Source organism: Arthrobacter sp. UKPF54-2 (genome assembly GCF_007858535.1).
GTDB lineage: Bacteria > Actinomycetota > Actinomycetes > Actinomycetales > Micrococcaceae > Arthrobacter.
Window position 1 is genome coordinate 2605201 of the sequence record NZ_CP040174.1, and the last position, 55443, is coordinate 2660643.

53 protein-coding genes, 5 tRNA genes, 1 other RNA gene and 2 pseudogenes (2 of these 61 cut by a window edge) are annotated in these 55443 nt (G+C 67.8%); 34 read left to right on the plus strand and 27 right to left on the minus strand.

Annotated elements, in window-relative coordinates:
- The 4 genes from E7Y32_RS11995 to E7Y32_RS12010 form a co-directional block, all read left to right on the plus strand.
- Positions 1–81: the 3' end of a peroxiredoxin gene (locus E7Y32_RS11995; RefSeq protein ID WP_146337309.1), read on the plus strand. The gene continues 423 nt to the left of window position 1, outside the view; only the last 81 of its 504 coding nucleotides appear in the window; its start codon lies beyond the left edge, outside the window; it ends in the stop codon at positions 79–81.
- Between the two features lie 17 nt (positions 82–98).
- Entirely contained in the window at positions 99–1019 is a 921-nt protein-coding gene (locus tag E7Y32_RS12000; protein ID WP_146337310.1) for an NAD-dependent protein deacetylase, read from the plus strand.
- 100 nt (positions 1020–1119) lie between these two features.
- Positions 1120–1195: transfer RNA gene (locus E7Y32_RS12005), tRNA-Val, on the plus strand.
- A gap of 116 nt (positions 1196–1311) precedes the next feature.
- Positions 1312–1602 (plus strand): hypothetical protein, encoded by a 291-nt coding sequence (locus E7Y32_RS12010; protein WP_146337311.1) that lies wholly within the window; start codon positions 1312–1314, stop codon positions 1600–1602.
- A 195-nt stretch (positions 1603–1797) separates the two neighbouring features.
- On the opposite strand, the gene E7Y32_RS12015 is transcribed toward E7Y32_RS12010, so the two are convergent.
- Positions 1798–2526, minus strand: a complete 729-nt coding sequence (locus E7Y32_RS12015; RefSeq protein WP_146337312.1) for a FadR/GntR family transcriptional regulator — start codon at positions 2524–2526, stop codon at positions 1798–1800.
- Positions 2527–2754: 228 nt separating this feature from the next.
- On the opposite strand from E7Y32_RS12015, the gene gndA reads away from it, so the two are divergent.
- Positions 2755–4191 (plus strand): NADP-dependent phosphogluconate dehydrogenase, encoded by a 1437-nt coding sequence (gene gndA, locus E7Y32_RS12020; protein ID WP_146337313.1) that lies wholly within the window; start codon positions 2755–2757, stop codon positions 4189–4191.
- 88 nt (positions 4192–4279) lie between these two features.
- Here the strand turns inward: gndA and E7Y32_RS12025 are convergent, their stop codons facing one another.
- The 4 genes from E7Y32_RS12025 to msrA form a co-directional block, all read right to left on the minus strand.
- Entirely contained in the window at positions 4280–4963 is a 684-nt protein-coding gene (locus E7Y32_RS12025; RefSeq protein WP_146337314.1) for a Type 1 glutamine amidotransferase-like domain-containing protein, read from the minus strand.
- Between the two features lie 67 nt (positions 4964–5030).
- On the minus strand, positions 5031–5615 hold the full coding sequence (gene epsC / locus E7Y32_RS12030) for a serine O-acetyltransferase EpsC (protein WP_138769044.1): 585 nt from the start codon (positions 5613–5615) through the stop codon (positions 5031–5033).
- Positions 5616–5651: 36 nt separating this feature from the next.
- Positions 5652–6587: a cysteine synthase A gene (gene cysK, locus E7Y32_RS12035; protein WP_146337315.1), complete on the minus strand. Its 936-nt coding sequence runs from the start codon at positions 6585–6587 to the stop codon at positions 5652–5654.
- A 67-nt stretch (positions 6588–6654) separates the two neighbouring features.
- Positions 6655–7179, minus strand: a complete 525-nt coding sequence (msrA, locus tag E7Y32_RS12040) for a peptide-methionine (S)-S-oxide reductase MsrA (protein ID WP_146337316.1) — start codon at positions 7177–7179, stop codon at positions 6655–6657.
- A gap of 99 nt (positions 7180–7278) precedes the next feature.
- Between msrA and E7Y32_RS12045 the strand changes: the two genes are divergently transcribed.
- Together E7Y32_RS12045 and E7Y32_RS12050 are read left to right on the plus strand one after the other, a co-directional pair.
- The gene (locus E7Y32_RS12045; protein ID WP_146337317.1) at positions 7279–8181 is read left to right on the plus strand and encodes a Nif3-like dinuclear metal center hexameric protein; all 903 of its coding nucleotides are present in this window, start codon (positions 7279–7281) and stop codon (positions 8179–8181) included.
- 122 nt (positions 8182–8303) lie between these two features.
- Positions 8304–9041, plus strand: coding sequence for a zinc ribbon domain-containing protein (locus tag E7Y32_RS12050; protein ID WP_146337318.1), 738 nt, complete (start codon positions 8304–8306; stop codon positions 9039–9041).
- Here the strand turns inward: E7Y32_RS12050 and E7Y32_RS12055 are convergent.
- The 3 genes from E7Y32_RS12055 to E7Y32_RS12065 form a co-directional block, all read right to left on the minus strand.
- Complete coding sequence (locus tag E7Y32_RS12055) at positions 9038–9802, minus strand: YaaA family protein (RefSeq protein ID WP_146337319.1); 765 nt, start codon at positions 9800–9802, stop codon at positions 9038–9040. The genes E7Y32_RS12050 and E7Y32_RS12055 overlap by 4 nt on opposite strands.
- Positions 9803–9825: 23 nt before the next feature.
- Positions 9826–10746, minus strand: a complete 921-nt coding sequence (locus E7Y32_RS12060) for an alpha/beta hydrolase family protein (protein ID WP_146337320.1) — start codon at positions 10744–10746, stop codon at positions 9826–9828.
- A 63-nt stretch (positions 10747–10809) separates the two neighbouring features.
- Positions 10810–11691, minus strand: a complete 882-nt coding sequence (locus tag E7Y32_RS12065) for a slipin family protein (RefSeq protein WP_222433479.1) — start codon at positions 11689–11691, stop codon at positions 10810–10812.
- A 108-nt stretch (positions 11692–11799) separates the two neighbouring features.
- On the opposite strand from E7Y32_RS12065, the gene rnpB reads away from it, so the two are divergent.
- An RNA gene (rnpB, locus tag E7Y32_RS12070) (RNase P RNA component class A) lies at positions 11800–12193 on the plus strand.
- 63 nt (positions 12194–12256) lie between these two features.
- Here the strand turns inward: rnpB and E7Y32_RS16300 are convergent.
- Positions 12257–12409 carry a hypothetical protein gene (locus E7Y32_RS16300; protein WP_175320881.1) on the minus strand — a complete coding sequence of 51 codons (153 nt, stop codon included), beginning with the start codon at positions 12407–12409 and terminating at the stop codon, positions 12257–12259.
- 316 nt (positions 12410–12725) lie between these two features.
- Between E7Y32_RS16300 and E7Y32_RS12075 the strand changes: the two genes are divergently transcribed.
- From E7Y32_RS12075 to E7Y32_RS12090, 4 genes are all read left to right on the plus strand, one after another.
- Positions 12726–14183, plus strand: a complete 1458-nt coding sequence (locus E7Y32_RS12075; protein WP_261382429.1) for a glyceraldehyde-3-phosphate dehydrogenase — start codon at positions 12726–12728, stop codon at positions 14181–14183.
- 66 nt (positions 14184–14249) lie between these two features.
- Positions 14250–14459 (plus strand): hypothetical protein, encoded by a 210-nt coding sequence (locus E7Y32_RS12080; protein WP_146337322.1) that lies wholly within the window; start codon positions 14250–14252, stop codon positions 14457–14459.
- A 122-nt stretch (positions 14460–14581) separates the two neighbouring features.
- Complete coding sequence (locus E7Y32_RS12085; RefSeq protein WP_146337323.1) at positions 14582–15379, plus strand: HNH endonuclease family protein; 798 nt, start codon at positions 14582–14584, stop codon at positions 15377–15379.
- Positions 15380–15474: 95 nt separating this feature from the next.
- Positions 15475–15762: a hypothetical protein gene (locus tag E7Y32_RS12090; protein WP_146337324.1), complete on the plus strand. Its 288-nt coding sequence runs from the start codon at positions 15475–15477 to the stop codon at positions 15760–15762.
- Positions 15763–15812: 50 nt separating this feature from the next.
- On the opposite strand, the gene E7Y32_RS16455 is transcribed toward E7Y32_RS12090, so the two are convergent.
- From E7Y32_RS16455 to E7Y32_RS12100, 3 genes and pseudogenes are all read right to left on the minus strand, one after another.
- On the minus strand, positions 15813–15935 hold the full coding sequence (locus tag E7Y32_RS16455; protein ID WP_261382430.1) for a hypothetical protein: 123 nt from the start codon (positions 15933–15935) through the stop codon (positions 15813–15815).
- A 24-nt stretch (positions 15936–15959) separates the two neighbouring features.
- Positions 15960–16034, minus strand: a pseudogene (locus E7Y32_RS16555) (hypothetical protein); the annotation flags it as partial.
- Complete coding sequence (locus E7Y32_RS12100) at positions 16035–17003, minus strand: 1-phosphofructokinase family hexose kinase (RefSeq protein WP_222433445.1); 969 nt, start codon at positions 17001–17003, stop codon at positions 16035–16037.
- 128 nt (positions 17004–17131) lie between these two features.
- Here E7Y32_RS12100 and ppk2 point away from each other — a divergent pair, with 128 nt between their 5' ends.
- On the plus strand, positions 17132–18055 hold the full coding sequence (gene ppk2 / locus E7Y32_RS12105) for a polyphosphate kinase 2 (protein WP_395940422.1): 924 nt from the start codon (positions 17132–17134) through the stop codon (positions 18053–18055).
- A 33-nt stretch (positions 18056–18088) separates the two neighbouring features.
- Here the strand turns inward: ppk2 and def are convergent, their stop codons facing one another.
- The 4 genes from def to orn form a co-directional block, all read right to left on the minus strand.
- Positions 18089–18661: a peptide deformylase gene (def, locus tag E7Y32_RS12110; protein WP_146337326.1), complete on the minus strand. Its 573-nt coding sequence runs from the start codon at positions 18659–18661 to the stop codon at positions 18089–18091.
- A 46-nt stretch (positions 18662–18707) separates the two neighbouring features.
- Positions 18708–19862: an acyl-CoA dehydrogenase family protein gene (locus E7Y32_RS12115; RefSeq protein ID WP_146337327.1), complete on the minus strand. Its 1155-nt coding sequence runs from the start codon at positions 19860–19862 to the stop codon at positions 18708–18710.
- A gap of 99 nt (positions 19863–19961) precedes the next feature.
- Positions 19962–20034, minus strand: a tRNA-His gene (locus E7Y32_RS12120).
- 131 nt (positions 20035–20165) lie between these two features.
- Positions 20166–20795 carry an oligoribonuclease gene (gene orn / locus E7Y32_RS12125; RefSeq protein ID WP_261382628.1) on the minus strand — a complete coding sequence of 210 codons (630 nt, stop codon included), beginning with the start codon at positions 20793–20795 and terminating at the stop codon, positions 20166–20168.
- A 199-nt stretch (positions 20796–20994) separates the two neighbouring features.
- On the opposite strand from orn, the gene mptB reads away from it, so the two are divergent.
- Entirely contained in the window at positions 20995–22560 is a 1566-nt protein-coding gene (mptB, locus tag E7Y32_RS12130) for a polyprenol phosphomannose-dependent alpha 1,6 mannosyltransferase MptB (protein ID WP_186466984.1), read from the plus strand.
- Here the strand turns inward: mptB and E7Y32_RS12135 are convergent.
- Positions 22553–23238, minus strand: a pseudogene (locus tag E7Y32_RS12135) (DNA alkylation repair protein). The gene mptB and the pseudogene E7Y32_RS12135 overlap by 8 nt on opposite strands.
- Before the next feature lie 43 nt (positions 23239–23281).
- Between E7Y32_RS12135 and map the strand changes: the two are divergent.
- Positions 23282–24049: a type I methionyl aminopeptidase gene (map, locus tag E7Y32_RS12140; protein ID WP_146337330.1), complete on the plus strand. Its 768-nt coding sequence runs from the start codon at positions 23282–23284 to the stop codon at positions 24047–24049.
- Between the two features lie 19 nt (positions 24050–24068).
- Here the strand turns inward: map and E7Y32_RS12145 are convergent, their stop codons facing one another.
- Positions 24069–24578 (minus strand): lipopolysaccharide assembly LapA domain-containing protein, encoded by a 510-nt coding sequence (locus E7Y32_RS12145; protein ID WP_146337331.1) that lies wholly within the window; start codon positions 24576–24578, stop codon positions 24069–24071.
- A 190-nt stretch (positions 24579–24768) separates the two neighbouring features.
- Here E7Y32_RS12145 and E7Y32_RS12150 point away from each other — a divergent pair, with 190 nt between their 5' ends.
- Positions 24769–25785, plus strand: a complete 1017-nt coding sequence (locus E7Y32_RS12150; protein WP_146337332.1) for a magnesium and cobalt transport protein CorA — start codon at positions 24769–24771, stop codon at positions 25783–25785.
- A gap of 82 nt (positions 25786–25867) precedes the next feature.
- On the opposite strand, the gene E7Y32_RS12155 is transcribed toward E7Y32_RS12150, so the two are convergent.
- Positions 25868–25940: transfer RNA gene (locus tag E7Y32_RS12155), tRNA-Arg, on the minus strand.
- A gap of 197 nt (positions 25941–26137) precedes the next feature.
- On the opposite strand from E7Y32_RS12155, the gene E7Y32_RS12160 reads away from it, so the two are divergent.
- Positions 26138–26674, plus strand: coding sequence for a single-stranded DNA-binding protein (locus E7Y32_RS12160; RefSeq protein ID WP_146337333.1), 537 nt, complete (start codon positions 26138–26140; stop codon positions 26672–26674).
- Between the two features lie 107 nt (positions 26675–26781).
- Positions 26782–28464 carry an energy-dependent translational throttle protein EttA gene (ettA, locus tag E7Y32_RS12165; RefSeq protein WP_146337334.1) on the plus strand — a complete coding sequence of 561 codons (1683 nt, stop codon included), beginning with the start codon at positions 26782–26784 and terminating at the stop codon, positions 28462–28464.
- Between the two features lie 84 nt (positions 28465–28548).
- Here the strand turns inward: ettA and E7Y32_RS12170 are convergent, their stop codons facing one another.
- Entirely contained in the window at positions 28549–29529 is a 981-nt protein-coding gene (locus E7Y32_RS12170; protein WP_146337335.1) for an acyl-CoA thioesterase II, read from the minus strand.
- Positions 29530–29592: 63 nt separating this feature from the next.
- Between E7Y32_RS12170 and E7Y32_RS12175 the strand changes: the two genes are divergently transcribed.
- A complete protein-coding gene (locus E7Y32_RS12175) occupies positions 29593–30252 on the plus strand; it encodes a hypothetical protein (RefSeq protein WP_146337336.1) in 660 nt (219 codons plus the stop codon).
- A 46-nt stretch (positions 30253–30298) separates the two neighbouring features.
- Here the strand turns inward: E7Y32_RS12175 and E7Y32_RS12180 are convergent, their stop codons facing one another.
- From E7Y32_RS12180 to E7Y32_RS12190, 3 genes are all read right to left on the minus strand, one after another.
- Positions 30299–30742, minus strand: a complete 444-nt coding sequence (locus E7Y32_RS12180) for a GNAT family N-acetyltransferase (protein ID WP_146337337.1) — start codon at positions 30740–30742, stop codon at positions 30299–30301.
- 146 nt (positions 30743–30888) lie between these two features.
- A complete protein-coding gene (locus E7Y32_RS12185) occupies positions 30889–31347 on the minus strand; it encodes a globin (RefSeq protein WP_146337338.1) in 459 nt (152 codons plus the stop codon).
- A gap of 1 nt (position 31348) precedes the next feature.
- Positions 31349–32008, minus strand: coding sequence for a mechanosensitive ion channel family protein (locus tag E7Y32_RS12190; RefSeq protein ID WP_146337339.1), 660 nt, complete (start codon positions 32006–32008; stop codon positions 31349–31351).
- Positions 32009–32095: 87 nt separating this feature from the next.
- Here E7Y32_RS12190 and E7Y32_RS12195 point away from each other — a divergent pair, with 87 nt between their 5' ends.
- Positions 32096–33103: an NAD-dependent epimerase/dehydratase family protein gene (locus E7Y32_RS12195; RefSeq protein WP_146337340.1), complete on the plus strand. Its 1008-nt coding sequence runs from the start codon at positions 32096–32098 to the stop codon at positions 33101–33103.
- Here E7Y32_RS12195 and E7Y32_RS12200 read toward each other — a convergent pair.
- Complete coding sequence (locus E7Y32_RS12200) at positions 33091–33588, minus strand: OsmC family protein (RefSeq protein WP_146337341.1); 498 nt, start codon at positions 33586–33588, stop codon at positions 33091–33093. The two genes, E7Y32_RS12195 and E7Y32_RS12200, sit on opposite strands and share 13 nt — an antisense overlap.
- 93 nt (positions 33589–33681) lie before the next feature.
- A complete protein-coding gene (pepN, locus tag E7Y32_RS12205) occupies positions 33682–36234 on the minus strand; it encodes an aminopeptidase N (RefSeq protein ID WP_146337342.1) in 2553 nt (850 codons plus the stop codon).
- A gap of 144 nt (positions 36235–36378) precedes the next feature.
- Here pepN and E7Y32_RS12210 point away from each other — a divergent pair, with 144 nt between their 5' ends.
- From E7Y32_RS12210 to E7Y32_RS12220, 3 genes are all read left to right on the plus strand, one after another.
- The gene (locus tag E7Y32_RS12210; protein ID WP_146337343.1) at positions 36379–37380 is read left to right on the plus strand and encodes a hypothetical protein; all 1002 of its coding nucleotides are present in this window, start codon (positions 36379–36381) and stop codon (positions 37378–37380) included.
- Positions 37381–37455: 75 nt separating this feature from the next.
- Positions 37456–37950, plus strand: coding sequence for a ribose-5-phosphate isomerase (locus tag E7Y32_RS12215; RefSeq protein WP_146337344.1), 495 nt, complete (start codon positions 37456–37458; stop codon positions 37948–37950).
- Entirely contained in the window at positions 37950–38870 is a 921-nt protein-coding gene (locus tag E7Y32_RS12220; RefSeq protein ID WP_146337345.1) for an Fpg/Nei family DNA glycosylase, read from the plus strand. Before E7Y32_RS12215 ends, E7Y32_RS12220 begins: the two co-directional genes overlap by 1 nt.
- A gap of 90 nt (positions 38871–38960) precedes the next feature.
- Here E7Y32_RS12220 and E7Y32_RS12225 read toward each other — a convergent pair.
- Positions 38961–39031: transfer RNA gene (locus tag E7Y32_RS12225), tRNA-Gly, on the minus strand.
- A 131-nt stretch (positions 39032–39162) separates the two neighbouring features.
- Here E7Y32_RS12225 and E7Y32_RS12230 point away from each other — a divergent pair.
- The 7 genes from E7Y32_RS12230 (at position 39163) to E7Y32_RS12260 (ending at position 46705) form a co-directional block, all read left to right on the plus strand.
- Positions 39163–39237: transfer RNA gene (locus E7Y32_RS12230), tRNA-Pro, on the plus strand.
- A gap of 68 nt (positions 39238–39305) precedes the next feature.
- Complete coding sequence (gene tig / locus E7Y32_RS12235; RefSeq protein WP_146337346.1) at positions 39306–40706, plus strand: trigger factor; 1401 nt, start codon at positions 39306–39308, stop codon at positions 40704–40706.
- Between the two features lie 246 nt (positions 40707–40952).
- Entirely contained in the window at positions 40953–41564 is a 612-nt protein-coding gene (locus tag E7Y32_RS12240) for an ATP-dependent Clp protease proteolytic subunit (RefSeq protein ID WP_146338587.1), read from the plus strand.
- Between the two features lie 38 nt (positions 41565–41602).
- Complete coding sequence (locus tag E7Y32_RS12245) at positions 41603–42262, plus strand: ATP-dependent Clp protease proteolytic subunit (RefSeq protein WP_146338590.1); 660 nt, start codon at positions 41603–41605, stop codon at positions 42260–42262.
- A 220-nt stretch (positions 42263–42482) separates the two neighbouring features.
- Positions 42483–43763 (plus strand): ATP-dependent Clp protease ATP-binding subunit ClpX, encoded by a 1281-nt coding sequence (gene clpX, locus E7Y32_RS12250; RefSeq protein ID WP_138769083.1) that lies wholly within the window; start codon positions 42483–42485, stop codon positions 43761–43763.
- Positions 43764–43916: 153 nt separating this feature from the next.
- Complete coding sequence (locus E7Y32_RS12255) at positions 43917–44534, plus strand: DsbA family protein (protein WP_146337347.1); 618 nt, start codon at positions 43917–43919, stop codon at positions 44532–44534.
- 335 nt (positions 44535–44869) lie between these two features.
- The gene (locus tag E7Y32_RS12260; RefSeq protein WP_146337348.1) at positions 44870–46705 is read left to right on the plus strand and encodes a glycoside hydrolase family 15 protein; all 1836 of its coding nucleotides are present in this window, start codon (positions 44870–44872) and stop codon (positions 46703–46705) included.
- Between the two features lie 43 nt (positions 46706–46748).
- Here E7Y32_RS12260 and valS read toward each other — a convergent pair whose 3' ends face one another.
- Positions 46749–49367, minus strand: coding sequence for a valine--tRNA ligase (valS, locus tag E7Y32_RS12265; RefSeq protein WP_146337349.1), 2619 nt, complete (start codon positions 49365–49367; stop codon positions 46749–46751).
- 63 nt (positions 49368–49430) lie between these two features.
- Between valS and E7Y32_RS12270 the strand changes: the two genes are divergently transcribed.
- From E7Y32_RS12270 to ileS, 4 genes are all read left to right on the plus strand, one after another.
- Positions 49431–49790 carry a DUF488 domain-containing protein gene (locus E7Y32_RS12270; RefSeq protein ID WP_146337350.1) on the plus strand — a complete coding sequence of 120 codons (360 nt, stop codon included), beginning with the start codon at positions 49431–49433 and terminating at the stop codon, positions 49788–49790.
- 17 nt (positions 49791–49807) lie between these two features.
- Positions 49808–50596 carry an SDR family oxidoreductase gene (locus tag E7Y32_RS12275; RefSeq protein WP_146337351.1) on the plus strand — a complete coding sequence of 263 codons (789 nt, stop codon included), beginning with the start codon at positions 49808–49810 and terminating at the stop codon, positions 50594–50596.
- Positions 50597–50739: 143 nt separating this feature from the next.
- Positions 50740–51840 (plus strand): glycerophosphodiester phosphodiesterase, encoded by a 1101-nt coding sequence (locus E7Y32_RS12280; protein WP_146337352.1) that lies wholly within the window; start codon positions 50740–50742, stop codon positions 51838–51840.
- 352 nt (positions 51841–52192) lie between these two features.
- Positions 52193–55443: the 5' portion of an isoleucine--tRNA ligase gene (ileS, locus tag E7Y32_RS12285; protein WP_146337353.1), read on the plus strand. 109 nt of this gene lie beyond the right edge of the window; the window shows 3251 of its 3360 coding nt (coding positions 1–3251); it begins with the start codon at positions 52193–52195; the stop codon falls past the right edge of the window.

The following is a 55443-nucleotide window of genomic DNA, read 5'->3' on the forward strand; positions in this document are numbered from 1 at the left end:
TATGTCGTTGTGAACCCCCGCGGCCAGGCCCGGGACTTCGCCGAATACCGCGCCGCGCTGGCAGGACTCACGGGGAACTGACGGCGGGGACTTGCGCGATGAGGCAACGACGGCCCGGCGTGGGCATGACTGGCTTCGCCAGCCTGCCGCCGGTCGCCGCCGCCGAACCCGCGCGCAGCGAGCTGGAAATCCTCGCGGAAATCCATGACGTCCTCGCAGGTCAGAGGTTCGCACTGTTGACCGGCGCGGGGCTGAGCACGGATTCCGGCATTCCGGACTACCGGGGTCCCGGCGCCGCTCCGCGGGCGCCGATGACCTACCAGGAGTTCGTTGGCGCTGCCGAGAACCGCCGGCGCTACTGGGCACGGAACCATATCGGCTGGTCGCATCTGCGCCGGGCCGACCCCAACGCCGGCCACCTCGCCGCCGCCCGGCTGGAACACCGCGGACTCCTCACCGGCCTGATCACCCAAAACGTGGACCGGCTGCATGAGGACGCCGGAAGCGTCAACGTGGTGGACCTGCACGGCCGCTTCGACCGGGTTGCCTGCCTGGGCTGCCAGCGCCGCTACAGCCGGTCGCTGCTAGCCGGGGTCCTGGAGGAACTCAACCCCGGCTTCCTCACCGACGCCCTCGCCGCCGGGGTCGTTGAGATGGCTCCCGACGCCGACGCCACCGTGGAGGACGCGGAGCTAATCGCGGGTTTTGTCGTTGCGAACTGCCCGGCCTGCGGCGGCACGCTGAAACCGGACTTTGTCTACTTCGGCGAGAACGTCCCCAAGGACCGGGTGGAGCGCTCCTACGCCATGGTGGACGAGGCCGGGGCCCTGCTGGTGGCGGGGTCGTCCCTGACCGTGATGAGCGGGCTGCGGTTCGTCCGGCACGCGGCGAAGCAGGGCAAAGCCGTGGTGATCGTCAACCGGGGCCAGACCCGCGGCGATGACCTGGCCACCATCAAGCTGGAGGCCGGCGTGAGCGAGGCCTTGACCTGGCTGGCTGAGGAACTTCCGGCCCTCTGACGCCGGCCCGGCGGGGCGGCGCCGATTGGCATTTCCCTGGCCGGTTCCGGTAGAGTCATTGTTCGTTGGTTGACGCATTGAAGTGCGGAACCGACACCTTGGGTCTTTAGCTCAGCTGGTAGAGCGCCACGTTTACACCGTGGATGTCATCGGTTCGATCCCGGTAGGACCCACCAGGGAAAACCCCGCCGCAGCAGGCCAGATGGCCGGCCGCGGCGGGGTTTTTTGCTGCCTAGACGCTTCGGTACCGGTCGCCGTGAAAATGTCGGTGCCCGGCCGTACCGTCGCTGGCATGGAACATGTGATGGTGAAGACCGGGCCGGACGGGCGCCCGGTGGCGGTGGTCCGCGGCGGCCGCGAATGGCTGATCGGGGCCGAACCGGTGCGCTGGTTCGAGCGGGTGAGCTGGTGGGAGGCGGAGCGCCGGATGCCGAAGGGCCTGAGCCGGGTGGATGTCGAGGTGTGGCAGGTCCAGGCGAGGCTGGGCCGGAACGGCGGGTCGGCGCTGACCACCATGGAAATTATCCGGGACGGCCTCGGCGGTGGCTGGAGGCTCCGGGAGGCGGTGGCGGACGCCGCCTGAGCGGCGGCTGGCAACCCTGGCGAACGGGGCAGGGCGCAGGCAATGGAAAAGCCTTCCACCGCGACTATTGGGGGATGCCGCGGTGGAAGGCTTGTAGAAAATATACCGTGGATGCGTCCAAATGTGAAACGCCTAGCGGTTGAATTACGCCACATACAGGACTAATTACAGCCAGGTCCGGCCCGGATTGTCGGCCTATCGGGGCTGGACCGGCACGAACACCCGGGGCTGGTCCCGCCAGCTCGGTTCCATGTCGGCGATCGTCTCGCGCATGATCTTGTCCGAGGCTTCGCGGGCGGCCTTGCCGTCGCCGGCAGCGATCGCCTCCGCCACGTCCACATGCCACTGCAGCGCCGTGGTCCGCGGGTGGTCCGGCATCAGGCCGTGGACGGTGCGGCCGGTCAGGGTCTCGGCCACCTGGCCCACCATGTTGGCGAACATCTCATTCCCGGAGCCGGTCAGGAGCAGGGAATGGAAGCGGATGTCCAGGTCCAGGAAGCGGGGCACATCGCCGGCCACCCCGGCCTCCCGCATGGCGTGCGAGATTTCCACCAGCTCGCTGCGGAGTTCGTCCGGGGCGTTGGCGGCCGCCAGTTCGGCCGCAACAGGTTCGACGGCGGTGCGTAGTTCCGCCAGCGACCGCAGTTGGGCGCCGCGGCCCTCGCCGGCCAGGCGCCAGCGGATCACGAGCGGGTCGAAGGGGTTCCAGCGGCTGGCTGGCAGCACCCGGATGCCGACGCGTTTGATGGTCTCCACCAGGCCCAGGGACTGCAGCACGCGCACGGCCTCGCGGACAACCGAGCGGGAGACTTTCAGCTCGTCCTCGAGGTGCTCGGCCAGCATGACGTGGCCGGCGGGGAGCTCGCCGGTGACAATCCGCGCCCCCAGATGCTCGATGGCGCGGTGATGGAGGCTGGTTGACATAAACGTAAGCATAGTGGCGCAGGTCCCAGTCCCGGCGGCGGAAGGCGCTGTGGCCGCGGAAAAACATAGACTGTTTGTGACGCGCCGTATTCCGCCACGTGGGCACTGCTTTCAAGCGGTCCGCAGAAATACATATGGTTTATTGACAGCCATTGGTCCCAGGAAGCGTGTTCCGCAGCATGTGCGGGACGAACTGCACTCGATGCACAGAATGAATTGGAGTTTTTGATGTCAGCACACATCGGTGTCACCGGCCTCGCGGTGATGGGGGCCAACCTGGCCCGGAACCTGGCCCGTAACGGCTTCACCGTTGCCCTGCACAACCGGTCCGTGGAAAAAACCGACGCGCTCCTCGAAAAGCACGGCCACGACGGCGACTTTGTCCGCACCGAAACGCTTCAGGAACTCGTTGACTCGCTGGAGAAGCCGCGCCGCGTGCTGATCATGGTCAAGGCCGGCAAACCGGTGGACTCCGTGATCGAGCAGCTCGAGCCGCTGCTGGAACCGGGCGACATCATCATTGACGCCGGCAACTCGCACTACGAGGACACCCGCCGCCGCGAGGCCGCCCTCGCCAAAAAGGACCTCCACTTCGTTGGCATCGGCGTCTCCGGCGGCGAGGAAGGCGCCCTCAACGGCCCGTCGATCATGCCCGGCGGCTCCAAGGAGTCCTACGAGGCCCTCGGCCCGCTGCTGGAGAAGATCGCCGCCCACGTCGACGGCCAGCCCTGCTGCGCCTGGATCGGCACCGACGGCGCCGGCCACTTCGTGAAGATGGTCCACAACGGCATCGAGTACGCCGACATGCAGGTCATCGGCGAGGCCTTCGACCTGCTGCGCTCCGGCGCCGGGATCGAACCGGCCGAGCAGTCCAAGATCTTCGCAGAGTGGAACAAGGGCGAGCTTGCTTCGTTCCTGATCGAAATTTCCGCCGAGGTCCTCGGCCACGTTGACGCCAAGTCCGGCAAGCCGTTCGTCGACGTCGTTGTGGACGCCGCCGGGCAGAAGGGCACCGGCCGCTGGACGGTTATCTCCGCCCTGGAGCTTGGCTCCCCGACGTCGGGCATCGCCGAATCGGTCTTCGCCCGTGCCCTGTCCTCCCAGGCGGAGCAGCGCAAGCTGGCCCAGGAACTGCTCGCCGGCGGCGAGGCCGCCGTCGAGGTGCCCGAGACCTTCGTCGAGGACGTCCGGCAGGCGCTGTATGCTTCCAAGCTGGTCTCCTACGCCCAGGGGCTGGACATGCTCACCTCCGCCGCCAAGGAATACGCCTGGGATCTCAAGCTGGACGAGATCGCCTCGCTGTGGCGCGGCGGCTGCATCATCCGCGCCGAGCTGCTCAAGGAAATCACCAAGGCCTACGCCGCCCAGGAAAAGCCGGCCAACCTGCTGTTCGCCCCGGCGTTCACCAAGGCGATCGCCGAGGTCCTCCCGGCCTGGCGCCGGGTGGTGGCCACCGCCGTGCAGCTGGGCATTCCGGTGCCGGTGTTCTCCTCCTCGCTGGCGTACTACGACGGGCTGCGCCGCAAGCGCCTCCCGGCCGCCGTGATCCAGGGCCAGCGCGACCTCTTCGGTGCACACACCTATGGCCGGATCGACACGGAGGGCACCTTCCACACCTTGTGGGGCGAGGACAAGTCCGAGATCGCTGCGGTGGACACGCACTAGTCCACGCCGTTTCCGGCCCGGCGGCCGGCGCTTCCCGAGACTCCGGGGGCGCCGGCCGCTGCCGTACCTTCTACAAACGATTCCCCGGCTAGCGGGGGACCGGCACCGGCTCCGACCCGAACTTCGTCCATCGTCCTTCGGAGACCACCTCGACGGCGCCGTTGACCACGGTGATGGCCGTCTGCTCGTCGATGGCGTAGGCCGGGGCGCCGAGGTCGGCGGCCCAACGCTCTGCGGCGGCCTGGCTGTTCCCCGGGAAAGCGTCCAGGTGCGGGAAGATTGAGAAGCCGACGACGCCCAGCGTGCGGTCGTCCGCGGCATTTGGCCAGGCGACGAAGGAGGCCCCGATCCGGGGTGTCATCACCATGCTTCCGGCGCTCACTCCCACCCACACCGTGTCGCGCAGCGAAGGCAGCAGATCGGCCAGCCCGGACTCCCGCATCCAGTGGCACAGGTAAGTCGCGTCGCCGCCGTCGACCAGGAGCACGTCGGCGTCCCGGACCCAGGGGATCCATCGCTCCGCTCCGATGGAGGGAAGGGCGGTGAGCTCGAGGACCCCGAGCGAGGCCCAGCCCAGGCCGGAGAAGTGCTGCCACCTGGGCTCCGCGGCGACGAGGCCGCGCACCGAGGCGGGCCCGCACATCGGGTGACCCCACTGGGCGGTCGGGACCACCAGGGCGTGGCATTCGGCGGGAGGCTTGCCAAGAAGCTGTACGAGGGCAGCGTGGATGCTCGGGTTCGTGACGCCGCCTGAGGTGAGCAAGAGCTTCAAGGTGCCTCCAAATTCGTGCGGAAGGTGGATGTGCTTGAAGACCCGGGGCCGGGGCGCCGCGGAACCCTTAGATCCGGTACTCGATCAGGTATTCGGCCGGGTCGACGGCGGGCTTGGTTTCGCGCTGCGCGTCGCGGTGCCGCCAGGTGGCCGGCACGCCGGTCAGGATTGATTCGGCCGGGGCGTCCTTGACCACCACGGCGTTGGCGCCGATGGCGCTGTCCCGCCCGATCGTGATGGGCCCAAGGACCTTCGCGCCGGCGCCGATCACCACGCGGTCCTCGATTGTGGGGTGCCGCTTGATCTTGGCGAGCGAGCGGCCGCCGAGGGTGACGCCGTGGTAGATCATGACGTCCTCGCCGATTTCGGCGGTCTCGCCGATAACGACGCCCATGCCATGGTCGATGAAGAAGCGGCGGCCGATGGTGGCACCGGGGTGGATCTCGATGCCGGTCAGGAAACGTGCCAGCTGCGAAATAAGCCGCGCCGGAAAACGCAGCGACGGGTTCTGCCAAAGCCGGTGCGTCAGGCGGTGCGCCCAGATCGCGTGCAGGCCGGAATAGGCAAAGAAGTTTTCGAAAGAACCCCGCGCCGCCGGGTCGTGGGACCGGGCGGCGTCGAGGTCTTCCTTCAGTCTTGCGAAGAAGCTCACAAAGACCTTTCTACGAATTCTTGGTCACGGCCGGAATCAGCCGCGGATGTCGTCGTACAGCACGGTGGAAATGTAGCGCTCCCCGAAATCGCAGACAACGGCAACAATCAGTTTACCGGCGTTCTCCGGACGCTTGGCGAGCTCCAGGGCCGCCCAGACGATCGCGCCGGAGGAGATGCCGCCGAGGATGCCCTCCTTGACGCCGAGGTCGCGGGCCACGCGGACCGAGTCCTCCAGACTGGCGTCGATGACCTCGTCGTAGACGTTTGTGTCCAGGATGTCTGGGACGAAGTTGGCGCCGAGGCCCTGGATCTTGTGCGGGCCCGGGGCGCCGCCGTTGAGGATGGGGGAGTCTTTGGGCTCGACGGCGACGATCTGCACGTCCGGCTTGCGTTCCTTGAGGACCTGCCCGACGCCGGTGACGGTTCCGCCGGTGCCGACGCCGGCGACGAAGATGTCCACCTTGCCGTCGGTGTCCGACCAGACTTCCTCTGCCGTGGTCCGGCGGTGGACCTCGGGGTTGGCCTCGTTGGCGAACTGCTGGGCCCAGATGGAGTTCTCCGTGTTGGCCACGATCTCCTGGGCCTTCTCCACCGCTCCGCGCATGCCCTCGGACCCGGGGGTCAGCACGATCTCGGCACCGTAGGCCCGGAGCATGACGCGGCGTTCCGTTGACATGGTCTCCGGCATGGTGAGGATGACCTTGTAGCCGCGGGCAGCACCGACCATGGCCAGCGCGATGCCCGTGTTGCCGGAGGTTCCCTCCACGATGGTGCCGCCGGGCTTCAGTGCGCCGGACTTCTCCGCCGCGTCGATGATGGCGACACCGATCCGGTCCTTGACGCTGTTGGCCGGGTTGTAGAACTCCAGCTTGACCGCCACCGTGGCGTCCAGGCCTTCGCTCAGCCGGTTGAGGCGGACCAGCGGGGTGCCGCCAACCAGCTGGGTAACATCGTCATAGATCCGTGCCATGGGTATATGTGCCTATCTGTGAAGAGGGAATTCTAAGGTCAGCCTAACGATGGCGATTAAGCCCTAGCTAAGCATTAAGCCATGCAGAGTAATATTTCCTGGCCTTCGCGAGCTTCGGGTTGATGATCACCTGGCAGTAGCCCTGCTCGGGATATTTCGCGTAGTAGTTCTGGTGGAAATCCTCGGCCACATGGAAGCGGGGCAGCCGGCTCACCTCGGTGACGATCGGGTCCGCCCACAGCTCCTGGTTCCGTTCGATGGCCTCTTCGAACAGGATCTTCTCCTCGGTTGTCTCATAGAACATCGAGGACCGGTACTGGGTGCCGACGTCGTAACCCTGCCGGTTCAGCGTGGTGGGGTCGTGCAGGGCGAAGAACATGTCCAGGATGACCTCGGCCGGGATCACGTCCTCGTCGAAGGTCACCGCCACCACCTCGGCGTGGCCGGTGGTCCCGGAGCACACGGAGTAGTAATCGGGGTTGCGGTCATGGCCACCGGTGTAGCCCGAAACAACCGAGCTGACACCCTTGGTCTTCTGATAGACAGCGTCGAGGCACCAGAAGCAGCCCCCGCCGAGCACGAAAGTTCTCATGCCCTGTTCAATGGACAAGGGGCCCGGATCATTCCCGAGCCCGGCAGGCCGGACGCCCGGCGCGGCGGCCGGCGCCGCCGATAGGGTAAAAATGAGGGTATGGAACCTGAGAACACCGACGTTTCAGCGCAGGCCGCCGACGCGCAGTCCGCCGCAAATACCGGCGGGGCCGCCACGCTGGGCATGATCCTGCTGGCCGTCGAGGAGCTCTGGCCCGAATCGCTGGCGGAAGACTGGGACGAGGTGGGCCTCGTGGCCGGGCACCCTTCCGCCGAGGTGAGCAGGATCCTCTTCGCCGTCGACCCCACTCTCGAAGTCATTGAGGAAGCCGTCGCCTGGGGCGCCCAACTGCTCATCACGCACCACCCCCTGTTGCTCAAGGGCGTCACCTCGGTGGCGGCCAACACTCCCAAGGGCAAGGCCGTGCACCGGCTGATTGAGTCCGGGACCGCCCTGCTGACCGTCCACACCAACGGTGATTCCGCCGTCGGCGGTGTCTCCGACGTGCTGGCCGACGCGCTGGGCCTGCGGGACGTGGTGCCGCTGACTCCGGCCGCCAACGGACTGCCCGAAGAGGGGATCGGGCGGGTCGGTGACCTCGCCGAGGTCCAGACGCTCGGGGATTTCGCCGCACAGGTTTTCAGCATCTTGCCCTCCGTCGCCGGCGGCGTCCGGGTCTCCGGCGACCGGGACGGCCTGGTCCGCCGGGTGGCCCTGTGCGGCGGTGCGGGTGATTCACTCCTCAATGAGGTCCGCGCGAACAACGCGGACGTCTACCTGACCGCGGACCTGCGCCACCACCCGGCGTCGGAGGCCCGCGAGGCCGCCGTGAACGACCGGCCCTACCTGATCGACGTCTCGCACTTCGCCAGCGAGTGGTTGTGGCTGCCGGCGGCCGCCGAGGCCCTCGGGAACGTGCTGACCGACCAGGGGCACGACATCGAGATCCGGGTCAGCACCACCAACAGCGACCCGTGGGACTTCATTCTGACTCCGGGCTGAGCCTGGCGTTCGTGGCTGCGGGTCAGCTTAGCGAGGCCGGGGAGCACGCTACGCGCTAGAGTCTAGGGGAGCGCCGATACGGTGCCCGGCTCCGGCCGGTAAGTGAACAAGCGGAGGAAATAGTGGCCAAGGCAGCACCGGCGGAACAGTTGAAGTTGCTCGAATTGCAGGGACTCGATGCCAAAATCAAGTCCCTGTCCAACCGCCGCCGCAGCCTTGAGAGCGACTCCCGGATCACCGACCTGGAGGCCGCCCTCAGCGTGGCCAACGGCGAGCTCGGGGCAGCGAAGGTCGCCGTGCACGACGCCGAACTCGAGCTCAAGCGCGCCGAGGCCGACGTCGAACAGGTGGCCTCCCGGATCGAACGCGACGAGGCCAGGCTCAACAGCGGCACCGGTCTGTCCAAGGACCTCGTGGCCCTCCAGCGCGACATCGCCTCGCTGAACAAACGCCGCTCGGACCTGGAGGACGTCGAGCTCGAGGTCCTGGAACGGCTCGATTCGCTGCGCCTGCGCCAGGCCACGCAGCAGCAGATCGTGGATGACATCCAGGGGTCCTTCGGCGCCATCCGCGCCGAACTGGACGAGCAGCTGGCCGAAGTGGCCGCCGAGCTGACCGTCGTGCGCGGCCAGCGCGCCGAGTTCGCTGAGGGACTGGACTCGGGGATGCTCGCCGTCTACGAAAAAACCCTCGCCAAGCGCGGCGTGGGCGCGGCCCGGCTCTTCCACGGCACCTCCGAAGGTTCCGGCATGCAGCTGAGCCCCGGAGACCTCGCCGAGATCAAGGCCGCCGCCGAGGACGACATCGTCTTCTGCCCCGACTCCGGGTGCATCCTGGTCCGCTCCGCCGAGTGGGCCTAACCGGGCAGGATGAGGTTGAGGGTGTGCGGCTTACGGGCCGTGCCCTCGATGAGCTCCGCCGGCCACTTTTCAGCGGCTGCCCGTTGCAGCTGTGCCGGGGTCTGCGGGGCCTTGCCGCGCCGGCTTAGCAGGTGCCGGGCCAGCTCCCCGCGGGTGTGTTTGGCGAAGTGGCTGACCACCTTGCGCACCCCTTTGACCTCCGTGAAGACGTTGACAGCCACGGTCTGGGCCGGCGGCGGAGCCCAGGCCGCGGCGTAGGTGCTGGAGCGGCAATCGACCAGCAGTTCCCCGGCTGTGGCGGCGGCAAGTGCCTCGGTCAGCTGCGGTTTCCAGAACGAGGCCAGACGTCCGACGTCGGGCAGTGCCGTGCCCATCGAGAGCCGGTACGCCGGCACCCGGTCGCCGAACCGCAGGGCGCCCCAGAGCGCGGAAATCACCAGCACGGACTCGTCCGCCTTCTTCCGTTGCCCGGGCGTCAAGGAACGGTAGCCCAGGGCGTCGTACAGCACCCCGGAGTACACCTGGTGGGCGGGCGCGGCGGGCTCGGCATGCAGCCGGGTGTTGCGTTCGACGTCGGCCGCCAGCGAGGCGCCGACGCCCAGCAGCGCCAGCGCATCCTCGTGCGCGCTGACCGTGCCGAGTGAGTCGAGCACCTTCGCGCGGTAGCTGTTCAGCCCGGGGAAGCTGAGCGAGGAAGGGTCGACGGCGTCGCCGCCGGTTGCGGGGGTCTTGCCTTCGGAGGGCGGCAGCAGAATCAGCACCGTACGATCCTACCGGCGGCGGGCTAGGCGAGTTGGCGGCCGAGGAAGGAGAGCAGGGTGGGCAGAATCAGCCGCCAGTAGGCTTCCTCGTGGCCGCCGGGCTGGTAGCCGCCCTCGACGTGGCCCGGCAGGCCGGCGACGTAGTCCTTGACCGAGGGCAGCAGCGGATCGTCGGTGCCGCAATCGATCCGCTTCGGCAGGTCCTTGAGCCGGGGCCGCAGCGCAAACACGTCGTTGGCCTCGAAGTCCTCCGGGCTGTCGAAGGCCCCCTCCAGCCCGTCGTCGTAGTCGCTCCAGACCGCCGGACTCATGGCGGCGACGGCCCGCAGCCCGGTGATCTTGCCCTGCGAGGCGAGCAACAGGGCGCCAAAGCCTCCCATGGAGAGGCCGAAGAGCCCTAACCGGCCGAGGTCCAGGCCCTGCCGGGCCAGGAACGGGATGAACTCCTCCAGCAGCATGGACTCCGTATCCGTGCCGTCGGTGCGCGGATGCCACCAGCTGTCGCCGCCGTCGACGGAGGCCACCGCGAAGGGCGTTCCGCCGTCCACGAGGTAGCGCTGCAGGACCGCCTGGATGCCCAGTCCGTCGAAGAGGAAACGGTTGTCGCTGCCGGTGCCGTGCAGGAAGAGCGCGACGGGCATCGTGGCCTGTTCGTAGCCGGAGACGACCGGTGTGGCCAGTGACCACCCGGTGGAGGTGTCCGGGCGGAACTTGGTCTCGAAGCTGCCGGAGGTGACTTCCACCCGCGGGGCCGGGGTCCCGGGGACGGCCGCGGTGGACGTCGTCGGCGCCTGGGCGCCAGGCCGATCAGGGCCGGCCGCCGGGGCAGCGGCGCTCGCCTCGGAGTTTTGCGCTGCGGGGGCGCAGGCTGCCAGCGTGGCGGCGCCCACAAAGCCGGCTCCGAGTTCCAGCATCCGCCGGCGGCCAAGCAGCGGCTCATCCATTCCTTGATCTTAGGCGCGAATGCCGGGCGGTGGCCAAGTGCGGCCCCGAGCCGCGGGCGTGGCTCAGGCTACCTTGGCGGGCGGTGCGGGGACAGGGCTCTGGACGGAGTCCGGGGACACCACGGCCGGCGCCGGCAGCGGTGGCCGTGTTGGGGTCGCCGCAGCCTGTGCGGCCTGGTTCTCACGCGCCAGGAAGGCCGACAGCTCGCCGATGGTGCTCATCAGCGGGGCCGGGAAGACGACGGTGGAGTTTTTGTCCACGGCGATCTCCACAAGGGACTGCAGGTTCCGCAGCTGCAGGGCCAGCGGATGCGCCATCATCGTGTCGGACGCTTCGCCCAGGGCGGCGGCCGCGATCGACTCGCCCTCGGCGGCGATGATCTTGGCCCGCTTCTCCCGCTCGGCCTCGGCCTGCCGGGCCATCGCGCGCTTCATGCTTTCGGGCAGTTGGATGTCCTTGAGCTCCACGAGGGTCACCTCGACGCCCCACTCGAGCGTGAGGGCGTCGAGGATTTCGCGGATGTCGCTGTTGATGTGTTCCGTCTCGGACAGGGTCTGGTCCAAGCTGTGCCGGCCGACGACCTTCCGCAGCGTGGTCTGGGCGATCTGGTTGATCGCTGCCGCGACGTTCTCGATCGCCACGACCGACTTCACGGCGTCGATCACCCGGTAGTAGGCCACCGCGGAGATGTCGACACTGACGTTGTCCTGGGTGATGATGCCCTGCGACTGGATCGGCATGGTCACGATCCGCAGGCTGACGAGGTGGAGCCTGTCGATGACCGGAATGATGAAGCGCAGGCCCGGCATCCGGACCCCGATCACCCGGCCCAGCCGGAACAGCACACCCTGCTCGTACTGGCGTACTATCCGGATCGACATCCGCGCCACGATGAGCAGCAAGGCAATGATCAACAACCAAACGACGGCGGCGGTGATGTCCATCCGAATCGCTTCCTTCAGCGGGATTTCTGCTTCCATTCTCCCACCGGCGGGGCCAAAAGGCGCCGGTGGGGCGGGGCTGCCGGGGGAGACCGTAGAATGAACCACGGATGGGTTGACCAGGCGGCCGCGCGTCACGCAAGTGGCTCGAGGAACGTCCGGGCTCCGCAGGGCAGGGTGGTGGGTAACGCCCACTCGGGGTAACCCGCAGGCCAGTGCCACAGAGAATAGACCGCCTGCCCAAGGGCCGTGTCCGCACGGTTCGGGGAGCAGGTAAGGGTGAAACGGCGGTGTAAGAGACCACCAGCTTCCCGGGTGACCGGGAAGGCTAGGTAAACCCCACCCGGAGCAAGGCCAGACAGGACACGTTTGAGGGCTGCCCGCCCGAGTGTCCGGGTAGGCCGCTGGAGGGCGTCGGCAACGGCGTCCGTAGATGGATGGCCGCTACTCCCGCACCGGTAACAGCGCGGGAGCACAGAACCCGGCGTATCGGTCAACCCATCCATCCACACAAAGGGGCCGGCACCATATGGTGCCAGCCCCTATCTAGTAAGTCTTAGTTTTCGGTTCAGGCCTTGGCCTTCCGCTTCACCCAGCCCCACGCCGCCGTGGCGACAAAGAGGACCAGGCCGATCACGGCCAGCCAGAGCAGGCCCTTCACGACGAAGCCCAGGATCGAGAGGATGAGCCAAATGACGAGTAGTGCAACGATGAGTCCCATCCGGCCATCCTAGGGCAGGGGCAGCACCTATCCGCGGACATCCGGTGTGAGTGATTTCACCCCGTACCGGCCGGTAGGGGAGCGGAGGCCACCCTAGAATGGATAGCGAACGTAGAAGTTCTGCCGCCGGGTCTGCGTTCGCAACCGGTGGCTTTTTCTTTGCTCAGCAAAAAGGTGCGCGGGCTGGACCGAATTCCCGCAGCGCCAGGTTCCGGACATCCGCCGGCAGCCGACTTCCGCATACGAGGACGTGTGCGGTGGATTCTAGGAAGGTAGTTCTGTGAGCCAGACGTCAGATTCTTGTCTTGATACGTGGATGGGCCGGGAGGCGCTCGCCGAGGCCATGATTCCGGTGATCGGCCGGCTGTACCGTGAGAACAACGTGGTGACGTCCATCCACGGCCGCAGCTTGATCAACAAATCCACCATGAACATCCTCAAGGCGCACCGCTTCGCCCGCCGGATGAGCAAGGAAGAACTGCGCCTCGAAGAGACCGCGCCGCTGCTGGACGCGCTCACCAAGCTGGAGTTGGGCGCGGCTGCCATCGACATCGCCCGCCTCACCGAGAAGTACCGCGCCGAGGGCGACGGCGTCAGCCTGGACGAGTTCCTGCGCGAGGAACTCGCCGAAATTGTCGGCAAGCGTGGCGGCGATGACCGCACCAGCACCGACGTCGTGCTTTACGGCTTTGGCCGCATCGGCCGGCTGCTGGCCCGCCTCCTGATCGAAAAGGCCGGCGGCGGCCACGGCCTTCGCCTGCGCGCGATCGTGGTGCGCCGCGGTTCGGACAATGACCTGGCCAAGCGCGCCAGCCTGCTGCGCCGCGACTCGGTGCACGGCTCCTTCGAGGGCACCATCAAGGTGGACCTCGAGAACGACACGATCACCGCCAACGGCGTCCAGATCCAGGTCATCTACTCGGACAACCCGGCCACGGTGGACTACACCGCCTACGGCATCCACGACGCGCTCGTCGTCGACAACACCGGCCGCTGGCGCGACGCCGAGGGCCTGTCCCAGCACCTGCAGAGCAAGGGTGTCTCCCGCGTCCTGCTCACCGCCCCGGGCAAGGGCGAGCTGAAGAACATCGTGCACGGCATCAACCACGGCACCATCGCCGATTCGGACACCATCGTCTCGGCCGCCTCCTGCACCACCAACGCCATCACGCCTGTGCTGAAGGCGATCAACGACCGCTACGGCGTAGTGCACGGCCATGTGGAGACGGTCCACTCTTTCACCAACGACCAGAACCTGATCGACAACTTCCACAAGGGTGACCGCCGCGGCCGCTCCGCCGCGCTGAACATGGTCATCACCGAGACCGGCGCCGCCAAAGCCGTCGCGAAAGCCCTGCCCGAACTCCTCGGCAAGCTCACCGGCAGCTCCATCCGCGTCCCCACCCCGGACGTGTCGCTGGCCATCTTGAACCTGAGCCTGGAGAACGGCACCACCAAGGACGAGGTCAACGACTACCTGCGGGAAATGTCGCTGCACTCGGACCTGCGCAAGCAGATCGACTACATCGATTCGCCCGAGGTGGTCTCCACCGACTTCGTCGGCTCCCGCCGCGCCGGCATCGTCGACGGCCTCGCCACCATCTCCAACGACAAGAACCTCGTTCTTTACGTCTGGTACGACAACGAATTCGGCTACAGCTGCCAGGTGGTCCGGGTGATGGAGGAAATGGCCGGCGTGAACCCACCGTCGTTCCCCGCCAAGGACGCAGCCGCCACGCTGGAAGCAGCCGGTCTGCCGGTCGAGGTCGGATAACCCCCTGTGGCGACCTTCCCGGCCGGATCTCTGGAATCGGCCGGGAAAGGGAACCACAATGGAGCCATGGAACAGAACCCGGCTCTGGAACACGAAACCACCCTCGAACATGCCCTCGATGTGGCGCGGCGGAACGCCAAGGAAGCCAAGCGCCTCCTCGACGACGCCCGTGCCAAGCGCGAGGCCGGCGAGGTCGACGACGCACGCGTCCGCCAGCTGGAGGATCTGCTGACCCTCGCCGAGGAGGACCTCCGCCGGGTCACCAGGGAACAATGACCCCTGAGCGCTAACCTGCCCGGCGCCGGACCGGTCCTCCACACTGTGGACAACCGGTCCGGCGTCGGTGCTCCGTCCTACGCTGTGGTGATGCAGCGCTCCCGGCCCGCCAGGGCCCTTCCGTGACCTCGACCTGGACCGATTTCCGGCGTGCCCGACGCCGATCCCGCCAGGCGTGGGCCCTGCTGGCCGCCGCGGGACTAACCCTGCTCGCCGCCCTCGGCTGGTTCTTCACCGCCGGCCAGTTTGCCCTGGGGGAGCCGCAGGCGGACGGCCCCACCGAGGCTCCCGTCCTCGCGCCGGGCTGGATGAAGCCTGTCCCCCCGGTGCGGCCGGTGCCGGGCGGCAGCGCCGTCGAGGTGCTGGCAACGCTGCCGGTGAAGGGACGGGCGCCCGGGAACAATTATGAGCGCAGCGCCTTCGGCCAGGCCTGGCTCGACGTCGACCGCAACGGCTGCGACACCCGCAACGACATTCTCCGCCGCGACCTGGCCGGGGCCAGCTTCACCGAGGGTTCGCGCTGCCGGATCGGCGCCGGTTCGTTCCGGGAGCCCTACACCGGCCGGAGCATCGAATTCCGGCGGGGGGCCGAGTCCAGCAAGGCGGTGCAGATCGACCACGTTGTGGCGCTGGGGGACGCCTGGCAGAAGGGCGCCCAGCAGCTGACGGCCGTGCAGCGCCAGCACCTGGCCAATGATCCGCTGAACCTGATCGCCGCGGACGGCCAGGCCAACCAGGACAAGGGCGCGTCCGACGCGGCCAGCTGGCTGCCGCCGAACAAGGCGTTCCGCTGCCACTACGTCGCCCGGCAGATCTCGGTCAAGGCCGCCTACGGCCTGTGGGTGACTGCGGCCGAAAAGGACGCCATGAAGCGGGTCCTTGATGCCTGCCCGGGGCAGCCGGCCGTGGTGCCGCGCTGAGGGGTGCCGGCCCGATCTCCGCGAGCATTGACAGGCGACGCCGCCGGGTCTACGACTGGGATGGTCAGGTGCGGCCCACCATTCGAGGAGCAGAAATGGCTTACGGAGTTGTGCACTTTTTCCCGGGCGGAACCAAGGAACAATACGAGGCGTCCATCGCGGCGGTCCATCCCGGCGAAGGGCGCTTGCCGGAGGGACAGATTTTTCACGCCGGAGGCGCGTCCGCCGGTGGGTGGACCATCATGGCGGTCCACGATTCGAAGGAGAGCTGGGAGAAGTTCCGCGACGGCATTCTGATGCCGAAGATGCAGGCCGGCATCCAGGGCGGCTTCGCGTCGCCGCCGGAAGAGACGGTCGTCGACCTCTACAAAGTGCTGCCCTAGCCGTTAGGCATGGTTCTGGCGCACCAACCCGGGTCCGGTCCGTTGGCCCGTCAGAGGAGCACTTTGGCCAGGCACCGGCCGGCGAGGATGAGCCCGAGGACCAGCACCCAGCTGACGTACTTCTTCCCGCCGGCCGTCAGCGCCACCGTGTGGCGGACCTCAATGTCATCCACCGCGGCGAACGGGATCCGGTGCCGGCGAAGGCCGTTGACCCCCTCAAAACCGTCGGCGTCGACGATCAGCCGCGGCCGCCACTGGGTCAGGTAGACCAGCTACGCCCCGAAGTCCTGGGCCGCGAGTTCCGCTTCCAGCCGTTCGACGTCGGCCCGGTGGCACAGTTCGGTGGCCCGCGTCGTGACGGTGGCGCTGCCGGCGGCGACGGCCGAGCGGAACGCCTCCGCCAGGCTGCGTCCCTGGGCCAGCCGGAGGACAAAGGCCGCCAGGAAGCTGTCGCCGGCGCCGACGGTGCTGCGCACCTCCACCTGGGGAACGGCCAGCCGGAGGGTGCCGTCCCGGGACGCGAGAACTGCGCCCCGGCCGCCGAGGGTCAGGGCGACGTGCTCGGTGGATCCGTCGTTCACCAGGGCCATGGCGGCATCAAGCTCGCTCTGCTCGCTGTCCAGGGTGGTGCCGAAATGCAGCCCGAGTTCCCGGCGGCTGGGCTTGATCAGGAAGACCCCTTCGGAGAGTGCGGCGGCCAGGGCCGGCCCGGAGGCATCCACCACGCAGCGGGCATTCTGTTCCCGGGACAGCCGGGCCACCTCCGCGTAAAAGTCGTCCGGCACCCCGGGCGGAAGGCTTCCGCTGGCCACCACGAAGCCGCCGGGCTGGATGGAGTCCGCCACCAGCGTTAGGCACAGGCGCCACTCGGACTCACTCAATTCCGGTCCCTGAAGGACAAAACGGAACTGCTTGCCGGTGGAGGCCTCGTCGACCGTAAAATCCTGGCGGGTGCTGCCCTGGATCGGAACAACCAGGGTGGGCAGGCGTTCAGCCTCGATCAGCCGCCGGTACGCCTCGCCCGTGGGGCCGCCGGCGGTGTAGACGGCCAGAGGGCGTCCGCCGAGCCGCTGCACGACGCGCGCCACGTTGATGCCGCCGCCGCCCGGATCCAGCCGGCTGGGGCCGCACCGGAGTTTGTGGCCGCTGGTGACCAGCTCGGTGGTGGTGCTGATGTCCAGGGCCGGATTCACGGTAACCGTGAGGATGGGCAACACCTGCGCCGATGGGGATGCTTCCATGAGGCCAAGCATAGGAGACGCGGCCGGATCCCGGGCCCATGGCCCTAGCCCGGAGCACGGGGCTGGGCAAGAATGGGCGCGGCAGGACCCGCGGCCTGATGTCCGCGGCCACGAGTGGAGCGGGAGCCATGGCACATCGCAAGGGAGACGCCGGCAAAGCCGCCGGCGGCAAGGCGGCCGCCGGGAAAGCGGCCGCGGGGAAGGACCTGGCCCGCCGGTCCGGGGCCAACGACTCGCCGGAGGCGCCGGGCCGGCTGCCGCTCGGGGTGTATGAGGCCGAGCTGGCCCGGCTCCAGGCGGAGCTGGTGGCGCTGCAGGAATGGGTCCGCAGCACCGGTGCGCGGGTGCTGGTGCTCTTTGAAGGCCGCGACGCCGCCGGCAAGGGCAGTGCAATTAAGAGGGTTACGGAGTACCTGAACCCCCGGGTGGTTCGGATTGTGGCGTTGCCGGCCCCGACTGACCGGCAACGCGGGGAATGGTACTTCCAGCGCTACGTGGAGCAACTCCCTGCGGCCGGGGAAATCGTGCTGATGGACCGCTCCTGGTATAACCGAGCCGGCGTCGAGCGCGTGATGGGCTTCTGCACCCCCGCGGAACACAAGCGCTTTATGGCCCAGTGCCCCGTGTTTGAGCGCCTCCTGATCCAGGACGGCATCCTTCTGTTCAAGTACTGGTTCTCGATCAGCCACGAAGAGCAGGAACGGCGATTCAGGTCCCGGCTGCAGGATCCGCTGCGGCAATGGAAGCTTTCGCCGATGGACCGGGAAGCGATCCTGCGCTGGGAGGACTACTCCCGGGCCAAGGACGACATGTTCATGCAGACGGACACGGCGGAATCGCCCTGGTTTGTGGTCGAGGCCGAAGACAAGCGGAGGGCCCGGATCAACATGATCGCCCACCTGCTCGCCAGCATCGACTACACCGAAGTCCGTTCGGAGCCGGTGACCCTGCCGGAACGGCCGCGCGCCGTCAATTACACCCGCCCACCGCGCGAGCTGTACCGCTACGTCCCGGACCACGCCGCCCAGCTTCTGAAGCCCGGCGAAGCGTGAGCGAAGGAAAATGCCCGCCGGGCGCCGGGGAACCTAGTGGCCGAACGGATCCGGGTCCACGCCCGGCATCCAGGTCAACCCGGGGACGCCCCAGCCGTTCTTCTTGGCCTGCTTCATTGCCTTGCGGGAGTACCGGTCGATCAGCCGGTTGACGTACAGCTTGCCGTCGAGGTGGTCGTATTCGTGCTGGATCACCCGGGCGAACCAGCCTGTCGCCTCGAACTCGACCGGCTTGCCGTCGCCGTCGAAGCCCTGCACCCGTGCCCATTCGGCACGTTTGAGCGGGTACTGCCCGCCCGGGAAAGACAGGCAGCCTTCCTCTTCCTCGTCCGGGTCCGGCAGCGCGCCGGAGACCTTGGAGAGGGTCAGCACGGGGTTGACGACGACGCCGGACGGCGGGGCGCCGTCGTCGTTCTCGTACTTGTACACGAACAGCCGCTTACCCACCCCGACCTGGGGCGCGGCGAGGCCCACGCCGTTGGCGGCGTCGTTGGTCTCGAACATGTCCGCGATCAGGGTGCGCAGTTCGTCGTCGAAGACCTCAACCTCGGCGGCCCGGCGGTGCAGCACGGGTTCGCCCCAGATCGTGATGGGTAGGACTGTCATGTCGGAAAAGTTCCTTTAGTGCTCGGGGTTGCTGGCGGCGGGAAGGTCAGTCCGCGATGGTGCGGCCGACGACGTCGCGCATGATTTCGTTAGTGCCGCCGAAGATGGTCAGCAGCCGGGCCGCCAGGAAGGCCTGCGCCACCGGGTACTCGAGGATGTAGCCGTAGCCGCCGTGCAGCTGCAGGCACCGGTCCGTGACGGACTTGGCCCGCTCGGAGGCCCACAATTTCGCGCGGGCTGCGGAGCCGGCGTCGAGCTCCCCGACATTGAAGGCCTGGATGGCCCGATCAACGTAGGATTCGGTGACCTCAACCTCGGTGAGGATGTCGGCGAGCTCGAAGCGGGTGTTCTGGAAATCGATGATCCGCTCACCGAAGGCGTTGCGGTCCTTCGTGTAGTTGACGGTCGCCTCGTAGACGGCCCGGACGACGGCGGAGCTCGCCACGGCGATCGCGAGCCGTCCCTGGGGGAGCTGACCGGCCGCGTACTCCAGGCCCTTGCCCGGCTCGCCGACGAGGTCCGCGTGCGGGACGCGGACGTTGTCGAAGAACAGTTCCGCGGTGTCCGATGCCTTCAGGCCCATTTTGTCCAGCTGGTTGCCCGTGGTGTAGCCCTCGCCCTTGCGCACCATAAAGAGGGAGAAGGAGTCGCGGCCGCCGCGCCCGGTGCCGCCGTCGGTGCGGGCAAGGACCAGGGAGGCGTCGCCGGAAATACCGTTGCCGATGAACGTTTTCTGGCCGGTGATCAGCCAGTCGTCGCCGTCGCGCACGGCCTTGGTGCGGATGCCGCGCAGGTCAGACCCCGCTCCCGGCTCGGTCCAGGCGACGGACGTGACCGTTTCACCGGAAACCATCCCGGAAAGCCAGCGGCTCTTGAGGTCGTCGGAACCGTACGCCAGCAGGTGGGGGAGGACCAGATCATCGTGCAGGTGGAACGCGAGGCCGACGGCGAGGTGGTTGCTCCGGGCAAATTCCTCGTCCAGCACGGCGCGGAACCGGTAGTCCGCCATGCCCATGCCGCCGAACTCCTCGGGCACGGCGAGGCCGAGCAGGCCCTGCTCGCCGGCCGCGGTCCACAGTGAGCGGGGCATCATGTGCTCCTGGTCCCACTGGGCGTAGTGCGGGGCTACCGCCCGGGTGTTGAACTCCGCTGCCATCCCACGGAACATCTCGTGGTCTTCTTCAAAGAGCTGGCGCTTCATGAGGTTCCTTCCGTGGACGGTCAGACAGACAACAAAGGCCGCACCGGATAACCGGTGCGGCCTTTGGCAAGGTCGGACAATTCTGCCGTCCTTGGTGAGGGTGAGCGACGGGGGTTGAACCCGCGACCTCCTGGACCACAACCAGGCGCTCTGCCAACTGAGCTACGCCCACCATGTTCCCCGCCGTGACTACCGGCGAACCGGCGCTCTGGAAAGGCAACGACAAATAGCTTACCTGCTCCTTGGGGGTGTTTTTGCCAATTTTCCCGAATTCGCGGAAATTTTCCCCAAACGTGGTGCAGATTACTCCGCGGGTGCTGCCGCCTGTGCTTCCACTGACTCTTCGGCTGGCGATTCCGCGGCCGACGCGGCGGCCGCCATGACGGACTTCGCGATCCGCTGCGCCGTGGCGCTGTCGGGACCCGGGGCCGGCACAAAGACCGCCTCCCGGTAATAGCGGAGCTCGTCGATGGAATCCTTGATGTCGCCCAGGGCCCGGTGGCCGCCGAGCTTGGCAGGGGACTGGAAGTACGCCCGGGCATACCAACGCCGGGACAGCTCCTTGATGGTGCTGACGTCGATCACGCGGTAGTGCAGGTGTTCCACCAGTTCCGGCATGTCGCGGACCAGGAACACCCGGTCGGTGCCCACCGAGTTGCCGCCCAGCGGGGCCTTCTTCGGGTCCGGCACCCACTTCTTGATGTACTCCAGCACAACGGCCTGCGCTTCGGCCATCGTCTTGCCGTGGGGGAGTTCGGCCAGCAGCCCGGAACGGGTGTGCATGTCGCGCACGAAGTCGTTCATTTGGGCCAGCGCGGCGTCGTCGGGTTTGATCACGACGTCGACGCCGTCACCAAGGATGTTGAGCTCCGAGTCCGTCACCAGGGCGGCCACCTCGATCAGGGCGTCGTTCTTGGTGTCCAGGCCGGTCATTTCGCAGTCGATCCACACGATGCGTTCATTAGATATAGGCACCCGCCCAGCCTACCGTTCCGGCGCCCCAGAGCGGTCCGGTGCTAGGATTTTGGGAACGCGGCCTTCGAAGATTTTCGTCATCGCGGCACGCCCCCTGACTGCCTTTCGGGCCGAAGGCGGGCCAAACCAGCCCCACAACAGATTGGACGATCCTGAGATGACGGCGCCTGTACCTGCGGCGGGGGAAACGGCTGCCGGTACTTCCCGCACCACCCCGAAAGCAGGGGATGCGGATGTGGACTACGCCAGCTCGCCGATCATCTCCGGATTCCTCGGCTCCCTGTTCATGGCGGTTGGTTCGCTCGGCGTCGGCTGGCTCGCCCCGGTCTCCGAACTGCGCCGGCTGCCCCTGTTCATCTGGATGCGCACCGAGGCCGTCGGCGTCGGACTGAGCATTGTGCTGCTGGCCGTCGGCGGAATGCTGCTGGTACGTGCCTGGCTCCGGCTGGGGCAGCGCGTGCGGCACTGGGGCGCCGGCGCGCGCAAGGCGACGCTGCTGGCGGTGGCGGCCTGGGGGCTGCCGATGATGTTCTCCGTCCCGCTCTTCAGCCGCGATGTCTACGCGTACATCGGGCAGGGCCGCCTGATGGTGGAGGGCTTCAACCCCTACGAGAACGGCATCTCGGCGCTGTCCAACTACTTCCAGCTGGGCGCTGACAAGATGTGGACCGAGGCGCCAGTGCCGTACGGGCAGCTATTCCTCTGGATCGAGCAGCTCGTGGTCTGGTCCACGAACGTCCACCCCGAGGCCAGCATCATGCTGTTCCGGCTCGCGGCCCTGGCCGGCATTGTGCTCTGCGTGATCTACGTGCCGAAACTGGCCGAGCTGCACGGCGTCAACCCGCACCGCGCCCTCTGGCTGACCGCCGCCAACCCGCTGTTCCTGACCAACTTCATTGCCAGCGTGCACAACGACGCCCTGATGATCGGCCTCGCCCTCGCCGGCCTCTACTACTGCGCCACCAAGCGGGTGCTCTTTGGCCTGGTCCTGGTCACGCTCTCCATCTCGGTCAAGCCCATCACGATCGTGTTCCTGCCGTTCATCGGCCTGTTGTGGGCGGGCAAGAACGCCGGCTGGCCGCGCAAATTCGTCTTCTGGGCGCTCACCGCAGGCATCAGCCTGGCGCTGCTGTACGGAATGAGCCTGGTCAACGGGTTCGGCTTTGGCTGGATCAACGGCCTGTCCGCCCCGGGCAGCATCTGGATCTGGTACGCGCCGGTCGGGCTGCTCGGGCTCATTGTCGCCTCGATCTTCAACGCCTTCAGCCTGGACGGCTGGGGGATGGCGAAGTGGGTGTACGACGCCGGGAAGCTGCTTGCGCTGGGCATCGTCGCCTGGCAGATCTTCCGGGGCGACTTCGACCGCCTGATGCGCCGCCTGACCCTGGCCTTTGCCGCCGTCGTCGTCCTGGCACCGATGATCCAGTCCTGGTACGTCGTCTGGCTCATCCCGCTGTTTGCGGTCACCGGCATCCGCGACGACTGGCAGGTCAAGGCCGTGTACTTCATCGTGTCCTTCTTCATGGTCTACGCCATTTCGGACCAGCTGGAAGTCTTCCCCTACCTGCAGACCGAGGACCTGGGCCTGGCCCTCGCGCTGGCCCGCAATGCCGCGGCCATCATCGCCCTCCTCTTTGCGCTGTACCTGATCTTCCTGGACCCGAAGACCAAACAGCTCTTCAGCAAGCCGGCGGAGCCGGTCACCACCCGGCCGGTCATCTAGGCCCCGCACGCAGGTTCCGCAGCGCTTCCTTCCGCGACAACGGGCTGAGCTGATCCCAGTGCTGCCGCACAAAGGCCTGCACCCACTCCGGGTCGGTGGCGGAAAAATCGCGCAGCGCCCAGCCGATCGCCTTCCGGATGAAGAACTCGGAATCGGCCAAGTTGGCCTCGATGACACCGGCCAGCAGGGTCCGGTCGGTGGCCGCCTTCGCCCCCAGCTGCGCGGTGATGGCGGCCCGCCGGATCCAGACGTCGGGTTCCGTGCTCCAGCGCAGCAGCACCGGTGACATGTCCTCCCGGTGGGTCTGCAGCAGTTCGCAGAGCCGGTGGGAGACCCCGTCCACCAGATCCCACCAGGCGCCGGTCCGGATGATCTCCTCGTACAGCGGCAGCATGCCGAGCTCGCCGGCGGCCAGCCGAAGGCCGGTCAGATCGATGGCCGCGTAGCGCTCCTCCCGCCAGCGCGCGCCCCGCCACAGCGCCAGGACCGCCGACTGCAGCGCCCCGAGGGACCCGGGAGGCAGCTCCTTGGCAGCGTCCTTAACGATCCGCCGGACCTCCGGGACGCGCACCCCAGCGACGGCATCTCGGACTTCATGTACGCCTGGGCCCCTGCCGCCCGGACAGGATCGGCCGCCGCCTGCAGCCGGGACCGGATGGTGGAGATCAGTTCAGCCATGGGGCCACTTTAGCCACGCACCCGCCGGCCCTAGAGTTAGGGCATGTCGATGATCAAGAGCCCCGCCGAGATTGCCCTGATGCGCGAAGCCGGCCGGGTTGTGGCCACCACGCTGGAACGCGTCCGGGAGGCGGCCGCCGTCGGCGTGTCCCTGAAGGAACTGGACGAGCTGGCTGCGGAGACGATCGCCGGGGCAGGGGCCACCCCCGCGTTCCTGAACTACCGCCCGCGCTGGGCGTCGGTGCCGTTCCCCGGCGTGATCTGCACGTCCGTCAACGACGCCGTGGTGCACGGCATCCCCAACGACTACCGGCTGGCCGACGGCGACCTGCTCAGCGTGGACTGCGGCGCCTTCCTCGAGGGCTGGTGCGGCGACGCGGCCATCAGCTTCATCGTGGGCACGGCGGACCCGGAGGACCAGGCGCTCATCGCAGCCACCGAAGAGGCGCTGGCCCGCGGCATCGAGGCGGCGCGGATCGGAAACAAGATGGGCGACCTGGCCTACGCGATCGGCGGCGCGGCCCGCCGGGCCGGCTACGGTCTGCTGGCCGACCACGGCGGCCACGGCATCGGCCGGACCATGCACGCGGAGCCGCCGGTTCCCAATGACGGCCGTCCCGGCCGGGGCATCAAACTGACCGAAGGGCTCGTCATCGCGATCGAACCCATGCTGATCCTCGGCGGCAAGGGCGACTACTACCACGACGAGGACGAGTGGACCCTGCGTTCGGCCAACGGACGCCGGGCAGCGCACAGCGAGCACACGGTCGCTATCACCGCTGACGGTCCGGTGATCCTGACGCTGCCCTAGTTGTATTGCCTCGGCGTCGTCAGCGCGTCTTGGGGAACTGGCCGGCCCGGACGCGCTGGCGATGCGCAGCTCGCCGCAACTGGATGATGCGCGCCGCTCCGGCGATGGCGACCAGCACTCCGCCGCCGACCGCGGCGATAAAGAGGGCAATCCCGAGCGGTACCGAGCCTTCGAGGCCAAAGAACTTCACCTGGACGTAGACCTGGTTTTGCAAAATGAAAACGATGAGCAGGATCAAAACAACGAGTGCGCTGGCGACGGCTGCCCAGACCATGCCCGCGCGAGTGACCTGATGGGGTTCCGGGGCGGGCGCCGTCGGGCCGGACGCTGAGGCGGGGGGAGCTTCAGGGCGGGAAACGACCACGGCATCGGCCGAAGCGCCGTTCGCGCGGCTGGCGCCACTATCCGGCCCGCCGTCCCGATAGCGCTCCTCGCGGGAACCGGACGGGGTAGCAGCCGTCGCAGGGTTCGGCGTGCTCGGGGCGTTGTTCGGATCCTGGGGACCGAATCCGCGGGGTGTCTGGGTCATGGCGGCCGTACCTTTCGGTTGCGGGCGGGGCTGGCGGGCATTCCCAGTATCCCGCTTGTGTCAGTCCAACACTAAGGGTACTAACGACCTGATGCGCTGCAGGGTGCTCTTGGCAGCGCGTGGGCTGCGGTATAGCGTCAGCGCCAAAGGGCCGCCCCGAGCGGGCGCCTCGGCCAAGGAAGGTGCAGCCGTGACAATCGTCGACAACGCTGTCTACGTGAACGGGGTCCGGACGGCAGACCCGGATGACCTGGACGAGACCTACTTCCTGCTGCGGCAACGCCAGGGGATGGCCTGGATCGGGCTCTACCGCCCTGACGCCCCGGAGCTCCGCTCGGTGGCCGAGGAATTCGATCTGAACCATTTGGCGGTGGAGGATGCGCTCGCGGGCCACCAACGCGCCAAGCTGGAGCACTACGGCGACACCCTGTTCCTGGTGCTGCGCCCGGCCCGGTACCTGGATGAGGTGGAGAAGGTCGAATTCGGGGAGATCCACGTCTTCACCGGCCCCGATTTTGTCGTCACCGTCCGCCATGCCGAATCACCGGACCTGGCCCGGGTCCGCCGGCGGATGGAGGCGGAGCCCGAGTTCCTGGCCCTCGGCCCGGACGCCGTGCTGTACGCCATCCTGGACCAGGTGGTCGATGAGTACGAGCCGGTGGCCGCCGGCCTGGAGAACGACGTCGACGAGATCGAGGACGAGCTCTTCGCCGCCGATCCCGGCGTGTCCCGCCGGATCTACGAGCTCTCTCGGCAGGTGATCATGTTCCAGCGCGCCACGGCGCCGCTGACGGGCATACTCCAGGCGCTCAGGGCGGGCAGCCCCAACCGGCTGCCCGGACCGGAACTGCAGGACCACTTCCGGGACGTCCTGGACCACGTGCTGCGCCTGAGCGAACGGATCACGGCGTTCCGTGCGCTGTTGCAGAACGCGCTCGCGGTCAACGCCGCGCTCGTGGCTCAGCGGCAGAACGACGAAATGCGGCTCCTAACGGAATCGAGCATCGCCCAGAACGAACAGACGAAGCGGATCTCATCCTGGGCCGCCATCCTCTTCGCCCCGACGCTGATCGCGTCCATCTACGGGATGAACTTCCGACTGATCCCTGAGCTCGATTGGGTCTTCGGCTATCCCATGGCCCTGGGTCTGATGCTGGTCATGGGGCTGGGGCTCTATCTGACGTTCAGGCACAACAAGTGGATCTGACCGGCTGATGTCCCGTGGCGTGAAGTGGGGGAGGGAGGCGGCCCTGGCCGGCGGATGATCCGCGGCCAGAGCCGCACTTTTGTGCCCCAGGAGGGAATCGAACCCCCGACCGGCGGATTAGAAGGCCGCTGCTCTATCCCCTGAGCTACTGGGGCGCGTGTGGCGCGCCGTCCGGCTGCTGCCGGGGGACGCCTCAAGAAGTTTACAGTGCCCGGTGGGTGCCGCCTGTCAGGGGGCCCGGAGATTCCTGCGTGCCGGGTTTGTCCACATAGCGCAGGAGCGCCCTGCCGCTGACCCGCCCGCGGCGTAAAGCTGGAAGGGCCAGCAAGACTCTTCGAGACAGGACAGCGCAATGAATGACAGCATCACGGTCCGCGGCTTCGTGGCCACGGAGATCAAGACGTCGACGACGCCGGGCGGCGTCGCCACGGCCAACTTTCGGCTCGGCTCCACCGGCCGGCGCTTCGACCGCTCGGCCAACGCCTGGGTGGACGGCAACACCAACTGGTTCACGGTCCAGGGCTACCGCCAGTTGGCCGGAAACATGGGCTGCAGCATCAAGAAGGGCCAGCGGGTCATCGTCGTGGGCCGGCTCAAGATGCGCAGCTGGGAAAAGGACGGCCGTATCTACCACGTGGCGGAAATCGACGCCGAGTCCGTCGGCCATGATCTGATGTGGGGCTCCGCAAACTTCACCCGGAACGCCGGCAACGGCCCGGTGCCGGGCCAGGAAACGCCGGCCGCCAACCGCGGGGAGGTCATGCCCGGCGCGCCGGACGACGTCGACCACGGGCCGGATTCGGACCGGGACAACGCCGCGGACCACGGCCAGGATGACGAGCCGGAGTTCGACGAGGAGACCGGCGAGCTGAAGGAAGCCGCCGCCTGAGCCGCGCTCATCGGCCCGTGGCGTCGGTACTGCGCGCCGGGTGCAGGGCTCCGGCGTGCAGTACCGGGAATGTGAGTTATCCCGGTCTAGCCACTAGATTTGTAGGCATGGCGGAATTTATCTACACAATGACCAAGGCCCGTAAGGCCGTTGGCGAAAAACTTATCCTCGACGACGTGAGCATGTCCTTCTTCCCGGGGGCCAAGATTGGTGTTGTTGGCCCGAATGGTGCCGGTAAGTCCACCATTCTGAAGATCATGGCCGGCCTGGACACCCCCTCCAACGGCGAAGCCCGGCTGAGCCCCGGCTACACCGTCGGCATCCTGCTGCAGGAGCCGCCGCTGAACGAGGAGAAGACCGTTCTGGGCAACGTCCAGGAAGGCGTCGGCGAGATCTACGGCAAGATCCAGCGTTTCAACGAGATCTCCGAGGAAATGGCCAGCCCCGACGCTGACTACGACGCCCTCCTCGAGGAGATGGGCCAGCTCCAGGAAGCCATCGACGCCGCCGACGCCTGGGACCTCGACTCCCAGCTCGAGCAGGCGATGGACGCCCTGCGCTGCCCGCCGGCCGACGCCGACGTCACGCTGCTCTCCGGTGGTGAGCGCCGCCGCGTCGCGCTCTGCAAGCTCCTGCTCCAGAAGCCGGACCTGCTGCTCCTTGACGAGCCCACCAACCACCTCGACGCCGAGAGCGTGCTCTGGCTCGAGCAGCACCTCTCCAGCTACCCCGGCGCCGTCCTTGCCGTCACCCACGACCGGTACTTCCTCGACCACGTGGCCGAATGGATCGCCGAAGTGGACCGCGGCCACCTGTACCCGTACGAGGGCAACTACTCCACGTACCTCGAAAAGAAGCGCGCCCGCCTGGAGATCCAGGGCAAGAAGGACGCCAAGCAGGCCAAGCGCCTGGCTGAGGAACTCGAGTGGGTCCGCTCCAACGCCAAGGGCCGCCAGACCAAGTCCAAGGCCCGCCTCGCCCGCTACGAGGAAATGGCCGCCGAAGCGGACCGCACCCGAAAGCTCGACTTCGAAGAAATCCAGATTCCGCCGGGGCCGCGCCTGGGCGGCCTCGTCCTGGAAGCCAAGAACCTGCAGAAGGGCTTCGAGGACCGCACCCTGATCGACGGACTGACCTTCACCCTGCCGCGCAACGGCATCGTCGGCGTCATCGGCCCCAACGGCGTGGGCAAAACCACGCTGTTCAAAACCATCGTCGGGCTTGAGCCCCTCGACGGCGGCGAGCTGAAGATCGGCGACTCGGTCAAGATCTCCTACGCGGACCAGAGCCGCGGCGGCATCGACCCGAACAAGACCCTGTGGGAGGTCGTCTCCGACGGGCTCGATTTCATCCAGGTCGGCCAGGTCGAAATGCCGTCCCGCGCCTACGTCGCCGCGTTCGGCTTCAAGGGACCGGACCAGCAGAAGAAGGCCGGGGTGCTGTCCGGCGGTGAGCGCAACCGCCTGAACCTGGCGCTGACCCTGAAGCAGGGCGGAAACCTGTTGCTCCTCGACGAACCGACCAACGACCTCGACGTCGAAACCCTCAGCAGCCTGGAAAACGCCCTGCTCGAGTTCCCGGGCTGCGCCGTCGTGGTCTCGCACGACCGCTGGTTCCTGGACCGGGTGGCCACCCACATCCTCGCCTACGAAGGCGATGAGGAGAACCCCTCCAAGTGGTACTGGTTCGAGGGCAACTTCGAATCCTACGAGGAGAACAAGATCGAGCGCCTCGGCCCCGACGCGGCCAAGCCGCACCGCGTGACCCACCGCCGCCTCACCCGCGACTAGGTCCCGCCGGGCCCGCGACCGCCCATCAAAGAAGGCCGGCTCCCCAGTTCACGCTGGGGAGCCGGCCTTCTTTGTGGGTGCCGCTCAGGCGCGGTCGGCCTTGCGCATCTGGTGCTCCAGCACCTTGGTCTGCACGGCGCCCTTGACCTTGTTCTTGAAGTCCGTCGGCACACGGATCATGCCTTCCTGGGCCACCGTGGCCACGTGCCGGCCGTCGCGGCTGAAGATCTTGCCGGTGGCCAGGCCGCGGGCGCCCTGGGCGCTGGGGGACTCCTGGACGTAGAGCAGCCACTCGTCCACCCGGACCGGCCGGTGCCACCACATGGCGTGGTCCAGGCTCGCGACGGACATGCCCGGGGTAATCCAGCTCATCCCGTGCCGCCGCAGCACCGACTCCAGCAGGGTGTAGTCGCTCGCGTAGGCCAGCGCAGCGCGGTGCATCTCCGGATCATCGGGCATCGGCCCGAAGGTGCGCATCCACACGGCGTTCCGGGCCTCCTTGGGACCCTTCGCGGACACATACAGGGCCGGATCCACGTGGCGGATGTCGAAGGGCCGCTCATAGGCCCAGTGCCGCGCCACCGGGTGGTCGTACTTGCCCAGCAGGTCGGCCGTGCTCGGCAGCGATTCCGGGTCCGGGATTCCCGCCGGCATCTCGGTCTGGTGCTCGATGCCCTCGTCCGCGTCCTGGAAGGAGGCGATCATCGACAGGATGGGCATGCCTTCCTGGTACGCGTGGACCCGCCGCGCGGAGAACGACCGGCCGTCGCGCAGCCGCTGGACGCCGAAGGTGATGGGCTTGTTGGCATCGCCCGGCCGGAGGAAGTAGCCGTGCATGGAGTGCACGCCGCGGCCGTCCGGGACCGTCCGGCTCCCGGCCACTAGGGACTGCGCCAGGACCTGGCCGCCAAACACACGCTGCCGCGGCTGTTTCTGGGACGGGCCCATAAAGATGTCCTCGTCCGTCCGGGCGCCCTCCAGCTCGCCGAGGTTCAGGAGTTGGATGAGCGAGGAGGTGGGGTCCTCGGTGGGCAGCGCCTGCAATCCGGCTTCGGCTTCAGTCATGGTTTGACTCTAGACGGGACCCCGGCACCGCTCAAAAGAGGCACAGCCGGTAGAGTCGAGATTGTGTCTGACGTCCTCACCCAGCCCCTGCAGTTCACCGATCCCCGCGACCTCGACGACCTGCGCACCTTCGCCACCCGGGCCCGGGCGGTCGACGACGGCGCCATCCGGCTGACCGCGTCGGGGCTGGTCCTGGCCGCCTACGTCTGCGTGCTCCGGCCGCGCCTGCTGGGGGAGTCGACCCCCACCATCCTGGGGCTGCGGACCGTGGCCCTGGCTCGGCCGGCCGAACTCGACGTGACCGTCCCGCTCGCTGCCGTGCTGGACCGGCTGGCACGCGCAGGGGCCGACGACGTCGAACTGCCGGTACCACCGATGACCGTCACCGAATCGTGGGCCGGCGTCGGCGCCCCCCGCACGGGCTGGGAACCGCTGGGTGCCCTGCCGGATGCGGCTCTGCGGCAGGCGGCGGAAGCCGGGATCACCGAGATCGCCACCATCATCCCGGACAAGCCGGGCGCCCTAATCGTCAACAACGCGCGGGCCACCGTCTGGGGCCGGCCGCTGCCCGACGCCGGGGGACTACCCGCCGGGGCCGCGTTCGCCGCGCTGACCCTCGGTTTCCTGGCCGACGGCGAACAGAGCCTCTTCCGCGCGGGCCGGTGGTACCGGCTCAGCAGCGCCCGCGGACACGTCCTGGTCCGCGCCGGCTCGGGACTCTAAGACCGCCCGGTCCCGACGCACGCCGGACGGCGGACAACCTGCTCAGTCAGAACCGGAGGATGTTCAGCTCCGCGGCGGGCCGGAACCCCAGCCTCGCGTAGAAGGAGCGCGAAGCGGGCGAGGGCGAGAGGACCATCCGCACGGCCTTGATGCCCTGCGAGAATTCAATCGCCCTCTGCACCAACTGCGCTCCGATGCCGGCGTTCCGGCGCGCCGGCACCACGTAGACGTTGCCCAGGTAGACCCAGCAGGAGGACGGTTTCCCGGGCTTCGGCATCCGCTCAAAGACCAGCAGGTTGAGCATCCCGACGAGCTCGCCGTCCTGTTCTGCAACAAAGAACTTCCGAGGGTTGGCATCCATCCAGCCGCTGTAGACCGCCTCGAAGTCCGGATCCTCGTCCAACCCGGCGTCCTGCTCGCCGGCCCACGCCGCCCTCGCCGCTGCCAGCGCGGGCCGGTCTTCGTTACGTTCCTCACGGATTATCAGCATGGCCTCACCCTACTGAACCAAACTGAGCGGATGGCGGCACGCGGCGCGCGGAACGCTTGCCGAGGGATACCCTGCCGGGTATTATTGAGGCAGAAAGACCCCGGAGACATTCCCCCAAGTGCCTCCGGGGTCTTTCCATGCCAGGGCTAGGCCCCGGAGGGGCTGTTGACCATGGAGAGCGCGGCGCGTTCCATGTAGTCCCACAGAGTGCCCTCGTACAGCGGCGGCAGTTCCAGAGCGTCCACGGCCGTGCGCATGTGGTGCAGCCAGGCGTCCTTGGCTTCCGGCGTGACCCGGAACGGCTGGTGCCGCATCCGCAGCCGCGGGTGGCCGCGTTCCTCGCCGTAGGTGGTGGGACCGCCCCAGTACTGCTCCAGGAACATCAGGAAGCGGCGCTTGGCTGGGCCGAGGTCTTCTTCCGGATACATCGGGCGCAGCAGCGGATCCGTGGCGACGCCGTCGTAAAACACATCGATCAGCTTCACAAAGGTCTCGTGGCCGCCCACGGCGTCATAGAAGTTGTCCGTATAACCGGGCTGGCTGAACGGATCGTTCTGCATCAGCATCTTCGGCTGGCGGGGTTCGCCGGCGCTGGGGATCGTCATTTTATTCTCCGGCCTGTTGCTGGGGTGCGGCTCCGGCGTCGTCCGCCGGCTGGCTGTCGGGTGAGACATAGCTGCCCTGGGAGCGGTTGCCCACCCGCAGGATCTCGCCGTTGCGCAGGTACCAGACGGTGCCGTCCTCGGCCCGGACCCGGGTGATGCGCAGCCCCATGGATTCCACCGTCCCCACCACCTCGGAGGTTTCGATGACGTCGCCGATCCCGTACTGGTCCTCGATCGTGATGAAGATGCCGGCCAGGAAGTCGCGGATCAGCTGCTGGGCGCCAAAGCCGATCGCCACACCCAGGATGCCGACGCTGGTCAGCAGCGGGGCGATGTTCACGTTGAGGTTCTGCAGGACGTAGATCACCGTGATGACGACGACGAGTACACTCACCACGCTGTTGAGCAGCGAGCCGATGGTGTTGGCGCGTTGCTCGCGCCGCTGGTGGTCCAGCGCACGCAGCGCCGGTGCCACCCAGCGGAAGTGCGGCTTCTTGAAGAATGTGGTGCCCGCGGCGACGCGTTTGGTGATCCCGGCGATCACAAAGGATGCCACCAGCCAGGTGGCAACGCCGACGCCGATGCTGATCAGGACGCCCGGCAGGTTGACGGCCGAAATGTCCGGCGGCGTGATGGTCTCGGCGGAGGTCAGGCGGTACATCAGCGGGGTGTGCTCCTTCGCGCGCCCGAGTTCGCCGGGCGCATAAGACTCTGTTCAGCTTCAACATTAGCCCCGTAGCGTGGCACCATGCGCATCCTGGTCCTCGGCGGTTCCGCCTTCCTCTCTGCAGAAATCGCCCGGCAGGCCGTGGCCGCCGGCCACGAGGTTATGTGCCTGGCCCGCGGCACACAGTCCGCCCCGCCCGAGGGCGCCACCTGGCTCCAGGCGGACCGCGCGCAGGGACCGCCCGCTTACGACGGGGCCGTCCACGCCGGGGAGTGGGACGCCGTCGTCGAGGTAGCCCGGGACCCCCGGTACGCGCTGGAGGCCCTCGAAGCCCTGGCTGCAAGCGCGCGGCACTGGACCATTGTTTCCAGCTGCTCGGTCTACGCGGACCATTCCGTCCCGGGTGCGGCCGAGGACGCCGCCGTGCTCGCCCCGCTGGCACCCGGCGCCGAGGCGACCCCGGAAACCTACGGCGAGGCGAAGTCGGCGGTTGAACGCTTGACGGCGGGACACGCCGCGGGCAAGGCGCACCTGTGCCGTGCCGGGCTGATCGGGGGACCCGGGGACGGCTCGGACCGCTACGGCTACTGGCCCGCCCGCTTCGCCCGGGACGCCGGCCCGGTGCTGGCCCCGGACATTCCCGCCGACTCCACGCAGGTGATCGACGTCCGGGACCTGGCCGCCTGGGTGCTCGCCGCGGCGGCCGCTGGCGTCACGGGGGCGCTGAACGCCGTCGGCGAGCCGGTGCCGTTTGCCGCGTACCTTGAAGAATCGAGGCGGCTCGCCGGGGGAGGCGCCGAGGTGTATCCCGCTCCGCCCGGTTGGCTGGCCGCACGCGGGGCGAACTACTGGGCAGGACCGGACTCGCTGCCGCTCTGGCTCCCGCCCGGCCATGACGGCTTCGCGGCCCGCAGCAACGCCGCGGCGCGGGCCGCGGGGATGACCTTGCGGCCGTGGACCGAGACGCTGCGCGACACACTGGCCGATGAACGCCGCCGCGGAGTCGGCCGGGACCGCAAGGCCGGCCTGAGCCCCGCAGCCGAGCGCCGGCTGTTGCAGGAGTTTCAGGCGGAGTTTCAGTCCGCCTGAGCAGCCACACCCGGGTCCACGGCTGCCGAGGCCTCGTGCCGGACCGGGAAGTTGACGCTCCTGGCAATGAAGCACACGGCGTTCGCCCCGTGGTGGAGCTCCGCCAGCAGTTCGTCGGCCACCCGAGCCGCCGTCGTGACCCTGGGCCGTAGGGTGACCGATTCGAACTGGCCGCTGCCGTCCCGGTTGGTCCGCATGACGCCCTCGGCGCGGTCCTCGTAGCCGGTCACCACCACCCCATGCTTGACGGCGACATGCAGGAAGGACAGCATGTGGCACTGTGAGAGGGCGGCCAGCAGCAACTGCTCGGGGTTGTACCGCTCCCGGTCGCCGTGAAAGGTCGGGTCCGCCGAGCCCTTGAGCACCGGAAGCCCGGGGATCTCGACGTCGTGGTCGCGGGAGTAGCCGCGGTACGAGGACGTCCCCTCACCGAGGTTCCCGGTCCACCGGACGGTCAGCGCATAGTGGTGCTCGTCGAGGCTCATGCTGCCAAGTCTAGCGACGCGAAAATGCCAGGACCCCGGCGCCGCCATGCGGGGCCGGGGTCCTGAACCGCGGGGGTCAGCCCGCCGCCGTGCTTAGACGTCCGCGGCGCGGGCGCGCAGGGCGCGGGCGACGCCGTCGCGGTTTTCCAGCATCATCCGGCGCAGCGCCGCGCTCTCTTCCGGCAGCGCGGCGAGGAACTCGTCGGTGCGGTCCACGGTTTCCTGGGTGGTCAGCTGCGCCGGGTAGAGGCCGACGACGATCTGCTGAGCCAGCGCGTGCGTGCGGTCCTTGACGATGCCCGGCACGGCCGCGAAGTACTTCTCCGCGTACGGCTCCAGCAGGGCGGTATCCAGCACCCGGGTGAAGCCGGCGACCGCGGAACCCTGCAGCGCGTTGGACAGTTCGCCCTTGACCACAATGGACTCCCAGGCCGCGGCCTTGGCCTCGGCGGTCGGGATGGCTGCCTTGGCGAGGGCGGCCGCGTTCTGGCCGGTGGCGGTGTTGTCGTGCCCCAGCTCGGCGTCGATCTGCTCCTGGCCGGCCCGGCCGCCGACCACGAGGGAGGCGATCAGCTCCCAGCGCAGGTCCTGGTCCACGGCAAGCCCGGGCAGTTCCCGCGACCCGTCCAGCAGCCCGGCGACGGTGTCCAGCTGGGATGCGCTGCGGGCCAGCAGGGCGTAGGACTTCACGAACTGCAGCTGCGCGTCGGAGCCGGCCGGGACGCGGGATGCAAGCTCCCAGAGCCGGTCCGCGGCGGCGGTCGCGGTGGCTTCCTTGTGCTCGGCGGCGACGTAGAAGTTCAGCGTGGTGGCGAGCTGGCGGAGCTGGACCAGGATCACGGAGGAGTCGGACTCCTCGGCGATGTTGGCCAGGATAAGGTCCACGTAGCCGCGGGCCGGGGTTTCGCCGTCGCGCGCCGCGTCCCAGGCCGAACCCCAGACGAGGGTGCGGGGGAGGCTCTGGCCGAAGTCCTTCAGGTGTGCCGTGGCGGTGGCGAGGGACTTCGGGTCCAGCCGGACCTTGGCGTAGGCGAGGTCGTCGTCGTTGAGCAGGATCAGGTCCGGCTGCGCCAGGCCGGCCAGGGCAGGAACCTCGGTGCGCTCGCCGTCGACATCGAGCTCTTCGCGGTGCACCCGCTCGAGCTTCCCGGCGCCGTCGAGGTTGTAGAAGCCGACCGCGAGCCGGTGCGGGCGGATGGTGGGCTGCGCCTCGGTGGCGGACTGCAGGATGGCGAAGGACGAAATCGTGCCGTCCTCGCCGACGGACAGTTCGGGCTTGAGCGTGTTCACGCCGGCAGTCTCCAGCCAGAGCTGCCCCCAGTGGTCCAGGTCGCGGCCGCTGGCCTTTTCCAGCTCGACCATCAGGTCGCTGAGCTCGGTGTTCTGCCAGGAGTGCTTCCGGAAGTACTCGCGCACCCCGGCCATGAACTCCTCCGGGCCCACCCAGGCCACCAGCTGCCGCAGCACCGAGGCACCCTTGGCGTAGGTGATGCCGTCGAAGTTCACTTCGACGTCCTGCAGGTCATTGATCTCGGCGAAGATCGGGTGCGTGGTGGGCAGCTGGTCCTGGCGGTAGGCCCAGGACTTCTCCACCGAGGCGAAAGTGGTCCAGGCGTGGTCGAACGCGGTGTTTTCGACGGCGGCGAGGTGTGACATGTACTCGGCGAAGGACTCGTTGAGCCAGAGGTCGTTCCACCAGCGCATGGTGACCAGGTCGCCGAACCACATGTGGGCCAGCTCGTGCAGCACGGTGATGGCGCGGCGCTCCACCTGGGCGTCCGTGACCTTGCTGCGGAAGACGTACCCTTCCAGGATGGTGACGGCCCCGGCGTTCTCCATGGCGCCGGCATTGAACTCCGGCACAAAGAGCTGGTCGTACTTCTCGAACGGGTACGGGCAGCCGAACTGCGCCTCGAAGAACTCAAAGCCCTGGCGGGTGAGGTTGAAGATGTTGTCCGCGTCGAGGTACTGCATGAGGGACTTACGGGCAAAGACGCCCAGCGGGGTGACTTTCCCGTCGGCGGACGTCACTTCGCTGCGGACCGACTGGTACGGACCGGCGATCAGGGCGGTGACGTAGGAGGAGAGCCGAGGGGTCGGGGTGAATTCCCAGACCGAGCGGGCGCCCCCGTCCTCGCCGGGAATGGTCTCCACCGGCACCGGGGTGGGGGAGTTGGAGACGACGTCCCAGTGCGAGGGCGCAGTGACGGTAAAGCTGAAGCTGGCCTTGAGGTCGGGCTGCTCGAAGACGGCGAACATCCGCCGGGAATCGGGAACCTCGAACTGCGTGTACAGGTAGACCTCGTTGTCCACCGGGTCCACGAAGCGGTGCAGGCCCTCGCCGGTGTTCATGTAGGGCGCGTCCGCGACCACCAGGAGCTCGTTCTCTTCGGCCAGGTCCGGTAGCTGGATCCGGATGCCGTCGGAGACCTCTGCCGGGTCCAATTCGCGGCCGTTGAGCGTGACACTGTGCACCGTGTGCGTCACGGCGTCGATGAAGGTGGACGACCCCGGCTTGGCCGTGAACTTCACGGCGGTGGTGGAGCCGAAGACCTTCTCGCTCCGGGTCAGGTCGAGGCTGACGTCATAGGAGTCGACGGCGATCAGTTCGGCGCGCTCGCGGGCCTCGGCGCGCGTGAGGTTCATACCGGGCAAGTGGTGCCTCCAAGAATGGTGGGAACGGTGGAAACGATACTGTGAAATTATTCTTTCACAACGCGGTCGGTTGGCAAGTTGCGCCCGTCACAGCGAGTCGCTCCGGGTGCCCCCGGGAGGGGTAGCGTTGGAGCCATGGGAAAGATCCGGGATTCCGTGGACGCCAGGGCCCTGCGCTTCGCCGTCGGGTTCCCGCTGATGCTGGCGGCCGCGTTCATTGTTTGCGCGCTGCTGATCCGGGCCGACCTGCCCGAGCCGCTGGCCGTCCGCTGGTCCGGTGACGGTGCCGTGGATTTCGCGCCGTTCGGCGCCGTGGTGGGGGCCGGGGCGGGCCTGATCGTCCTGGTCGGCTGGGCCGTCCTGCTGCAGGCGGCGCCGCTGTCCCGACCGGCGCTGATGCGCCGGTTCATGATGGGCACGGGGCTGACCGTGAGCCTGTTCGTCACGACCGTCCTGGCCGCCGTGCTGGTGGGCCAGCTGGGCCTGGCCGACGCCCGGGAATCCCGCGTGGACGTTGCCGTGCTGGCCATGGGCAGCGGCGCGGCGCTGGGCCTCGGAGTCGTGATGGGCTTCGTTTTCAAGGCGGACGAGCGGTGGTCCGCCGATGACGAGCGCGCCGTGCGGGAGGCGCTCGAACGTGAGCTGGACCCCGAGCTGGCCCGGGACTCCATGAGCCTTTGGGTCCATGCCCGCAGCTCGGTGTTTGTGATGCTCGGCATTGCCACACTGTTTCCCGCGGCCTTGCTGACCGTCGCGGTGCCGTGGCTGGCGGCGTTGCTCGTGGCGGCCGCGCTGCTGGCGGCGGTGTTCCTCTTCGCCCGCATCCGGGTTGACCGGAGCGGGCTGCGGGTGTTCGCCGCCGGGTTCCTGCGGGTGGTGGATGTTCCCGCGGCGGCCATCGAGTCGGCCACCCCCAAAGAGGTCAAGGCTGCGGACTACGGCGGCTGGGGCTACCGGAGCCACGGCGGCACCACGGCGATGCTGGTCAGCAGCGGGCCCGCCGTCGTCGTGGACCGTTCCGACGGCCGCCGGCTGGCGGTCAGCGGCGGCAGCGCGACGACGGCGGACAACGTGGCGCAGGTGCTCTCCCGCGTCGCGGCCCGGGCACGCCGCAACGGCGGGGCACCCGCGTCCTAGAGCCCTAGTAGGCTGGTAGCAGCCCAGACCAGCAGCGCCGGACGTCCACCGGCGCCCCAGAGAACGGATCCGCCCGTGACTACTGCCCCGGATTTTCCGCGCGTTCATATCGCCACCGACCACGCCGGCATGGAGCTCAGCGCCCATCTGGTGGGCCACCTCCGTGCCCAGGGCTACGACGTCGTGGACCACGGGCCCAAGGTCTATGACGCGCTGGATGACTACCCATCCTTCTGCATCAACGCTGCCCGCGCCGTCGTGGCGGACCAGGCAGCGGGCACCCGCGCGCTCGGCATCGTGCTGGGCGGTTCGGGCAACGGCGAGCAGATCGCTGCGAACAAGGTCAAGGGCGTCCGGGCGGCCCTGGCCTGGAACCTCTCCACCGCCAAGCTGGCCCGTGAGCACAACGACGCCAACGTCGTCGCCGTCGGCGGCCGGCAGCACAGCGTGGACGAGGCCACGGCGATCATCGAGGCCTTCCTCACCGAGCCGTTCAGCAACGACGAGCGCCACATCCGCCGGATCGGCAAGATCGCCACCTACGAGGCCACCGGCGAGGTCGTCGAGTAGTGCCGGAGGGGCATTCGGTCCACCGGCTGGCCCGGCAGTTCGCCGACGTTTTCGCGGGGGAACGGCTGGCGGTGACCAGCCCGCAGGGACGTTTCGCCCAGGGCGCGGCGCTGCTGGACGGGCACATCCTCACCGAATCCGTGGCGCACGGCAAGCACCTGTTCCTGGGCTTTGAGCACGGACTGGTCCTGCACGTGCACCTGGGGCTCTACGGCGCCTGGGACTTCGGCGGCGACGCCGGCTTCCGCGGGGCCTCAAGCATCGGCGCGCCCCGGAAGATCGGGGAGCGCGAAATCTACGGCGGCGACGCCGGTCCGGACGCCGTGTATGCCGGTCCGCCTGCGCCGGTGGGCGCGGTGCGGGTGCGGCTGGCCGGCGGGCACGGCTGGGCTGACCTGCGCGGGGCCACCACCTGCGAGACGCTGACCCGGGCCGAGGCCGACGCCGTCGCGGCCCGGCTGGGTCCTGACCCGCTGCGGAACCTTCCGGGCGACCGGGACGGGTTCATCGCCGCCCTGGCGAAAAAACGCACCCCGGTGGCGACGCTACTGATGGACCAAAAGGTGGTTGCCGGCATCGGTAACGTCTACCGCGCCGAACTGCTGTTCCGGCAGCGCCTGGACCCCTGGCTGCCCGGGAGTGCCCTGCCGGCGGAATCCGCCGGGCTGCTCTGGGACGACACTGTGGCCATGATGTCCGACGGAGTCCGCGACGGCCGGATCATCACCACACCGCCGCGCTACTGGACCGGAACCGGGAAGGCCGGGACGGGTGAAACAGGTGCCCTGCCGGACCCGGCGGACGCGCACTTCGTCTACCGCCGGCACGGCCTGGACTGCCGGGACTGCGGCACCGCCGTGGCGCTGACGGAGCACGCCGCCCGGAAGCTCTACTGGTGCCCGGGCTGCCAGTCAGCCTGAGCGGACCGGGGCGGGCTTCGACGCCGCCGGATCGTCAGCGGGCATGAAAAAAGCCCCTCCGCAGAGGGGCCGTTCTTCGTCACATTTCGGAGGGGACGACGGGAATCGAACCCGCGTAATCAGTTTGGAAGACTGAGGCTTTACCATTAAGCTACGTCCCCGGGAGTTTGCTGGAACTTCGGCAAAACTTCCGGTCGGCTGTTGAAGCCGGATACAACTAAACCCAATTCAGGCCCCCAGTGTCAAATGTGCAAATCGCCACAGGATGACCGTAGACTGTTCTGTGCACTTACGGGGTGTAGCTCAGCTTGGCTAGAGCGCCTGCTTTGGGAGCAGGAAGTCGCAGGTTCAAATCCTGTCACCCCGACTCTGCAGCAATGCCTTTAGAAGTGGCGTTGCAGAGCCCCATCCCCCAAAACCAGGAGTACTTAGACTGTGAAGAGCGCTGTCGAGAACCTCACCCCCACGCGGGTCAAGCTCAATGTTGAGGTCCCCTTTGAGGAATTGAAGCCCAGCATCGCAGAGGCATACAAGACTGTTGCTTCCCAGATCCAGGTTCCCGGGTTCCGCAAGGGCAAAGTCCCTTCCAAGCTCATTGACCAGCGCGTCGGCCGCGGCTACGTGCTGGAAACGGCCATCAACGAAGGCCTCAACGGCTGGTACCAGGCTGCCGTGCAGGAAACCGGCATCCGCCCGCTGAGCCGTCCCGAGGTTGAAATCACCGAGGTGCCGGACCCGTCCGCCACCGACGGCGAGCTGAAGTTCCACGCCGAGGTTGACGTCCGTCCCGAGATCGAACTCCCGGACTACGCCGGCATCAAGGTTGAGGTTGCGGCCGCCGAGTCGTCCGACGCCGACGTCGACAAGGCCCTCGACGAACTGCGCGGCCGCTTCGGCACGCTCAAGTCCGTGGACCGCCCGGCTGCCGACGGCGACTTCCTCACCATCGACATCACCGCCTCGATCGACGGCGCCGAGGTGGACTCCGCTTCCGGCCTGTCCTACCAGGTTGGCGCGGGCACCATGCTCGAAGGCCTCGACGAAGCCGTCACCGGCCTCAGCGCCGACGAGGACGCCATCTTCGACACCACCCTCGTGGGCGGTGACCACGCCGGCGAGTCCGCTCAGGTGAAGGTGGTTGTCAAGGCCGTCAAGGAGCGCGAGCTTCCCGAGGCCAACGACGACTTCGCCCAGCTGGCCTCCGAGTTCGACACCCTGGCCGAGCTCCGCGAGGACCTCGCCAAGCAGGCTGCCGACTCCAAGACGGTTGAGCAGGGCGTCGAGGCCCGCGACAAGGTCCTGGACAAGCTCGTTGAGCTCGTTGAGGTTCCGGTTCCGGCCTCCGTCGTCGAAGAGCAGCTCGAGCAGCACTTCAGCGCCGAGAACTCCCACGGTGAAGGCGAGCACGACACCGAGGAGCACCGCGCCGAGGTCAAGGCCAACACCGAGCGTGCCTTCCAGAACGAGATCATCCTTGACGCAATCGCCGAAAAGGAAGAAGTCAACGTCACTCAGAACGAGCTGATCGACTACATCGTCACCACCGCCAGCCAGTACGGCATGGACCCGAACCAGTTCGCCCAGATCATCGATCAGAGCGGCCAGGTTCCGATGATGGTGTCCGAGGTACGCCGCCGCAAGGCACTCGCCGTCGTCCTGGGCCAGGCCGAGGTCACCGACACCGAGGGCAACAAGATCGACCTGAGCGACTTCGTCCGCCCCGGCGGCGAAGAGGCTTCCTTCGAAGCCGACGCCGAGGAAGCCGCCACTGAGGAGACTGCCTCCGAGGAAGCAGCCACCGCCAAGAACGATGACCCGGCAGCAGTGAAGTTCTAATACTTCCTGTTCCCGCAGTCGCTGCCCGCACCCCCGGATCACCCATCCGGGGGTGCGGCTTTTTAAGCCTGTAATGAACCCCCGCGGCCAATCGTGCGCCGTCAGCGAACAGCCCTGCGCCTGCGCACAAAGCGGCCGTGAAAACCGTTAGTGTCCATGTAGGAAAGTTCAGTGATGCCGTCAAGTGGCGTCACCGTCGCCAGCGAGAGGTAAGTACACATGTCACAGCAAGCAGGGGCACCCCGGATGGCTACCGTCGATCCGGCCGCCCAGGATAACTACATTTACAACCGCCTGCTGAAAGAGCGCATCATCTGGCTCGGCTCCGAGGTCCGCGACGAGAACGCCAACGCGATCTGCTCGCAGCTGCTGCTGCTTTCGGCCGAGAACCCCGAGAAGGACATCTACCTCTACATCAACTCACCGGGCGGCTCCGTCACCGCCGGCATGGCCATCTACGACACGATGCAGTTCATCCCGAACGACGTCGTCACCGTCGCCACCGGCCTGGCCGCCTCGATGGGCCAGTTCCTGCTCTCCTCCGGGACCAAGGGCAAGCGCTACGCCACCCCGAATGCCCGCATCCTTATGCACCAGCCCTCCGGCGGCATCGGCGGCACCGCCTCGGACATCAAGATCCAGGCCGAGCTGATCCTGCACATGAAGAAGGTCATGGCCGAACTGACGGCCGAGCAGACCGGGCAGACCGTGGAGACCATCCTCAAGGACAACGACCGCGACAAGTGGTTCACGGCGACCGAGGCCCTCGAATACGGCTTCTTCGACAAGATCGCGGCGCACGCCGGGTCCGTGGCAGGCGGCGGCGGAACCAACGCCGAAGCCGGCAGCGAAAACTAACCGGCACGCAGACAGAACCGACTCCAGGAGCAATGAACATGAACTACAACTTCGGATCGACTGCCGGGAACCTGCCGAGCAGCCGCTACGTGCTGCCGCAGTTTGAAGAGCGCACCCCCTACGGCTTCAAGCGCCAGGACCCCTACACCAAGCTGTTCGAGGACCGCATCATCTTCCTGGGTGTCCAGGTCGACGACGCCTCCGCCGACGACGTGATGGCCCAGCTGCTGGTCCTCGAGTCCACCGACCCGGACCGCGACATCACGCTCTACATCAACTCGCCCGGCGGGTCCTTCACCGCCATGACGGCGATCTACGACACCATGCAGTACATCCGCCCGGAGATCCAGACGGTCTGCCTCGGCCAGGCCGCCAGCGCGGCCGCCGTGCTGCTCGCCGCCGGCACACCGGGCAAGCGCCTGGCGCTGCCGAACGCACGCGTGCTGATCCACCAGCCTGCCCTCTCCGGCGGCCAGGGCGGGCAGGCCTCCGACCTGGAAATCCAGGCCGCCGAGGTCATGCGGATGCGCTCCTGGCTCGAGGACACCCTGGCCAAGCACTCCGGACGCACCTCCGAGCAGGTCAACAACGACATCGAACGCGACAAGATCCTCACGGCCGCCGAGGCCATGAGCTACGGGCTGATCGACCAGGTGCTCGATTCCCGCAAGATCAAGCCGCAGGCGATCACAAAGTAGCCAGCACGGCAGTTCCAACACAACTGCCGCACGACGCCGGTGCCGCTCAACGGAAATGGGCGGCACCGGCGTCTTCTTTCCACCCATCAGGGCTAAAGTGACCTAGAGTGGAAGATGTCACGGCCTCTCGTCCCGCGGGGACAGTCCGTGATCCAGTAACGGATGCAGCGCTGCACAGGAGCACGACCCAGCCGGCAGCAAGATACTAAGGGGTTCCCATATGGCTCGGATTGGCGAGAGCACCGATCTGCTGAAGTGTTCTTTTTGCGGAAAGAGCCAAAAGCAGGTCCGCAAGCTCATTGCCGGGCCCGGCGTCTACATCTGCGACGAGTGCATTGAACTCTGCAACGAGATCATTGAAGAAGAACTCGCCGAAGTAGCTGACCTGGGCAGCTTTGAGCTGCCCAAGCCCCGCGAAATTTTCGATTTCCTGCAGGAATACGTGATCGGCCAGGAGCCCGCCAAGCGGTCCCTCGCCGTCGCCGTCTACAACCACTACAAACGGATCCAGGCTGGCCACGCTCCGAAGAGCGGCGCCCTGGCCGAGGGCGGCCACCACGACGACGTCGAGATCGCCAAGTCCAACATCCTGCTGATCGGCCCCACCGGCTGCGGCAAGACCTATCTGGCCCAGACCCTCGCCCGGCGCCTGAACGTTCCGTTCGCCGTCGCCGACGCCACGGCCCTGACCGAAGCTGGCTACGTGGGCGAGGACGTTGAGAATATCCTGCTCAAGCTCATCCAGGCCGCCGACTACGACGTCAAGAAGGCCGAACAGGGCATCATCTACATCGACGAGATTGACAAGATTTCGCGCAAGAGCGAGAACCCATCTATCACCCGGGACGTCTCCGGCGAGGGTGTGCAGCAGGCGCTGCTGAAGATCCTTGAGGGCACGGTCGCCTCGGTTCCGCCGCAGGGCGGCCGCAAGCACCCGCACCAGGAATTCATCCAGATCGATACCACCAACGTGCTCTTCATCGTGGCCGGCGCCTTCGCCGGCCTCGAGGAGATCATCGGTTCGCGGTCCGGCCGCAAGGGCATCGGCTTCGGTGCCCCGCTCAACGAGGTTAAGAACAACGCGGACTCCTACGGCGAGGTCATGCCCGAGGACCTGCTGAAGTTCGGCCTGATCCCCGAATTCATCGGCCGGCTCCCGGTCATCACCACGGTCTCGAACCTGGACCGCCCGGCGCTGATCCAGATCCTCTCCACACCCAAGAACGCCCTCGTGAAGCAGTACCAGAAGATGTTCCAGCTCGACGGCGTAGAGCTGGTCTTCGAGGACGAGGCGCTGGACCTGATCGCGGACCAGGCCCTGGAACGCGGCACCGGTGCCCGTGGCCTCCGCGCCATCATGGAGGAAGTCCTGCTGCCGGTGATGTTCGACCTGCCGAGCCGGGACGACGTCGCCAGTGTGGTTATTACCGAGGATGTGGTGGCCAAGAAGGCCGCGCCCACCATGATCGCCCACGACGTCAAGCGCCGTAAGTCCGCCTGAACCTGAGGGCCCGCGCGCGGACGCCGGAATAAATCTGCCGACAGCGACGCTATGCCTGACTGTTGCGCTTAACCAGTGCACCGTGCCGTCGGTGGCCACAGCCGCCGGCAGGCCTCGGTGCGAGCTCCCCGTTGATTCCCAAAGGAGAACCCTGTGCCTGAAACCGTCACGAACAAAGCCGACTTCTGGTTCGACCCCATGTGCCCCTTCGCCTGGGTAACCTCGCGCTGGATCTGCGAAGTGGAAGACGTCCGGGACATCACGACCGAATGGCACGTGATGAGCCTGGCCGTTCTCAACGAGGGCCGCGACGAGCTGCCGACCGAATACAAGGAGTTCATGGCCAAGGCCTGGGCCCCGGTCCGTGTCATCATCGCTGCCGCACAGCAGCACGGCGCCGAGTACATCAAGCCGCTCTACGACGCCATGGGCACCAAGATCCACAACGAGGGCAACAAGGACATCGCCGAGGTCATCGCCAAGTCGCTGGCCGAGGCCGGCCTGCCTGCCGGGCTCGCTGCCGCCGGGCAGTCCGACGAGTTCGACGCCGAACTTCGCTCCAGCCACGAGGCGGGCATCTCACTGGTGGGCCAGGACGTCGGCACCCCGATCGTCGCGTTCAACGGCACGGCCTTCTTTGGCCCCGTCCTCACCCGCATCCCGCGCGGCGAGGAAGCGGGCAAGCTCTGGGACGCCACCGTGACCCTGGCCGCGTACCCGTCCTTCTTCGAGCTCAAGCGCAGCCGCACCGAGAGCCCCGTTTTCAGCTAGGCCACGGCCCCTCCGGCCGCACCCGGGCCCCGCACGAACTACTCGCTTGTAGTTTGTCCGGGGCCCTTGTGCATCCTGAAGAGCGGGAGAACAATAGAACTTACCCACTTCGAAAGAAGAGGGACGCAGGAACCAAAGATTCAGTGACACTCATCCGACGCAGCCTTCGGCAAAGTCAGATGATGGCTACCAGTGACGAGGTAGGAAGACCTGAAATTCCAAGGATCCCGCCAGATTACCTAAGACGTCACGTGGTGATCGAAAAGTCGAAGCCCCACCAACCGCAAAAAGCTGATGGGGCTTCCCCTTTGCCCAAATCGCCTCAGATTGGTGCCATGAGCACTGAGCCCATCGCGGCGTACGCGCTGCTGTCCGACTGCTGGTCCGCCGCCCTGGTCAGTGCCGCGGGCTCTGTGGACTGGCTCTGCTTCCCGCGCTTCGACAGCCCGTCCGTCTTTGGCCGGCTGCTGGGCGAGGACGCCGGTCACTGGTCCATCCGGCCCGCCGGCGAGTACACCACCACCCGGCGGTACCTGGGCCCGTCCATGGTCCTGGAGTCCCTCCACGCCACTTCCCACGGCCGGCTCGCCGTCAGCGACGCCCTTGTCCTTGGCTCCGGGCGGCGGGGGCACGACCTCGGCCAGGGGTCCCCGGGCACGCTGCTGCGCTGGCTGTCCTGCACTGCGGGGAACGTTGACGTGGAAGTCAGCTTCGCGCCCCGGCCGCAGTACGGGTTGCTCCGCCCGGTGCTGGAGACCGTGGGCGGGGGCCTGCTGATCCGCGCCGGTGCCGAAGAGCTCGCCCTGTCCGCGCCGGTGCCGTTTACGCTCGACGGCGGCACGGCCGGCGCCGTCGTGCGGCTCCGTGCCGGTGACACCGTTGGCTTCGCCCTGCATCGCCAGCGGGGAGTGGGGGAGGAGCCGGAGTTCTGGGACCAGCAGGAGATGGCGCACCGGCTTGCCGACACCCTGGAGGGCTGGAGCAGTTGGTCCGGAATCCACCAGGGCTACCGCGGCCCCTGGCAGGAGCTTGTGGCCGGCAGTGGCCGTGTCCTGCAGGCCCTCAGCTACTATCCGTCCGGCGCGATCGTGGCCGCGCCGACAACCTCCCTGCCCGAGGTGGCTGGCGGGACCCGGAACTGGGACTACCGCTACACCTGGGTCCGGGATGCCAGCATGACCCTGCAGGCGCTGTGGGTGGCGGCGTGTCCGGATGAGGCGGGAAAGTTTTTCCAGTTCCTCGCAACGGCCGCGGCCGGCCAGCTGGCCGGGGGCGAGGAACTACAGATTATGTACGGGGTCGGCGGCGAGCGTGACCTGCCCGAGCGGGTTCTGGAGCACCTCCCCGGCTGGCGGGGAAGTTCGCCGGTGCGCGTCGGCAACGGAGCCTGGAACCAGCGGCAACTCGACGTCTACGGCGAGCTGCTGGATGCGGCCGCCACCATGCCGGAGTTCCTCGACGGCCTGGCACCGGAAACCCTGCGCTTCCTGGCGGACGCGGCCGACGCCGCCGTCGCCCGCTGGCGGGAGCGCGACCAGGGGATCTGGGAGGTCCGCGGCGAACCGCGGCACTACCTGTATTCCAAGCTGATGTGCTGGGTCGCCGTGGACCGGGCCGTCACCCTGGCCGGGGTGCTGCAGGCCACGGACCGGGTGCCGCGCTGGCGGGACGCCCGGGAGCTGATCGCCGAGTCCATCCGCGCGAACGGCTGGAGCGACGCCGCGGGAGCCTACACCCAGGCCTACGGAGCCCAGCAGCTTGACGCTTCGGCCCTGATGCTCGGGATCGTGGGATTCCTGGCGCCAGACGACCCCCGGTTCCTCGCCACGATCGACGCGGTCGAGCACAGGCTGACCGACGGCCGCGGCCTGGTGTACCGCTATCACGGCGACGACGGGCTGCCGGGTGAAGAGGGGGCTTTCCTGCTCTGCACCTTCTGGCTCGCCCACGCCCTGGCCCTCGCCGGCCTGGCCGACCGGGCCAGGGCGGTCTTCGAACGCGCGGCCGGATTTGCCACCAGCCTGGGACTGATGGCCGAAGAGGTGGCGCCGGACAGCCGGGAACTCCTGGGCAACTTTCCGCAGGCCTTCAGCCACATTGGACTGGTCAACGCGGCCTGGGCCATCAGCGAGGCGGAGCGGCGAAACCGCGAGGGCCCCCGCCCGGCCTGAGCCGGCCCGGGGGCCCTCTTGGTTGTTGTCGCGGTACCGGGCGCTACGCCTGGCCCGGCTCCTCGGCGGGAGCCAGGACGACGTCGCTCACGGTCAGGTCACCCTCGCCGGCCACCAGCGCCAGCTCACGGGCGTTGGCGGCGGCTTTGAGGTCGCCCAGGCCGGCCTTCAGCTGGGTCGTCAGGGACTCCGACGCCGTGATGGTCGCGGAGAGCACCTCGGTGCGCTGCTTGACCTTCGCCTCGGACTTGGCCTTGCGGATGCCGCCCAGCGCCGTGCCCACCGTGGCGAGCAGGGTGGTGTCGCCGTCGATCTCCACGGCGGTGGGCCATGGTGCCCGGTGCACCGAGCCGGTCCGCCACCAGCCCCAGACTTCCTCCGTGGCGAACGGCAGGAACGGCGCGAAGAGCCGCAGCAGGGTGTCCAGGCTGGTCGCCAGCGCGGCCAGCACGGACGCCTGCTCGGCGTTGCCGGCGGCACCGTAGGCGCGGTCCTTGATCAGCTCCACGTAGTCGTCGGTGAAGTGCCAGAAGAAGCTCTCGGTGATCTGCAGTGCCCGGGCGTAGTCATAATTCTCGAACGCCTTGGTGGCCTGCTGGACAACCTCGGAGAGCTGCGCCAGCACGGCCCGGTCCAGGGGGTTGCTCAGCACCGACAGGTCCGCGGAGACCACCGAGTTCTCGGTGGCGCCCAGGTTCAGCACGAACTTGGACGCGTTGAGCAGCTTGATCGCCAGCCGGCGGCCGATCTTCATCTGCGCGATCTCGTACGCGGTGTCCGCGCCGAGCTTGGCCGAGGCCGCCCAGTAGCGGACGGCGTCCGAGCCATACTCGTTCAGCACGTCGGTCGGGACGATCACGTTGCCCTTCGACTTGGACATCTTCTTCCGGTCCGGGTCGAGGATCCAGCCGGAGATCGCGGCGTGCTTCCACGGCGCAACATCCTGCAGGGCATCGGCGCGGACGGCGGTGGAGAACAGCCAGGTCCGGATGATGTCGTGGGCCTGCGGCCGCACGTCGAACGGGAAGACCGTGGCGAAGAGCGCCTCGTCGGTGCTCCAGCCGCCCACAATCTGCGGCGTCAGTGAGGACGTGGCCCAGGTGTCCAGGACGTCGGCGTCGCCGGTGAAGCCGCCCGGCACATCGCGCTGGGTTTCCTCGTAGCCGGGGGCGGCGTCCGCGGCGGGGTCCACCGGGAGCTGCGCGTCGGTCGGCAGGATGGGCGCGTCATAGTCGGGGTTGCCGTCGGCGTCGAGCGGGTACCAGACCGGCACCGGTACGCCGAAGAACCGCTGGCGGGAGACCAGCCAGTCACCGTTCAGCCCGGTGATCCAGTTCTCGTAGCGGGAGCGCATAAAGGACGGGTGGAACTCCATCTCGTTGCCGCGCCCGATCAGGCGTTCGCGGCGGTCCTCGTCGCGGCCGCCGTTGCGGATGTACCACTGGCGGGAGGTGACGACCTCGAGGGGCTTGTCGCCCTTTTCGAAGAAGTTCACCGGGTGCATGATCTTCTTCGGCTCGCCGTCGAGCAGGTCCGCGGCGGCAAGCTGCTCCACCACGGCCTCCTTGGCGCTGAAGACGGTCTTGCCGGCGATCGCCTCGAACGCGGCGCGGCCTTCCCCGGTGGTGATCCAGTCCGGGGTCTCGCCGATGATGCGGCCGTCGCGGCCGACGATCGCGCGGGTGGGCAGCTGCAGCTCACGCCACCAGGTGACATCGGTGAGGTCGCCGAAGGTGCAGACCATGGCGATGCCGGAGCCCTTATCCGCCTTCGCGAGGTGGTGGGCCTTGACCTCCACCTCGACGCCGAAGAGGGGGGAGGTGACCTTCTTGCCGAACAGCCGCTGGTACCGCTCGTCGTCGGGGTTCGCCACCAGAGCGGCGCAGGCGGCCAGCAGCTCGGGGCGGGTGGTCTCGATGTAGATCTTCTCGCCGTCCTCGGTGAAGAACGGGTAGCGGTAGTACGCGCCGGCGACTTCGCGGTCCTCCAGCTCGGCCTGGGCCACCGCGGTGCGGAACGTGACGTCCCAGAGCGTGGGCGCCTCGGCCATGTAGGCGTCGCCCGCGGCGAGGTTCGCCAGGAACGCCCGCTGCGAGATGGCGCGGGACTTGTCGTCGATGGTCCGGTAGGTCAGGTCCCAGTCGACGGACAGGCCAAGAGTCTGGAACAGGTTCTCGAAGACCTTTTCGTCCTCGACGGCGAGTTCCTCGCACAGTTCTATGAAGTTCCGGCGCGAGATGACGTCGAAGTCGCGCTGGTTCTTGGCGGGCTCGGCCGGCGGGCGGTAGCCGGCGTCGTAGGGGACGGCCGGATCGCAGCGCACGCCGTAGTAGTTCTGCACCCGCCGTTCGGTGGGCAGGCCGTTGTCGTCCCAGCCCATCGGGTAGAAGACGTTCTTGCCCGTCATCCGCTGGTAGCGGGCCAGGACGTCCGTCTGGGTGTAGGAGAACATGTGCCCCACGTGCAGGGACCCCGACGCGGTGGGCGGGGGAGTGTCGATCGAGTAGACCTGCTCCCGGGTGGTGTCCCGGTTGAACTTGTAGGTCCCTTCGTCAAGCCAGCGCCGGGTGAGGGCGGCTTCCAGCCCCTCGAGGGCGGGCTTGTCCGGAACGTTGATGGGGGCGGTGGTGGGCGTGTCTGTACCCTGCGTGTCTTCAGCCATGGGCCAATTCTTCCATCTTTTCTTGCCGCGCCCCGCAGCCTTGCCTGCAGTAGCATGCAGCAGATGGACGAAAGCACCGGAAACTTCGTGATCAAACGCATCTACGACGAGCCCGCGGACGACGACGGCTACCGGGTCTTGGTTGACCGGCTCTGGCCGCGCGGCGTCAGCAAGGACCGCGCGCAGCTTCAGCTGTGGCTCAAGGAAGTGGCGCCCTCCGCGCCGCTTCGGACCGAGTTCGCGCACATGCAGGAGCGCTTCGCCGCGTTCCGCGCCGCCTATGAGGCCGAACTCGCAACCAACCCCGCCGTTGACACCCTGCGGGACCTGGCGGCCGGCCACGGCAAGGTGACCCTGCTGTTCGGCGCCCGGGATCTGGAGACCAACCACGCCCGGGTGCTGCTGGAGTTCCTGCAGCGCTGAAACGCTAGGGTGGTGCCATGACGGAAGAAATCGACATCGCAGGAACTGCAAATACAGCATCAGCCGCCAAAGCAGCAGTCGTCACCGGCGCGAGCACCGGGATCGGCGAGGCTACCGTGCGTGCGCTCCGGCAGGAGGGCTGGACCGTGTTCGCCGTCGCCCGCCGCGCCGAACGGCTTGAGGCGCTCGCCGCGGAGACCGGCGCCGTCGCGGTCCCCGCCGATGTGACCGACGACGCCGACGTCGCCCGGCTGGTGGATGAGGTGACCCGCGCCGGCGGCATCGACACCCTGATCAACATCGCCGGCGGCGCCCGCGGCGCGGACAGGGTGGCCGAGGCCAAGACCGAGGACTGGGCCTGGATGTACGAGGTCAACGTTCTGGGGACCATGAAGCTCACCCGGGCGTTCCTGCCGATGTTGCGGGCCTGCGGCGAGGGCACTGTGCTGAACCTGACCTCGACGGCCGGCCTGTCCGCCTATGAGGGCGGCGGCGGCTACAACGCCGCGAAGTTCGCCCAGCACGCCCTCACTGGCGCGCTGCGCCTGGAGGAGGCCGAACACAACCTCCGCGTGATCGAGGTGGCCCCCGGCATGGTGCAGACCGAGGAGTTCTCGCTGAACCGGCTTGGCGACGCGGGCGCCGCGGAGAAGGTCTACGCCGGGGTGGAGAAACCGCTCACGGGCGCCGACGTCGCCGACGTCGTCCGCTTTGCGGTGACCGCGCCGCACCACGTCAACCTGGACCAGATCGTGATCCGCCCGGTGGCGCAGGCCTCCAACTTCAAGGTGATCCGCAAGGGCTGACCGGGCGCAGCCGGGCGTTGTGCCGGCGCCCCGGACGTTCACCGGGGCGTCGCCTGGGGGCCGGGAAGGGGTGGCCGGACGTTGGCCGGGCGGGGGCACGGTGGCTGGTGCAACTGCACACCACCAGAGTGGAGATCCTTCCCATGCGCACCCCCACGAAGCCCGCTGCTTCGATTGTCAGTGCCGCCGTACTCGGCGCGGCCCTGCTCCTCAGCTCCTCCCTCCCGGCCCAGGCTGCCGACCCCAACGGCGGCGGAACCGCCGCGGCCGGCGGCGACAAGCACTTCGACCTTGAGGCCCACCGGGGCGGGATCGGCCTCACCGTCGAATCCACCTTGGCCTCCTTCGCCAAGGGGATCGAGACCGGCGTCACCACCCTCGAACTGGACCTGCAGATCACCAAGGACGGCCGCGAAGTCATCACGCACGACCGCAAGATCAGCGGGCAGAAATGTCAGGACACGGCCCCGGTCACCCCGAATGACCCGCAGTTCCCGTACGTGGGCAAGTACATCAAGGACCTCACCTTCGACCAGGTCCGCCGCCTGGACTGCGGCTCCCGGACGCAGCCGCAGTTCCCCGGCCAGCAGGCCTCCCCGGGCGCCAAGATGCCCACCCTGGCCGAGGTGTTCGCACTGACGGACTCCTACCGGGCCAGCCAGGTACGGTTCAACATCGAAACCAAGGTGGAGGCCGGCGCCCCGCAGGAAACCGCCCCGCGGGAGCAGTTCGTTGACGTGGCCCTGCGCGAGATCGACAAGGCGAACATGCAGCACCGCGTCTCCATCCAGAGCTTCGACTGGGGCTCACTGCGCCTGGTGCAGCAGCGCGCACCGCAGATCCCCACGGTCGCCCTGACCAACAAGGACTTCCTGCAGGCCGGCCAGCCGGGTGCCTCGCCCTGGCTTGGCGGCATCGACGCCGACGACTTCGGCGGCGACCTCGTGGCCGCGGCCGCGTCCCTGGGGTTCAACGCCATCTCCCCGGTGCACGGCACGCCGCAGAATGGCAAGGTCACCGACCCGGACTACGTCCCTTACGTCACCGCGGACATGGTGCAGCGAGCCCATGCGGCAGGCATGCAGGTCATCCCGTGGACCGTCGATGACAAGCCCACCATGCGTGCCCTGATCGCTACCGGCGTCGACGGCCTGATCACCGACTACCCGGACCGGCTCCGCGACGTGATGGCCGAATCCGGCATGAAACTGCCCAAGGCCTTCGGGCTGAAGCGCGCCGGCTAGGGTGCCGGCGTCGTGTTTCACTGCCCGGCTGCTGGTCCGCCGGGCAGTGGAACACGGCGACTTCCGGTAACATCGACGTATCAGCTTTGACCCGGCCATCACCGGTGAGCTTCCGGAAGAACGCCCCGGCGCAGCAGCACATCGCGCCAGGGCCGGTAGAACCGGACGGGTAAGCCCGTCACAGCAGTCAACGAGCGGCCGACGCCGGTGCAGCGCCTTTCTTCGGAGTGGGCGGGACCGGTGACGGTAAGTGAGGTGGTACCGCGGTGCCGGTGTTGGTGAAACAACACAGGGGCCGTCCTCGCATCCTGAATGAATCCCGTTGTTCACCAGCTCAACCCAGGATGTCGAGATGACTCATTACCCCAAGGCCTCCGCCGCACCCTCCGGCGCCTCCGCTTCCACCGCAGTTTCCAACACCTCTGCATCCAACACCTCCGGTGTTTCTGCCTCCGTGAAGTTTCCGGAGATCGAAGAGCGCATCCTGAAGTACTGGGACCAGGACGGCACCTTCCAGGCGAGCATCGACCAGCGGGATGCCGGTAAAGACGGATCCAACGAATTCGTCTTCTACGACGGCCCGCCCTTCGCCAACGGACTGCCGCACTACGGCCACTTGCTGACCGGCTACGCCAAGGACCTCGTGGGCCGCTACCAGACCCAGCGCGGCCGCCGTGTCGAGCGCCGCTTCGGCTGGGACACCCACGGCCTGCCCGCCGAGCTGGAAGCCATGAAGCAGCTGGGCATGACGGACAAGACCCAGATCGAGGCCATGGGCATCGACAAGTTCAACGACGCCTGCCGCGCCTCGGTCATGAAGTACGCCGACGAGTGGAAAAGCTACGTCACCCGCCAGGCGCGCTGGGTGGACTTCGAGAACGACTACAAGACGCTCAACGTCGAGTACATGGAGTCCGTCCTCTGGGCCTTCAAGCGGCTGCACGAAAAGGGCCTGACCTACAACGGCTACCGCGTGCTGCCGTACTGCTGGAAGGACGAGACGCCGCTGTCCAACCATGAGCTGCGCATGGACGACGACGTCTACAAGAACCGCCAGGACCAGACCGTCACCGTGACCTTCCCCATCACGGCAGGGGAGTCGGAGCTCTCCCAACAGCTCGCCGGGGTGCAGGCCCTCGCCTGGACCACCACGCCCTGGACCCTGCCGACCAACCTGGCGCTCGCCGTCGGGCCGGCCATCAGCTACGTTGTGCTCCCGGCCGGCCCGCACGGGATCAAGGCCGCCGCTGCCGACGCCCCCGTCAGCGGCAGCTTCCTGCTCGCCGCGGACCTCCTAGGCGCCTACGCGAAGGACCTCGGCTACGGCGACGGTGCCGAGGGCGCGGCCGCCGCCGAAGCCGCCGTCACCTCCCGCCACACCGGGGCCGAGCTCGAGGGCCTGAGCTACGAACCGCTCTGGGACTACTTCCACGACGCCGAGAAGTACGGCACCGAGAACGCCTGGCGCTTCCTCGTGGCCGACTACGTCACCACCACCGACGGCACCGGCATCGTCCACCAGGCGCCCGCCTACGGTGAAGACGACCAGAAGGTCTGTGAAGAGGCCGGCATCCCCGTGGTCCTCTCGGTGGACGAGGGCGCCAAGTTCCTGCCGCTCTTCGGCCACGGCGACCTCGCCGAGATCGCCGGGCTCCAGGTCTTCGAGGCCAACAAGCCCATCACCCAGGTGCTCCGCGCCCAGGGCCGTCTGGTCCGCCAGGCCAGCTATGAGCACAGCTACCCGCACTGCTGGCGCTGCCGCAACCCGCTGATCTACCGCGCCGTGTCCTCCTGGTACGTCGAGGTCACCAAGTTCAAGGACCGGATGTCCGAGCTGAACCAGGAGATCAACTGGATCCCGGGCAACGTCAAGGACGGCCAGTTCGGCAAGTGGCTCGCCAACGCCCGCGACTGGTCCATCAGCCGCAACCGCTACTGGGGCAGCCCCATCCCGGTGTGGCAGTCCACCGACCCGGACTACCCGCGCACCGACGTCTACGGCTCGCTCGCCGAGATCGAAGCCGACTTCGGCCGGCTGCCGCTGAACAAGGCCGGCCAGGTGGATCTGCACCGGCCGTTCATCGACGAGCTGACCCGTCCCAACCCGGACGACCCCCGCACCCCGGAGGAAGACCAGTCCGTGATGCGCCGCGTCGAGGACGTCCTGGACGTCTGGTTCGACTCCGGCTCCATGCCCTACGGCCAGGTGCACTACCCGTTCCAGAACGAGGAATGGTTCGACACCCACAATCCGGCGGACTTCATCGTCGAGTACATCGGCCAGACCCGCGGCTGGTTCTACATGCTGCACATCCTCTCCACCGCGCTGTTTGACCGGCCGGCCTTCCGAAACGTCATCAGCCACGGCATCGTGCTGGGCTCGGACGGCCAGAAGATGTCCAAGAGCCTGCGCAACTACCCGGACGTCTCCGAGGTCCTGGACCGCGACGGCTCCGATGCGATGCGCTGGTTCCTGATGTCCAGCCCCATCCTGCGCGGCGGCAACCTCGTGGTCACCGAACAGGGAATCCGCGACGGCGTCCGCCAGGTCATCCTGCCGCTGTGGAACGTGTACAGCTTCTTCACCCTCTACACGAACGCCGCGGCTAATGGGAACGGCTACGACGCGAAGCTGCGCTACGACGGCTACGCAGACACCCTGGATACGTACCTGATGGCCAACACCGGGGACCTGGTCCGGAACATGACCGCCCAACTGGACAGCTATGACATCTCCGGGGCCTGCGACGAACTGCGCGGCTACCTGGACATGCTCACCAACTGGTACGTCCGCCGCAGCCGCCAGCGCTTCTTCGACGAGAACACCGACGCCTTCGACGCGCTCTACACCGCCCTGGAAACGGTCTGCCGGGTCGCGGCGTCGCTGCTGCCACTGGTCTCCGAGGAGATCTGGCGGGGCCTCACCGGAGGGCGCTCCGTGCACCTGGCCGACTGGCCGGACGCGGACCTGTTCCCGGCCAACCCGGAACTCGTCGAGGCGATGAACCGGGTGCAGCAGATCTGCTCCACCGGCTCCTCGCTGCGCAAGGCCGCCAACCTCCGCGTGCGCCTGCCGCTGCAGGAACTCACGGTCGTGGCACCCGGCGCAGGCGCGCTGGAAGGCTTCGCCGCCGTCGTCGCCGATGAACTGAACCTGCGCTCCGTCCGCCTGCTCGACGCCGAGACCGCCTCCCCGGAGGAATTCGGCATCGAACAGAAGCTCGTGGTCAACGCCCGGGCAGCCGGCCCGCGCCTGGGCAAAAACGTCCAGCAGGCCATCAAGGGCTCCAAGTCCGGCGACTGGAGCGTCGACGACGCCGGCGTGGTCACCGCCGGCGGCCTCGCGCTGGAGCCGCAGGAGTACACCCTGGAAACCGTCGTGGCGGAAGCCGCGGAGGGCGAGGGCTCGCGCGCCGCGGCTGTCCTGCCCGGCGGCGGCTTCGTGGTCCTCAACACCGAGGTCACCCCGGAGCTGGAAGCCGAGGGCATCGCCCGCGACATGGTCCGCGCCATCCAGCAGGCTCGCAAGGATGCCGGCTTGAACGTCAGCGACCGGATCCGGACCAACGTCACCGCCACGATGGACGTCGTCGACGCGGTGAA

Coding starts and splice junctions, on each gene's coding strand:
- def (WP_146337326.1), bottom strand. CDS start 18,661: ATGACAGTCCTACCCATCACGATCTGGGGCGAACCCGTGCTGCACCGC.
- E7Y32_RS12160 (WP_146337333.1), top strand. CDS start 26,138: ATGAATGACAGCATCACGGTCCGCGGCTTCGTGGCCACGGAGATCAAG.
- E7Y32_RS12115 (WP_146337327.1), bottom strand. CDS start 19,862: ATGAAGCGCCAGCTCTTTGAAGAAGACCACGAGATGTTCCGTGGGATG.
- valS (WP_146337349.1), bottom strand. CDS start 49,367: ATGGCTGAAGACACGCAGGGTACAGACACGCCCACCACCGCCCCCATC.
- E7Y32_RS12060 (WP_146337320.1), bottom strand. CDS start 10,746: ATGGATGAGCCGCTGCTTGGCCGCCGGCGGATGCTGGAACTCGGAGCC.
- E7Y32_RS12240 (WP_146338587.1), top strand. CDS start 40,953: ATGGCTACCGTCGATCCGGCCGCCCAGGATAACTACATTTACAACCGC.
- E7Y32_RS12010 (WP_146337311.1), top strand. CDS start 1,312: ATGGAACATGTGATGGTGAAGACCGGGCCGGACGGGCGCCCGGTGGCG.
- E7Y32_RS12145 (WP_146337331.1), bottom strand. CDS start 24,578: ATGACCCAGACACCCCGCGGATTCGGTCCCCAGGATCCGAACAACGCC.
- E7Y32_RS12170 (WP_146337335.1), bottom strand. CDS start 29,529: ATGACTGAAGCCGAAGCCGGATTGCAGGCGCTGCCCACCGAGGACCCC.
- E7Y32_RS12210 (WP_146337343.1), top strand. CDS start 36,379: ATGGGAAAGATCCGGGATTCCGTGGACGCCAGGGCCCTGCGCTTCGCC.
- ettA (WP_146337334.1), top strand. CDS start 26,782: ATGGCGGAATTTATCTACACAATGACCAAGGCCCGTAAGGCCGTTGGC.
- E7Y32_RS12245 (WP_146338590.1), top strand. CDS start 41,603: ATGAACTACAACTTCGGATCGACTGCCGGGAACCTGCCGAGCAGCCGC.
- E7Y32_RS12280 (WP_146337352.1), top strand. CDS start 50,740: ATGCGCACCCCCACGAAGCCCGCTGCTTCGATTGTCAGTGCCGCCGTA.
- orn (WP_261382628.1), bottom strand. CDS start 20,795: ATGACCGGCCTGGACACCAAGAACGACGCCCTGATCGAGGTGGCCGCC.
- E7Y32_RS12200 (WP_146337341.1), bottom strand. CDS start 33,588: ATGAGCCTCGACGAGCACCACTATGCGCTGACCGTCCGGTGGACCGGG.
- E7Y32_RS16300 (WP_175320881.1), bottom strand. CDS start 12,409: ATGGGACTCATCGTTGCACTACTCGTCATTTGGCTCATCCTCTCGATC.
- E7Y32_RS12190 (WP_146337339.1), bottom strand. CDS start 32,008: ATGTACCGCCTGACCTCCGCCGAGACCATCACGCCGCCGGACATTTCG.
- E7Y32_RS12065 (WP_222433479.1), bottom strand. CDS start 11,691: ATGGACATCACCGCCGCCGTCGTTTGGTTGTTGATCATTGCCTTGCTG.
- E7Y32_RS12260 (WP_146337348.1), top strand. CDS start 44,870: ATGAGCACTGAGCCCATCGCGGCGTACGCGCTGCTGTCCGACTGCTGG.
- cysK (WP_146337315.1), bottom strand. CDS start 6,587: ATGGCACGGATCTATGACGATGTTACCCAGCTGGTTGGCGGCACCCCG.
- gndA (WP_146337313.1), top strand. CDS start 2,755: ATGTCAGCACACATCGGTGTCACCGGCCTCGCGGTGATGGGGGCCAAC.
- E7Y32_RS12275 (WP_146337351.1), top strand. CDS start 49,808: ATGACGGAAGAAATCGACATCGCAGGAACTGCAAATACAGCATCAGCC.
- E7Y32_RS12090 (WP_146337324.1), top strand. CDS start 15,475: ATGGCTTACGGAGTTGTGCACTTTTTCCCGGGCGGAACCAAGGAACAA.
- E7Y32_RS12000 (WP_146337310.1), top strand. CDS start 99: ATGAGGCAACGACGGCCCGGCGTGGGCATGACTGGCTTCGCCAGCCTG.
- ppk2 (WP_395940422.1), top strand. CDS start 17,132: ATGGCACATCGCAAGGGAGACGCCGGCAAAGCCGCCGGCGGCAAGGCG.
- E7Y32_RS12075 (WP_261382429.1), top strand. CDS start 12,726: ATGGGCCGGGAGGCGCTCGCCGAGGCCATGATTCCGGTGATCGGCCGG.
- E7Y32_RS12045 (WP_146337317.1), top strand. CDS start 7,279: ATGGAACCTGAGAACACCGACGTTTCAGCGCAGGCCGCCGACGCGCAG.
- E7Y32_RS12080 (WP_146337322.1), top strand. CDS start 14,250: ATGGAACAGAACCCGGCTCTGGAACACGAAACCACCCTCGAACATGCC.
- map (WP_146337330.1), top strand. CDS start 23,282: ATGTCGATGATCAAGAGCCCCGCCGAGATTGCCCTGATGCGCGAAGCC.
- pepN (WP_146337342.1), bottom strand. CDS start 36,234: ATGAACCTCACGCGCGCCGAGGCCCGCGAGCGCGCCGAACTGATCGCC.
- mptB (WP_186466984.1), top strand. CDS start 20,995: ATGACGGCGCCTGTACCTGCGGCGGGGGAAACGGCTGCCGGTACTTCC.
- E7Y32_RS12185 (WP_146337338.1), bottom strand. CDS start 31,347: ATGACGATCCCCAGCGCCGGCGAACCCCGCCAGCCGAAGATGCTGATG.
- msrA (WP_146337316.1), bottom strand. CDS start 7,179: ATGAGAACTTTCGTGCTCGGCGGGGGCTGCTTCTGGTGCCTCGACGCT.
- E7Y32_RS12195 (WP_146337340.1), top strand. CDS start 32,096: ATGCGCATCCTGGTCCTCGGCGGTTCCGCCTTCCTCTCTGCAGAAATC.
- clpX (WP_138769083.1), top strand. CDS start 42,483: ATGGCTCGGATTGGCGAGAGCACCGATCTGCTGAAGTGTTCTTTTTGC.
- E7Y32_RS12180 (WP_146337337.1), bottom strand. CDS start 30,742: ATGCTGATAATCCGTGAGGAACGTAACGAAGACCGGCCCGCGCTGGCA.
- E7Y32_RS12100 (WP_222433445.1), bottom strand. CDS start 17,003: ATGGAAGCATCCCCATCGGCGCAGGTGTTGCCCATCCTCACGGTTACC.
- E7Y32_RS12015 (WP_146337312.1), bottom strand. CDS start 2,526: ATGTCAACCAGCCTCCATCACCGCGCCATCGAGCATCTGGGGGCGCGG.
- E7Y32_RS12270 (WP_146337350.1), top strand. CDS start 49,431: ATGGACGAAAGCACCGGAAACTTCGTGATCAAACGCATCTACGACGAG.